The sequence below is a fragment of the Actinoplanes sp. NPDC021490 genome, from assembly GCF_055562135.1.
Genome location: NZ_JBVHFW010000017.1, coordinates 1 through 56,218 on the forward strand (window position 1 = coordinate 1; position 56,218 = coordinate 56,218).

Here is a 56,218-nt window from a genome sequence, read left to right on the forward strand (position 1 = left end):
GGCCCCCCCCGCGGGCGGCGTACGCGCCGGTGCACGGTGCCCGACTTGCCGGCGGTGGGAGAGGTGGAACAGGAGGCGATCTCCGAGCTCACCCTCGGAACGACCCGGTGGTCAGGGGCGACCGGCTGGGAGGCTGTCTCCGTGGCCCGGCGCGTCGGAATGGGGGCCGCCGGGTGCGGTGGGCTGGTGAGGGATCGGGTTGCCGGCGGTGAGGGAGTCGACGGCTGGGAAGACTGCGGCGGCGCGGGCGGGTTCTGCGGCGCCTGATGTTCCGGTGCTGGCGGTGGGCACCAAGGGAGCGGGCACCGAGGGAGCGGGCACCGAGGGAGCGGCAGGCGCTTCGGTGGCGGAGGGCGCCGCGCTGGAGGACACCGCGCTGGGCGAGGCCACCGCGGCCGACGAGGACGCCGCGGCTGGGGAAGGCACCGCGCTGGAGGGCGCCGCGCCGGGCGAGGGCACCACGCTGGGCGAGGGCACGGCGCTGGGCGAGGGCACCACGCTGGGTGAGGGCACGGCGGTGGGTGAGGGCGCTGCGGTGGGGAGGGCGGCGGCGTCGGAACGGCGGCGGCGTAGTTCGGTGGGGAGGACCAGGAGGGCGATCAGGACGCCGGCGCCGCCGACTGTGACGAAACCCCACGGTGGAGAGAAGGTGTCGGCGGTGAAGCCGGCCAAGGGGCCGCCCAGGGCGACGCCGACCGTGAGGGCCGAGTTGTGCAGGCCCATGGCCTCGCCTCGGGCGGCGGCGGGGATCATGCGGCTGATGGCGTCGGCGGTGGCGGTGATCAAGGGGGCGCAGAGGGCGCCGGCCGGGATGAGGAGCAGGGCGATCAGCCACCAGTGGGCGTGGCCCAGGCCGACCAGCATGGTGGCGACGGCCAGCGGGGCGAGGATGAGCACGGGCGGGAAGGAGCGCTGCATCGTGCCGTAGGCGAAGCCGCCCAGCAGCGAATAGAACGCCCACAGCGACATCACCAGGCCGCTCCAGCCCAGCTCGCCATGGCCACGCAGCACGGCCACCAGGGCCACGTCGGTGCCCGAGAGCACCAGCGTCGCGGCCATGGTCACGAGCAGGACGGCGACGAAGCGCGGGCCCAGCCAGCTGCGCCGGGGGACGCGCTGGCCCGCGGTGATCGGCGCCTCGTGTGCGGCCCGGATCGGCGGGTTGAGCAGCCACAGGCCGACCCCGGAGAGCAGGATGCCGGCGGCCAGCATGAGCATCGCCCAGCGGCCACCGGCCGTCGTGGCGACCAGCACGCCCAGCGCGGGGCCGGCCATGAACGACAGCTCGGTGGAGATCGAGTCGAGGGCGAACGCGGGCAGGCGCTGGGCCTCGGGCGTCAGCGCGCTGATCGACTGGCGGGACACCGAGAACGCCGGCAGCGCCAGGAACCCGCCGATCAGGGCCATGACCAGCAAGGTCCAGTAGGGCGCGGCCTGGGCCAGCGACCAGAACAGGACCTCGGCCACGGTGGTCAGCACGAGCACGAGCCGCAGCCCGCGCCGGTCGATCAGCCGGCCCATGACGGGCGCGCCGACCGAGCCGCCGATCGTGAACGCCGCGCCGATCAGCCCGGCCGCGCCGTAACCCCGCTCGAGGTCGGTGACCACGTGCAGGGTGAGCACGACGGCGCCGGCCGCGATGGGGATGCGCGCCAGCGTCGCCACCGCCAGCAGTGACTTGATGCCGGGCAGAGCGAGCGTGTCACGGTAAGGCTTGAGCCGCATTTCGATCCTGACCTCCGGGGCATCATCCTGCCCCGGGGGTACGACAAAAAACCAACTACTTGATCAGGCAGAATCAGGACGACACGACCGGCGCCCCGGTCGTTTCGATCGACGCGGTGCGGAACTCCTCGAGCGCGGCCGCCGTCGTCCCGGCCGCGACCCCGGCCGTGAGCTCCAGCAACACCGTTGTCGCGAACCCTTCGGACTTGGCGTCCAGCGCGGTCGCGCGTACGCAATGGTCGGTTGCGATGCCCACCAGTTCGACTTCGGTCACATCTCGCTCGCGCAGCCAGGAGGCCAGGGTTTCGCCGTTCTCGGTGTGACCTTCGAAGCCCGAGTACGCCGCCTTGTGCTCGCCCTTGTGGAAGACCGCCTCGACCCGGTCGGTGGCCAGCTCGGGGTGGAAATCGGCGCCCGACGAGCCGACCACGCAGTGCGCCGGCCAGGTGTCGAGATAGTCCGGGTGGTCGCTGAAGTGGTTGCCCGGGTCGATGTGCCAGTCCTTGGTGGCGACCACGTGGTCCCACCGCTCACCGGCCTTGCCCAGCACCAGCGAGATGCCCGCGGCCACGGCGGCGCCGCCGGTGACGGCCAGCGAGCCACCCTCACAGAAGTCGTTCTGAACGTCGACGATGATCAGCGCTCGTGTCACGGGACAAACCCCTAAACGGTCGGGACGATGGTGACGGGGATGGCCGGGTCGCCGGCCGAGAGCTTCAGGCCCTCCCACGGTATCGAGATCAGGCACTGGCGCAGGTGCTCGCGGGATTCGGCCAGGGTGGGCAGCTCGGCCACCTCGCCGCCGGCGATGTACGAGTGCTGCAGGAGCCGGTCGTTGGGGGAGTGGTCGGGCACACCCTGCGACACCACGATCTCTTCGGTCGCCGTGCCCGTGGGCTTGTGCCGGCGTACGGCCGTCTTGCGCCCGCCCACCGTCGCCTTGTTCTCCGAGCGCTTGACCACCGGGCGCCCCTCGACCTCGACGAGCTTGTAGACCAGGCCCGCGGTGGGCGCGCCCGACCCGGTGACGACCGCGGTGCCCGCGCCGTACATGTCGACGGGCTCGGCGGCCAGCGTGGCGATCGCGTACTCGTCCATGTCGCCGGAGACGACGATCTTGGTCTCGGTCGCGCCGAGCGAGTCGAGCAGCTCGCGCGAGTGCTGGGCCAGCACCGACAGGTCGCCGGAGTCGATGCGGACGGCGCGCAGGTCGGGCCCGGCCACCGCGATCGCGTTGCGGATGCCCTGACCGATGTCGTACGTGTCGACCAGCAGGGTGGTGTTCTTGCCGAGCGCGGCCACCTGGGAGGCGAACGCGGCCGGCTCGTTGTCGTGCAGCAGCGTGAACGCGTGGGCCGAGGTGCCGGTCGTGGGTATGCCGTAGAGCGCCCCCGCGGCCAGGTTGGAGGTCGACGCGAACCCGGCCAGATAGGCGGCCCGGGCAGCGGCGACGGCCGACTCCTCGTGCGTACGCCGGGAGCCCATCTCGATGATCGGCCGGCCCCGCGCCGCGGTCACCATGCGGGCCGCCCCCGCCGCCACCGCGCTGTCGTGGTTGAGCACCGACAGGATCAGCGTCTCGAGCACCACGCACTCGGCGAACGTGCCGGAGATCGTCATGATCGGCGAGCCCGGGAAGAAGAGCTCGCCCTCCGCGTAACCGTCGATGTCGCCCGAGAAGCGATAGTCGGCCAGCCACTTCGCGGTCGTCTCGTCGACGATGCCCGCTCCGCGCAGGAAGTCGATCTCGGCCGCGCCGAAGCGGAAGTCCCGGATGAGTTCGATCAGGCGGCCCGGGCCGGCCACCACGCCGTAGCGCCGGCCGCCGGGCAGGCGGCGGGCGAAGACTTCGAACACGCACTGCCGGTCGGCCGTGCCGTCCTGGAGGGCGGCGCTGATCATGGTCAGCTCGTACTGATCGGTCATCAGCGCAGGGGCGAAGGAGTTCACGAACCCACCCTATTGCGCCCGGCGGCCCCTTACGAACCGCGGCGTGACCTGCGGATCAGCGTTCCGGTTCACCGATGCGGCGTAACCGGTGGCACCATGGTGGGCATGGCGCTGCCACAGGTCGCTCCCATCGAGAGCCCCGAGATCGAGGAGGCACCCGCCGATGATCGTCCCTGGGTCACGATCGTCTGGGATGATCCGGTCAACCTCATGTCGTACGTGACCTGGGTTTTTCAGAAGATATTCGGCTACTCGAAAGAGAAGGCCGAGGCCCTGATGCTCGACGTGCACAACAAGGGCCGGGCGGTGGTCAGCTCCGGTGCGCGCGAGCGCATGGAGATGGACGCCAACCAGCTGCACGGATACGGTCTCTGGGCGACGGTGGACCGGGATTGACACCGCGGGAGAGAGAAGATGTTCCGACGCAACGGCAGCCAGTGCGTGGCCACCTTCGCGGTAGACGAGGTGCGCGTTCTGCGCAAGGTCGCCGGTGAGGTGGTCGGCCTGCTGACCGACGGCATGGATCACACCGATCCGGTCGTCAGCCGGCTCTTCCCCGACATCTATCCGGATCAGCCGGACGACTCGGCCGAGTTCCGGCTCTACACCGAGGGCGACCTCAAGACCGGCAAGATCGATCAGGCCGGCGCGATCCTCGCCGCCCTGCCCGACGAGGGCGAGGGCGAGGTCCGGCTGGACGGGGAGGCCGCCGAGGCCTGGCTGCGCGCGATCAACGACGCGCGCCTGGCTATGGGCACCCGCCTCGACATCCAGGCCGACACCGACCTGGGCGACGAGCTGGACGCCGCGGTGCTGCACGACCCCGGTTCCAGCCGGGTCTTCCAGCTCAGCGTGTACGCCTATCTCGGCTACCTACAGGAGTCCCTGCTCAACGCGCTGCCCGAAATCGAGTGAGAGCCGCCACGTCGGGTTCCGGGAAATCTCACGGTAATGTGAACAGCGTGCTGACCATCGACAGCGCGATCGTCGACGCGATCGTCGCCCACGCCCGCCGGGACCACCCCGACGAGGCCTGTGGTGTCGTCGCGGGCCCGATCGGCAGCGACCTGCCGACCCGGCTCATCCCGATGGACAACGCGGCCCGGTCGATGACGTTCTACGAGTTCGACTCCATGGAGCAGCTGCGCGTGTGGCGCGAGATGGACGACAACGACGAGGAACCGGTGGTGATCTACCACTCGCACACGGCCACCGAGGCTTATCCGTCGCGTACGGACATCTCGTTCGCCGGGGAGCCGGGCGCGCACTATCTGCTCGTCTCCACACGTGAGCCGGACTCGGAAGAGATCCGCTCGTTCCGCATAGTGGACGGCGTGGTCACCGAGGAAGAGATCAACATCGTGGATGCGACGGTGGACGCGTGATGGCGATCGCTGTGCAGTCGTACATGTTCGGGCAGAGCCCGGTGTCGGTGTTCTACGAGTGTCGCTGACGAATTGGCTTCTGCCAGCTCGGCCGCTCGTTGAACGACCCTGCCCTCAGTTCGACCTTCCTTTTGGAGTCTCACAGCCATGGCTATCGAAGTTCGCATCCCCACCATCCTGCGCAGCTACACCGGCGGCGCGAAGATCGTCGAGGGGTCCGGCGACACGCTGACCGCCCTCTTCGACAACCTGGACGCCCAGCACAAGGGCCTCAAGGGACGCCTCATCACTCCCGAGGGCGGCCTGCACAAGTTCGTCAACGTCTACGTCAACGACGAGGACGTCCGCTTCCTCGGCGCGCTCGAGGCCAAGCTCAACGACGGTGACTCGATCACCATCCTGCCGGCCGTGGCCGGTGGCGCGCTGGGCTTCGTCGCGGCCGCGGCCCTGCTGGGCCGCCCGTCCAACCGCCCCGCCACCGCCCCTGACCAGACTGAAGGCTGAGTTCCTTGGCTCGCTTCGAGAGCCTCTTGGACGCCTGCGGGGGCACGCCGCTCGTCGGCCTGCCCCGCCTGTCGCCGACGGTGCCCGATGGGGCACCGCCGGTGCGGCTGTGGGCCAAGCTGGAGGACCGCAACCCGACCGGCAGCATCAAGGACCGGGCCGCGCTGTTCATGGTGCGCGAGGCCGAGGAGTCGGGGCACCTGCACCCGGGTGACACCATCCTCGAGCCGACCAGCGGCAACACCGGCATCGCCCTGGCCATGGTGGCCAAACTGCGGGGTTACCGCCTGGTCTGCGTGATGCCCGAGAACGTGTCGGCCGAGCGCATCCAGCTGCTCCGCATGTACGGCGCCGAGATCATCTTTTCGCCGGCCGCGGGCGGGTCCAACCAGGCCGTCGCCACCGCGAAGCAGATCGCCGCGGAGCACCCCGACTGGAAGATGCTGTTCCAGTACGGCAACCCGGCCAACGCCCGCGCGCACTACGAGACGACCGGTCCCGAGCTGCTGCACGACCTGCCGACGATCACGCATTTCGTAGCCGGCCTGGGCACCACCGGCACGCTGATGGGCACCGGGCGCTTTCTCAAGGAGAAGGTCGACGGCATTCAGATCGTCGCCGCCGAGCCGCGCTACGGCGAACTCGTGTACGGGCTGCGCAACATCGACGAGGGTTACGTGCCCGAGCTGTACGACGCGAGCGTGCTCGACCGCCGTTTCTCGGTCGGCACGCGCGACGCCGTCCTGCGCACCCGTCAGCTCGTCGAGGTCGAGGGCATCTTCGCCGGGTTCTCCAGCGGCGCTATCCTGCACGCCGCGCTGGCCGTCGCGCACGAGGCGGTCAAGGCCGGCCGCCGCGCCGACGTGGCCTTCGTCATCTGCGACGGCGGGTGGAAATACCTTTCGACCGGCGCGTACGGCGGCACCCTGAACGACGCCGAAGAAGCCCTCGACGGGCAGCTCTGGGCTTAGGAATACCGCTAATAGAGCGCCGCGATCAGCACGTCGATCGCGAGTGGCCCGGCTGAGCAGGCGATCAGCAGCCAGGGCAGGACAGGGCGGTGGATCGACAGGAACGAGCCCACCGCCAATGCCACACTCAGCAGCCCGAATAGGGCGAGCGTGGGCACGTACCAGAATGCCGCGCCCCCGATGACGGTAACCAATGCCGTTACTCCGACACCCATGCCGGTCAGGCCGAGTCCGGTCGCCAAGAGCGCCATCGTCAGGACCCGTACGGTGCTCGGTGCCGGATCATCCGGGGCCGGAAAACGAAAAAGAGTTTCGTCCTCCGGAGAATCCGTCCCGTCCGGTGTACTCTCCCAGCCACCGAACGGCATGATCGCTGCCGCCTCGGTGCGCGTGGTGCGGTCCTTCTCGACCGTGGTCACGCTGCCTCCGCCTGTTGCGTCTTTGAAAGTCCTCACTTTGTGCAACGCAAACGACTCACCGGACGTAACGGGAATTGCGCTAATGGCCGAGGTCACGGGCGGTGTGATGTACGTTGTCGATTTAGCGACAAATCGATCAGACGTTTACATGGCGCGCAGGTCCCGGCGTACGCTTCGCTCCGTGATTGACTGGTCTGAGGACGTCAGCACGGACCGGTCGGGCGGGGCGTGTTCGACCCAGCGTGAGCCAAAGGGACCCGCATGCGACTGACCGTTCTCGGCTGTGCCGGCAGTTTTCCCGGCCCCGAGTCGGCGTGTTCCGCCTATCTCGTCGAGGCTGAGGGCTTCCGGCTGCTGATCGATTTCGGCTCGGGTTCGCTGTCGGCGCTCCAGCGCTACTCCGACATGACGAAGATCGACGCAATCATGCTCACGCATCTGCACTGCGATCACATGCTGGACGCGTGCACTTACATCGTGGTCCGTCGTTACGACCCGGCCGGTCCGTTGCCGCCGGTGCCCGTCTATGCCCCGCTGGGTGCGGCCGAGCGCATCTCCGCCGCGTACAGCCAGGACAACGAGCCGGTCGACGATGTGTACACGTTCTACGGACTGCAGCCGGGGACGTTTCCGATCGGTCCCTTCTCGATCACGGTCGACCGGGTCAACCATCCGATCGAGACCTATGGCGTACGCATCGAGCAGGGCGGGCGGGTTCTGGCGTACTCCTCGGACACCGCGCCGTGCGAACCGCTGCTCCGACTCGCCGCCGGAGCGGATTTGTTTCTGTGTGAGGCGAGCTACCTTGACGGCGCCGACAATCCCCCTGGCCTGCACCTCACGGGCGGTGAGGCGGGCGAGGCGGCCACCAAGGCGGACGTCGGCAAGCTGCTGCTGACCCATCTCGTGCCCGCATGGGTCAGTGAGGCATCTATTGTGGATGCCGCCGTGGCCGCTTTTGCGGGACCGGTTGAGGTCGTGCGTCCGGGTGCCCGCTACGATCTCTAAGCCCTAGACCGGGGCGGGGGCACGGTCGGAGCACGAGAGCACCAGCGGATCGTGATCTTGGAGTTGTTGGATGCGCATTGTTCGCCTGGCCAACTTCGTGACAGCCCATTCGGGTGGCCTGCGGACAGCTCTCCGTAATCTCGGTGAGGGCTACCAGCATGCCGGTCACGAGGCGGTGCTGATCGTTCCCGGACGCGAACGGTCCGACAAGATGACCTCGCAGGGACGCGTCATCACGCTGCCCAGCGCACCCCTCCCGCGTACGGGGGGATATCGGGTCATGACCGGCCGCCGCGAGCTCACGCAGCTGCTCGACGAGCTGGAGCCCGACCGTCTCGAGGTGTCCGACCGGACCAGCCTGCGCTGGACCGGCGGCTGGGCCCGCAACCGTGGCGTCGGCTCGGTGATGGTGTCGCACGAGAGCCTGGCCGGCCTGCTCGGCGTCTGGGGCGTGCCCAAGCGCGACGCCGTGGCCGACAAGTTCAACCTGCGTACGGCCGAGTTCTTCGACCAGATCATCTGCACCACCTCGTTCGCCGCGGCCGAGTTCCGCCGTCTGGGCGTGCCCAACCTGACCGAGGTGCCGCTCGGCGTCGACCTCGACGGGTTCCACCCGTCCAAGCGCGACGAGAGCGTCCGCGCGCGCTACGCCCGTCCCGGCGAGCTGCTGGTCGCGTTCGCCAGCCGGCTCTCCGGCCAGAAACGCCCTGAGCTCGCCGTGGACACGATCGCGGCGCTGCGCAACGACAAGGTGCCCGCCGTGCTCGCGGTGGCCGGAGACGGCGTACGGCGGGCCGCGCTGGCCTATCGCGCCGCCCGCCTGCCCGTACGGTTCACCGGTCACATCGCCGAGCGGTCGGCCGTGGCCGCGCTGCTGGCGAGCGCCGACGTGGTGCTGGCTCCCGGCCCGGTCGAGACGTTCGGCATGACCGCGCTCGAGGCGCTGGCCTGCGGCACGCCCGTCGTGGTCAACGAGACCAGCGCCCTGCCCGAGGTGGTGGGTGACGGTGGAGTCGCCGTCCCCGGCACCCCGGAGGGCTTCGCCGAGGGCGTACGCCGGCTGATGGAGCGCCCCGAGGCCGACCGCCGGGCGGCCGCGCGCGCCCAGGCCGAGCACTTCGGATGGCCGCAGGCGGTCGACGGCTTCCTGCGGGCCCACGGCGCGCTGTCCGAGGTGGCGCTGGCCGGGCGGCAGCGGCCGACCGCGGTGCTGCGTCCGGCCGTGCCCCGGCCGGCCGGTCCGACGCTGGGCTGAGACGGGCCCCGGGTTATCCACAGGGTGCCCGACTTATCCACAGGCGGTGGGGCGGGCGCAGCGCATGGGCCCCGGGCCTAATAAGGTTCTCCCATGGCACGCCCCGACGGCCGCTCGGCCGACCAACTGCGCCCGGTGACCCTGACCCGGCACTGGAGCATCCACCCCGAGGGGTCGGTGCTCGTCGAGTTCGGCAACACGCGCGTGCTCTGCACGGCCAGCGTCACCGAGGGCGTCCCGCGCTGGCGCAAGGGCTCCGGCCTCGGCTGGGTCACCGCGGAATATTCGATGCTGCCCCGCGCCACCAACACGCGCGGCGACCGCGAGAGCATCAAGGGCAAGGTGGGCGGGCGCACGCATGAGATCTCCCGCCTGATCGGCCGCAGCCTGCGCGCCGCCATCGACCTCAAGGCGCTCGGCGAAAACTCGATCGTCCTCGACTGCGACGTGCTGCAGGCCGACGGCGGCACCCGCACGGCCGCGATCACCGGGGCCTACGTCGCGCTGCACGACGCGGTGGGCTGGCTGGCCGGACGCAAGTCGCTGGCCGGCAAGGTGGAAAAGGTCATGCACCGGTCGATTCAGGCGGTCAGCGTGGGCATCGTCGAGGGCGAGCCCCGCCTCGACCTGATGTATCTCGAGGACGTCGCGGCCGAGGTCGACATGAACGTGGTGTGCACCGGCGACGGCGACTTCGTCGAGGTGCAGGGCACGGGGGAGAACGGCGTCTTCCGCCGCGACCAGATGGACGCGCTGCTCGACCTCGCCCTCGTCGGCACCGCCGAGCTGGCCGCCGCACAGCAGAAGGCGTTGGCATCATGAGCGCCAAGCTGCTGCTCGCCACGGCGAACAAGAAGAAGCTGGTCGAGCTTCAGCGCATCCTCGACTCGTCGCTCGGCACCAACCGCATCGAGCTGGTCGGGCTGGCCAATTTCGAGGGCTATCCCGACGTGCCCGAGACCGGGCTGACCTTCGGGGAAAATGCGCTGATCAAGGCGCGCGAGGGGGCCAAGCGCACCGGCCTGCCCACGGTGGCCGACGATTCCGGCCTCGCGGTCGACGCCCTCAACGGCATGCCCGGGGTGTTCAGCGCCCGCTGGTCCGGCCGCCACGGCGACGACGAGGCCAATCTCGACCTCGTGCTGGCCCAGATCTCCGATGTCTCCGACGAGCAGCGGGGTGGCGCGTTCGTGTGCGCGGCGGCGCTCGTGCTGCCCAACGGCCGCGAGCATCTGGTCGAGGGGCGCCAGGCGGGCCGCATTCTGCGCGCGCGCCGGGGCGAGGGCGGGTTCGGCTACGACCCGATCTTCCAGGGCGATGGCCAGAACAGAACCAATGCCGAGCTGTCGCCGGCCGAGAAGGATGCGATCAGCCACCGGGGCAAGGCGTTCCGCGAGCTCTCCAAGGTCATCGCCCGAGAGGTGACGAACTAAGGCCGGCCCGATTGTCGCGCAGGCCAATCCGCGGAAGCACGCGGAGCGGGAGTGCGCGTGGGCTGATCCGCGGGCGTGCGCGTGGGCTGACCCGCGGGCGTGCGCCTGGGCTGACCCCGCGGGCGTGCGCGGAGCGGGAGTGCGCTTGGGCTCATCCGCGGTAGTGCGCGGATGCGAGGTCAGGCGTGGGGGCGGATGCCGTCGAGGGCCAGCGTTACCAGGCGGGCCGCCTCGGCGTCGGCGTCGGGGCTGCCCTCGGTGGCCAGGGAGACGGCGTTGACCAGCGTGAGCAGGTCGATGATGGTCACCTCGGGGCGCACCGCCCCGGCGGCCTGGGCCGGGCGCAGCAACTGGTCGCCGGCCTCGACCAGCATGGCCTCGCAGGTGCCGACGGCGGCAGTGTGGGTGCCGCCGAGCAGCGACTTGGCCAGTCCCCGCGTGACGGCGCCGTAGGAGGCGAGCGAACGCAGCCAGCCGGTCAGCGCCTGCCCGGCGGCCGCCTCGTCGTTCTTCGCGTTCCGGTCGCTCGCCCCGGCCGGGGCGGTGGTGCTCACCGTGGCGGCCAGCTCGCGTGCCTGGTCGCACAGGGCCACTACGCGGTCGTGGAAGACCGCCTCGAGCAGGGCCTGCCGGCTCGGGAAGTGACGATGCAGGGTGGCCGAGCCGACCCCGGCCCGGCGAGCGATCTCCTCCAGCGAGGCCTCGGCGCCCGCGCGGGCCACCTCGGCCTCGGCCGCGGCCAGGATCTGCTCGTAGTTGCGCCGGGCGTCGGCCCGCATCGGTCGGCTGGCTCCTCCCACGCCCCGGAGCCTAGTGGGTCATGAAAGCGGCCACCCCCATGGCGGTCCCCAGCTGCTCGGCGGCCTCGGCCGAGGCGCGGCTCAAGGTTTGTGCCGGTTCGAACTGGCCGGCCGGGGCGACCACCGTCCGGTGCGGGCGGTCGTCGCTCTCGACCAGCTTCACCACCGCGTCGGCCACCTCGGCCGGATCGCCGCCGGTCTGGGCCGAGCGCTGGACGATCGCGTTGGTGAAGGCGCCGAACGCCTCGCCGTAGACGCCCAGCCGGGCGGTGTCGGCCGGCATCGCGGCGTTGAGGCCGATGCTGGTCGGGTAGGACGCGGCGTCGATGATCACCGACTCGATCCCGTACGGCGCCAGCTCGTGCCGCCACGCCTCGGTCAGGCTTTCGAGGGCGGATTTGCTGGCCGCGTAGAGGCCGGTGAACGGCGTCGTCACCAGGCCGGCCAGCGAACCGATCTGGATCAGCAGGCCGCGGCCCCGGTCGCGCAGGTGCGGCAGGGCGGCCCGGTTCACGCGCAGCGCGCCCAGCACGTTGACGTCGAACTGCCGCTGCGCCTCCTCGGCGGTGAACGCCTCGAGCGGCCCGGGGAAGATCATCCCGGCGTTGTTGACGACGACGTCGATCCGGCCGGCCACGGCCATGATCTCGGTCACCGCCCGGTCGGCCGAGGACTGGTCGGTGACGTCCAGCTCGACGACGCGGAGAGACCCGCCGGAAGGGGCGCTCAGCTCGGCTGCAGCCCGGGCGTTTTGTTCGGAAGGGGCTGCGGGCTGGGCGATTTGGTGGGAAAGGGCGCTGAGCTCGGCGGCGGCCTGGGCGTTTCGTCCCGCCACATCGCGCAAACCGGCGAAAACCGTGTGTCCGCGCCGGGCCAGCGCCTCCGCTGTCAGCCGCCCGAACCCACTGCTTGCGCCGGTCACCAGCACTACGGACTCGCTCATCCGGTCCTCCTCAGGATAAAATGGGGCACCACCCCGTTTCGTGATCACCTTAAACGGAGGGGCCCCCCATTTGTCAACGAGCGCGTCTTTGTTGAAAGTGGGAGTATTGGAGGCCGGGCCGAGAGCAACTGGGGGAAGTCATGCAGCTGAGGTTCGCCGCGCTCTTTGCGGCCACGGTGCTCGTTGCGTTGTCCGTCGTGTTCGCGGCCAAGCCGATCGGCGGCGCCTCCACCACCACTCCGGCCGCCGCCGAGACGGCGACATATGTCGTGGTCGAGCCCCGGTCCGTCGACTGCCCGTGGGAGTCCTCGGCCGCGTGAGGTCTATGTCGCGTTCGTAGACCACCGGATCGCCCCGGCCGCACGAGACCACGAGCTACGCCGGCAGCTGTCTGTCCCCGGCGGCGTGCGGGCTATGTCGTGTCCGGGCCCCCGGCGGCTGTCCGTTCACGGTTGCGTGAGGCCTACGATGCGCCTCATGGAAAGCCTCCACGACCTCCCGTACGCCCAACATCTGCGCCCCTGGGACGAGGAACTCGGGCGGGACGGTGACCACACCGAGGTGCACATCGACGGCGCCGAGTTCGACGAGGCGGGGGCGAGCGGCTCCCGCTTCTCCGAGAGCGCCTTCACCTCGGTCACCTTCACCGGCGGCGACTTCGGGCACGTACGCCTGAACGATGTGTGGATCTCGAAGAGCCGGTGGATCGGCGGCACCTGGGCCGAGACCGACCTGATCAACGTGTCGATTCTCGACGGGGTGCTCGCGGGCGTGCAGGCGTACGCGTCGCAGTGGCGCCGGGTCGTGGTGCGCGACTGCAAGATCGACAGCCTGAATCTGCGGGGTTCGCGGCTGCAGGACGTGGAGTTCCGCGACTGCGACCTCTCGGAGGTCGACTTCGGGCAGGCCACGCTGGTCGGCGTGACGTTTCCCGGCTCGTCGATCCGGCGGGCCCGCTTCACCGCGGCCACGGTCAAGAAGCTCGACCTGCGCGGCGCGCGCACGCTCGACGTGGCCGAGGGGTGGGACTCGCTGCGCGGCGCCGTCATCGACAGCAATCAGCTGATGGAGTCGGCCGCCGGGCTCGCACACACCCTCGGCATCACCGTCAAGGACCGCTGACCACCAGGTTGACCAGCTGCGGCGGCCGCACGATCGTGCGGGTCACCGTGCACCCGGCGGCCGCGGGGGAGGCCAGGGCCAGCGCGATCAGGTCGTCGGAGGTGATGTCGGCCGGCACCTCCAGGCGGTCGCGCAGCTTGCCGTTCACCTGCAACGCGCAGATCACCGTCTGTTCGGCGGCCAGCAGGGGGTCAATCGCCGGCCATCCGGCCCGGGCCACCCCGGGCGAATGGCCCAGGCGCGCCCACATCTCTTCCGCCGTGTATGGCGCGAACAGCGACAACACCACGGTGAGGGCCTCGACCGCCTCGCGTACGGCCGGGTCGGAGGTCAGCCCGTCGTCGATCGCCCGGCGGGCCGCGTTGGCCAGTTCCATCGCGCGGGCCACGACCACGTTGAGCCGGCGCTCCTCCATCAGCTCGGTGATCACGCGCAGCAGCCGATGAGTGGTGCGGCGCAGACGATCGTGGCCCGGGCCGGTGGCCACGGACGCGCCCACGTCGGAGGCCAGGCGCAAGGCGCGGCTCAGGAAGCGTACGGATCCCGCCGGTGACAGGTCGGCCCAGTCGATGTCGTCCTCCGGCGGACCGGCGAACACCATGGTCAGCCGGACCGCGTCGACGCCGTACGTGTCGATCTGCTCGCTCAGGTCGACCATGTTGCCCTTGGACTTGCTCATCGCGGCGCCGTTCAGGATCACGTGCCCCTGCGTCATCAGCCGCCGGAACGGCTCCCCGAAATCGATCAGCTCCAGGTCACGCAGCACCTTCGTGAAGAACCGGACGTACAGCAGGTGCAGCACGGCATGCTCGGAACCGCCCACATACTGGTCGACCGGCATCCATCGCCGCACGGCCGCGGGATCGAACGGCCCTTCCTCGTACGCCGGGGAGCAGTACCTCAGGAAGTACCACGACGAATCGACGAACGTGTCCATCGTGTCGGTGTCGCGTTCGGCCGGCCCGCCGCAGCGCGGGCAGTCGACCTCCACCCAGTCGCGGGCCGCGGCCAGGGGCGACACGTCGCCGGGGGCGAGGGCGTCCCCGCGCAGGTCGGGCAGCAGCACCGGCAGTTGGTCGTCGGGCACCGGCACTGTTCCGCACGTTCCGCAGTGCACAACCGGGATCGGGCAGCCCCAGAACCGCTGCCGCGACACCAGCCAGTCCCGCAGCCGGTAGGTCACGCCACCCCGGCCGACACCGCGCGCCTCGGCCTCGGCGACGACCCGGGCCGCGGCCGCCTCGCGGTCCAGCCCGTCCAGGAAGTCCGGTGTCGCGATCGACTCCGGGGCGGGGCCGGCCACCGGGCGTACGGGCAGATCGTAGGCCCGGGCGAACTCCAGATCGCGCTGGTCGTGCGCGGGCACGGCCATGATCGCGCCGGTGCCGTAGCCGGCCAGCACGTAGTCGGCGGCCCAGATCGGCAGCGGCTCGCCGGTGAACGGATGCCGGCCGTAGGCGCCCAGGAAGACGCCGCTCGGGGCGCGTCCGGCCGCCGTGCGATCGATTTCGGACATGGCCCGTACGCGGGAAACGTGGGCCTCGAACTCGGGACGCTGCCCGGCCGAGCACAGCGACGATGCCGGCGGGGAATCGGGCGCCACCACCAGGAACGTCGCCCCGAAGACCGTGTCGGGGCGGGTGGTGAACACCTCGAACGGGCCGAAGTCCAGGTAGGCGCCCGTCGACCGGCCGATCCAGTTGCGCTGCATCGTCAGCACCGGCGCCGGCCAGTGCCCCTCCAGCTCGGCCATGTCGTCGAGGAGCTGTTCCGCGTACGCCGTGATGGTCAGGAACCACTGGGTCAGCTCGCGCTTGGTCACCGCCGAGCCGCACCGCTCGCACCGACCGGCGATCACCTGCTCGTTGGCCAGCACCGTGCGGTCGACCGGGCACCAGTTGACCGCCGCCCGCCGCCGCACGGCCAGGTCGCGTTCGAGGAACCGCAGGAACAGCCATTGCGTCCAGCGGTAGTAGGACGGGTCGCTGGTGTGCAGCCGCGTCCGCCAGTCGACCGAGGTCGCGTACCGCCGGAACGACTCCGCCTGCGTCTCGATGTTCGCGTACGTCCAGTCGGCCGGGTGTGTGCCCCGCCGGATCGCCGCGTTCTCGGCCGGCAGCCCGAACGAGTCCCACCCCACCGGGTGCAGCACGTCGTAGCCCTGCTGGATCCAGAAGCGCGCCACGGCGTCACCCAGCGCGTACGCCTCGGCGTGCCCCATGTGCAGGTCACCGGACGGATAGGCGAACATGTCGACGAGCGAGCGACGGGGACCGTCCGTGGCGCCGGCAGCGAAAAGGCCGAGCGACTCCCAGACTCCTCGCCACCGCCGCTGCATCGCCTCGAAGTCGTAGTCGCTCATGAACGGAGACGTTCCCGCGCCTTCCGCAGGACGCGCAACGTAAATTCCGGCCGGGTGAGCACCGACGGCGGGTCGACCAGGTGCTGGACCCGCGCGAACGCGCGGTTGATGTCGGCGTCGATCTGCGAGGCGTACGCGATCCGCCGCGAATACCAGTTCCGCAGCCGGATCGCCCGGGGCCGCGGTCCGGTCGTCTGCGGATAGACGAAGTCGCCGCCCACCGCGAACTGCCACGGCGTCTTCACGATCTCGGCCACCCGGCCGTAGTAGTCGCGGGCCATGGCCGAGGTGGCCTGCCGATCGTGCCGGTCGAGCGTGCCGCCCAGGGCCGCCGCGGACATGGCGGCGCAGGTCATCCCCTGGCCGTAGATCGGGTTGAAGCTGCACACGGCGTCACCCACCGCCACGTAGCCGGCCGGGGGCGACTCCAGCCGCTCGAAGAGGCGCCGCCGGCTGGACGGGAACCGGGACACCACCGGGTCGCCGAGCGGTTCGGCCCGGCTCATCACCTCGGCCACGACCGGGTCGGGCAGCTCCCGCGCGTGCCGTTCCAGCGACTCGGCGTCGGCCGGCGGGTCGGCCAGATGCCACCCGCCGATCCCGATCAGCCACCGGTCGCCCTCGATCGGCAGCACCAGACCGGCCATCCGTTCCTGGGGTGCGGTCGGCAGCACGAAGGCGGCCTCCCAGCCGGGCAGGTCGCCCGGGCGGCGACGATAGATCCGGGTCGAGTAGGCCACGCCGACCTTCACCTCGAGCGGATCCGGCGCGGGCAGGCCGAGCGCGGCCAGCCACCGGTCGGAGCGGGCGCCGCGGCCGCTGCAGTCGGCCACCAGCTCGGCCTCGAGGGTCTCGCCGGTGTCGAGGACGACGCCGGTGACTCCGGCCGCCGACCCGGTCAGGCCGGACACCGCGACCCGGTCACGCACCTCCACCCCGGGCAGCGCGGTCACGCGGCGCCGCAGCACGGCCTCGAGCTGCGGACGACTGACCGACACCAGGTCCATGCCGGTGGGTGCGGCCGGCCAGCGCCGCCCGAGCCGGTAGGTGCACAGGCCCAGACCGGTGTCGAACCGGGAGCCGCCCACCTCGACCAGCTCCTGCTCGAGGCCGGGGAACAGCGCGGCCAGCTCGAGGCGGCCGGAGACCAGCAGGATGTGCGGCGCCGCGCCCTGCGGGACGCCCCGGCGCGGCGTCGCGTCGCCGGGCAACGTGTCCCGGTCGAGCACGGTCACCCGCGCGTATCGCTCACTGAGCACGCGGGCCGCGGCCAGCCCGGCCATGCTCGACCCGATCACCACTGCACGGTCGTCCACAGTGGCAGGCTAGCTACAACAGCGCTCCGATGGTGTCCTCGATCCGCTTGCGCAGCTCGCGGCCGATGACGATCGCGCGGGCCGCCTCGAGCGCCGGGGCCAGGAACAGGTCGGGGCCGGGACGACCGGCGGCGGGTTCCAGGGCGTCGATGGCCGCGCGGCCGGCCGGGGAGGGCGTCAGGGGCGAGCGCAGCTGCAGACCCCGTACGGCCGAAATCAGCTCGACGGCCAGCAGGCTGGTCAGGTTGTCGAGCACCGTGCGCAGCTTCTTGGTCGCGGCCCAGCCCATCGAGACGTGGTCCTCCTGCATGCCGCTGGTGGGCAGCGAGTCGACCGAGGCGGGCGAGGCCAGGCGGCGGTTCTCGGCCACGATCCCGGCCGCGGTGTACTGGGCGATCATCAGGCCCGAGTTCACCCCGGCGTCGGGGGAGAGGAACGGCGGCAGGTCGCGGTTGCGGGTGACGTCGAGCAGCCGGTCGACGCGGCGCTCGGCGATCGCGCCCACCTCGGCCGCCGCGATGGCGAGGAAGTCGGCGGCGAATCCGAGCGGGGCGCCGTGGAAGTTGCCGGTCGACTCGACCCGGCCGTCGGGCAGCACGACCGGGTTGTCCACGACCGAGACCAGTTCGCGGGCGGCCACCGTGCGGACGAAGTCCAGGGTGTCCCGGGCCGCGCCGGCCACCTGCGGGGCGCAGCGCATCGAGTACGCGTCCTGCACCGCGTGGGCCAGGTCGTCCCGGTGCGAATCCATGATCGGCGAGTGCTGCAGCAGCTTGCGGATGTTCGCGGCCGACGCGGTCTGTCCGGGGTGCGGCCGGATCTCGTGCAGTTCGGGCAGGAACGGACGCTCGGAACCGAGCATCGCCTCGATCGCCAGCGCCGCGGTCACGTCGGCCATCGCGAACAGGTGCGCGGCGTCGTCGATGGCCAGCAGCAGCATGCCGAGCATGCCGTCGGTGCCGTTGATAAGGGCCAGCCCCTCCTTGGCGGCCAGCTCGAGCGGCCGCAGCCCGGCCCCGTGCAGCGCCTCGGCGGCGGCGATCCGGGCGCCGTCCTTGCCGAGCACCCAGCCCTCGCCGAGCAGCACGATCGCGCAGTGGGCCAGCGGGGCCAGGTCGCCCGACGCGCCCAGCGAGCCGTGCTCGGGCACCCACGGCGTGATGTCGTGGTTGAGCAGGTCGGCCAGGCCCTGCGCGAGCACCGGGCGCACCCCCGAGCGGCCGAGCGCGAGTGACCGCAGCCGGAGGAGCATCATCGCGCGCACCACTTCGCGCGGCATGTGCGCGCCGATGCCGGCCGCGTGCGAACGGATGAGCGCGTGCTGCAGCTCGGCCCGGCGTTCCGGGGCGATCGAGGTGTTGGCCAGCGCGCCGAAGCCGGTCGACACGCCGTACACGGGCTTGCCGGAGGCTTCGATGTTGTCGACGATCGCCCGGCTCGTGGCCATGGCGGTGACGGTCTCGGGGGCGATCTCGACGCGGGCGTCGCCGCGGGCGACCGCGAGCACATCGGCGGGGGTGACGCCGGTGGGTTGAACAGTGACGATCATTGGGGCACTCCGTTGTGCAGAACAGTGCTGATCAGGGGGACGCCGGGCCGGTAGGCCAGGTGAAGGTGGGACGGCGCGTCGAGCACCGTCAGGTCGGCCCGCGCGCCGGGGCGCAGCCGTCCGATGTCGTCGCGGCGCAGGGCCCGCGCGCCGCCGGCCGTCGCCGCGTGCACCGCTTCGGCCGGGGTCATCCGCATGTCCCGGACGGCCAGCGCGATGCAGAACGGCATCGACGACGTGTACGACGAGCCCGGGTTGCAGTCGGTGGCCAGCGCGACCGCGACCCTGGCGTCGACCAGCCGGCGGGCGTCGGGGTAGGGCGAGCGGGTCGAGAACTCGGCCCCCGGCAGCAGGGTGGCCACGGTGTCCGACCCGGACAAGGCGGTCACGTCGGCGTCACTGAGATGGGTGCAGTGGTCGGCGCTCGCCGCGTCCAGTTCCACGGCCAGCCGTACGCCCGGACCCGCCACCAGCTGATTGGCGTGCACCCGCAGTTGCAGCCCCCGGCCCGCGGCGGCCTGCAGGATCGCGCGCGCCTGGTCACCGTCGAACGCGCCGCGGTCACAGAAGACATCGGCCCATTTCGCGTACGGGGCACAGGCGTCGAGCATCTCCCCCTTGACCAGGTCGACGTAGGCGTCCGGGTCGTGTCCCGGCGGAACGACGTGCGCGCCGAGGAACGTCGTCTCGGTCGTCAGCCGCGAGGCCAGCCGCAGCGACCGGGCCTCGTCGGGGACGTTCAGGCCGTACCCGCTCTTGATCTCGATCGTGGTCGTGCCCTGCCGCCGGGCCTCGGCGGCCAGCCGGCTCGCGTTGGCCAGCAGCTCCTCGTCGCTCGCGGCGCGGGTCGCCGCCATGGTGGTCCGGATGCCGCCGCCGGTGTACGGCTCGCCGGCCATGCGCGCGCCGAACTCGGCCGCCCGGTCGCCGGCGAACATCAGATGAGCGTGGCTGTCCACGAAACCGGGCAGTACTGCGCGTTGTTGCGCGTCGATGCGCGAATCGGCCGGCGGTTTCTGCGCGTCCGGGCCGATCCACGCGATGCGATCACCCTCGATCACGATCGCGGCGTCCCGGCGGAGGCCGAGCAGGCCCGCACCCTGGTCCTCGTCGTTGGTGACGAGCTCGCCGATGTTGTCGATCAGAATGCTCATGCGCCGGCCCCGAGGAGCGCGGCGATCGTCCGGGTGAGCGCGTCCGGCGCGTCGATGCTCGTGTGGCGGCCGTCCTCGACGATCAGGCGGCCGTCCGCGATCACGTGGCTGATGTCGGCCGCCGTCGCCGCGAGCACGGCCTGGGCCGGGTCCGCTCCGGCCGTACGGACGCTGTCCAGACGCACGCAGACGAAGTCGGCCCGCTTGCCCACGGCGATCTCGCCCGCGTCGGACCAGCCGATCGACGCGTGGTTGGCCGCCGCCGCGATCAGATCGGCCGGGGTGAAACGGCCGCGCTGCTCGGTGGCGAGCCGGTCGTTCATCTCCAGCGCGCGCAGCTCCTCGAACTGGTCGATCACGGCGTGACTGTCGCTACCCAGACTCAGCCGGGCGCCCGCGTCGGAAAGCCGTCGCGCAGGTCCGATGCCGTCGGCCAGGTCCCGCTCGGTCGTCGGGCAGAAGCACACGTGGTGACCACCAAGAATGTCGATGTCGCGGTCGGTGAGGTGCGTGGCGTGGACGGCCGCCGTCATGGGTCGCCAGACATCGTGGGCCTCGAGCAGTTCGGTCGGCGTGCAGCCGTGCACCGCCCGGCATTGCTCGTTCTCCGCTCTCTGCTCGGAAAGGTGCACATGAACGGGCTGTCCGTCGGTGCGGTCGGCGAACGCCGACATGAACTGGGCCGGGACGGCCCGCACCGAGTGCAGCGCCGCTCCGATCCGGGCCGATCCGGTGGCACGCAGGGCCGAGACCCGCGCCGACCAGCCGTCGAGATCGCCGTCGCCGAACCGCCGCTGCACGCCCTCCAGCGGCTTCCCGTCCACGCCGGCGGTCAGATAGAGCGTGTCCAGCAGCGTGATCCGGATCCCGGCGTCGGCCGCGGCGGCGATCAGCGCGTGGCCCATCGCGTTCGGGTCGGCGTAGGGCGTGCCGTCCGGGCCGTGGTGCAGATAGTGGAACTCGCCGACCGCGGTGACGCCGGCCAGGGCCATCTCGGCGTAGACGGCCTTGGCCAGGGCGAAGTAGCTGTCCGGGTCGAGGCGGCCGGCGACCTCGTACATCAGGTCGCGCCAGGTCCAGAAACTGCCGCCGCCGGCGTGCGTCCGCCCTCGCAGCGCGCGGTGGAAGGCGTGCGAGTGGGCGTTGGCGAAGCCGGGCAGGACCAGCCCCGGCAGAGTCGTGACCGCCCCGGATGCGGGCGTGGTGGACGGATCGGGGGAGCCGACGGCCGTGATGATTCCGTCGGCCACCTCGATGCGAACCCCTCGGGCGACCGCTCCGCCCGTCCAGGCGTACGGGGCGAAATAAACCGTCATGTGAGGTCGCCCAGCACCCTTGCGAGCGCGCCGATGCCTTCCACACAGTCGGCCTCGTCGGCGTGCTCGGCGGGGGAGTGCGAGACACCCGTCGGGTTCCGCACGAACAGCATCGCCGTCGGCACGTGCGCCGACAGCACACCCGCGTCGTGACCGGCGCCGGTCGGCAGGATCGGGGCGCCGCCCAGCAGCTCGGCGATCCGCGCGGCCAGCGACGTCTCGAACGTCACCTCGGCGCTGAACGACTCGGACGTCACCGCCACCTCGACCCCGTCGCGGCCGGCCCGCTCGTGCGCCCGTTTGAGGATCGCCTCGACCATCGTGTCGAGCGTGCCGGTCTCGGCCGCCCGCGCGTCCAGCCAGCCGCGTACGAGGGAAGGAATCGCGTTGGTGGCGTTCGGCTCGACCTCGACCCGGGCCATCGTCGCGTGCGCGCCGTTGAGCCGGGCCTCCTTGTTGGCCGCCAGCACCGTGTACGCGAAGGTCAGCATCGGGTCACGCCGGTCGGCCATCCGGGTGGTGCCCGCATGGTCGCCGTGCCCGGTGAAGTCGAAACGCCAGCGCCCGTGCGGCCAGATCGCGCTGGCCACCCCGACCGGCACGTCGAGCACGCGGCCCTGCTCGATGTGCAACTCGACCAGCGCGCCGATCCGGCCGCTCAGCCCGGGCAGCCGTCCGGCCGGCGTGTCACCGAGCGCCTCGCCGAACGTGATGCCCTCACGGTCCTTGAGCGCGGCCGCCTGCGAGGGCTCGATCGCCCCGGACAGAAGCCGCGACCCCAGGCACGGTACGCCGAACCGGCCGCCCTCCTCCTCGACGAAGGCGACCACGGCGATCGGCCGGCGCGGCACGTGCCCGCGGCGGCGCAGCTCGTCGACGGCGAGGAAGCCGCTGACGATGCCGAGCGGCCCGTCGAAGCCCCCGCCGTGCGGCACCGAGTCGAAGTGCGAGCCGGTGAGCACCGCGTCGTGGCCCCACTGGTCACCCCACCAGGCGAACAGGTTGCCGTTGCCGTCGTCGGTGACCGGCATGTCGCGGCGCGCGGCCTGGTTGCGGAACCAGTCGCGCAGCACCAGTTCGGGCTCCTCCAGCGCGTACCGCAGGTAGCCGTTGTTGCGGACCCGCCCGATCGGCGCGATCCCGTTCCAGAGCTCGGCGAACGTGGCCGTCACTGAGAGTCCCTTCGCATGGGGATGTGGACACCGGCGGCCGCCTCGGACTCGTAGCCCGCGTCGACGTGCCGCATCACGCCCGTGCCCGGGTCGTTGGTGAGCACCCGCGCGATCTTCTGCCCGGCCAGGTCGGTGCCGTCGGCCACGCAGACCTGGCCCGCGTGGATGGAACGCCCGATGCCCACGCCGCCGCCGTGGTGGATCGACACCCAGCTCGCCCCGCTGGCCGTGTTGAGCAGCGCGTTCAGCAGCGGCCAGTCGGCGATCGCGTCGGAGCCGTCGAGCATCGACTCGGTCTCCCGGTACGGCGAGGCGACCGAACCCGAGTCGAGATGGTCGCGGCCGATCACCAGGGGAGCCTTGAGCTCGCCCCGGGCCACCATGTCGTTGAAGCGCACGCCGGCCTTGTCCCGCTCGCCGTAGCCGAGCCAGCAGATCCGCGCGGGCAGGCCCTGGAACGCGACCCGCTCCTCGGCCATCTTCATCCAGCGGGCCAGCGACTCGTGCTCGGGGAACAGATCGAGCACGGCCTTGTCGGTGGCGGCGATGTCGGCCGGGTCACCCGAGAGCGCGGCCCAGCGGAAGGGACCCTTTCCCTCGGCGAAGAGCGGCCGGATGTACGCCGGGACAAAGCCGGGGAACTCGAAGGCGCGCTCGAAACCGGCCAGCTTGGCCTCGCCGCGGATCGAGTTGCCGTAGTCGAACACCTCGGCGCCCGCGTCCATGAACCCGACCATGGCCGCGACCTGCTTGGCCATGCTGGCCCGGGACCGGTCGGTGAACTCCTCGGGCTTGGTGCGCGCGTATTCGGCGGCGTCGGCGAGCTCGACACCGACCGGCACGTACGACAGGGGGTCGTGGGCGCTGGTCTGGTCGGTGACGATGTCGACCTCGACGCCCCGGGTGAGGATCTCGCCGAACACCAGCGCCGCGTTGCCGACCACGCCGATGGAGACCGCGCGCTTCTCCCGCTTCGCCTTCTCCGCGCGGGCCAGGGCGTCGTCCAGGTCACCGGCGATCTCGTCCAGGTAGCGGGTCTCGACCCGGCGGCGCAGGCGGGTCTCGTCGATGTCGACGATCAGGCAGACACCGCCGTTCATGGTCACCGCGAGCGGCTGCGCGCCGCCCATGCCGCCGCAGCCGCCGGTCAGGGTCAGCGTGCCGGCCAGCGTGCCGTTGAACCGCTTCTCGGCGACCGCTGCGAACGTCTCGTACGTGCCCTGCAGGATGCCCTGGGTGCCGATGTAGATCCACGAGCCGGCGGTCATCTGGCCGTACATGGTCAGGCCCAGGTTCTCCAGACGGCGGAACTCGGGCCAGGTCGCCCAGTCGCCGACGAGGTTGGAGTTGGCGATCAGCACCCTCGGCGCCCACTCGTGGGTCTGGAACACGCCCACCGGCCGGCCCGACTGCACCAGCAGCGTCTCGTCGCCCTTGAGCTCGTCGAGCTCGCGCACGATCGCGTGGTAGGACGGCCAGTCCCGCGCGGCCCGGCCGGTGCCGCCATAGACCACCAGGTCCTCGGGGCGCTCGGCCACATCCGGGTCGAGGTTGTTCATCAGCATCCGCTTGGCGGCCTCCTGCGGCCAGCCCTTCGCCGTGTACGCCGCGCCGCGTGGCGCCCGGATCTCCGACATCGTCGACCTTTCCTTACGCTTGAAAAATGTGCCGGCGCGAGGCCGTGGCCTCGAACGCCTCGAGCCTCTGCTGCACCGGATCGGGGTCGGCGTCGCACATCGCCTGCAACAGCACCATGGCCATCGCCATCGGCCCGGTGTGCAGGTCGAACACCAGCCGGGTGCCGACCTGGGCGGGCAGCACGACATCGCAGTGCTCGGCGACCGGGCTGACCGCCGAATCGGTGATCGCGACCACGGCGTACCCCATCGCCCTGGCCTCCCGGATAGCGTCGAGCGACTCCCGCGGATAGCGCGGCAGCACCAGCGCCAGCATCGCACCGGCACCGGCCGCGCGGGCCTGATCGAGCCGGTCGAGCAGCGACGTGCCACCGGCGTCGAGCACCCGCACATCCGGATGCACCTTGCTCGCGAAATACCCGAAATACCCGGCCAGGGGCGCCGCCGCCCGCAGCCCGAGAACCGGAAGAGGCCGGCTGACAGTCAAGAGCTCAGCCGCCCGCCGTACGTCGTCAAGCCGCTCGAGCTGTTCCACCAGGCGCCCGAGATGCTCCGCCTCGGCCGCGACCGCCAGCTGCATGGCGTTGTGGTCCTCACCGTGCTCGGCATCCGACCCGGCGGTGAGCTCGCGCAGCACCCGCCGCAGCGCCGGATACCCCTCGTACCCCAGCGCAATGGCGAACCGGGTCACCGAGGGCTGGCTGACCCCGGCCAGATCGGCCACCTCGGCCGCGGACAGGTAGGCGGCCTTGCTCGCCTGCTCGACAAGGCAGTGAGCAATCCGCCGCTGCGTCGGCGTGAGCCGGGCCCCGGCAAACAGATCAAGCACCCGCTCCCCGACCTTGACCCCTCCGCCATTCACACACGCACTCTATGCATAAAAACTTTCAGAGCGCTAGGGGATGGGAGTTCCGGCGGCTTGAAAGGTCTGGTTCGGCAACGCCGGTGGGTAAGCGGGTTGACGGCGTCCAGGAACCGGATGGGAGCCGGACTGGCCCGGCCGCTCGTACAGCGTGGAGCACCGAACAGGCACAGCAGCCGGCCCCGAATGAGGGACGCCCGCGCGCAGAACCGGTCGATACGCTCATCGGCCGGAGGTAGCGGACACGTGCGAAACCGAAACACAGCGCTTGCCGCCGCCGGTGCGGCGGCCGTCGTAGCGCTGGCAGCCGGCGGCTGGGCGCTGTGGTCCCGCGACAACACGGGCAGCCCGCCGACCACGACGGCGTCAGCCGGCCCGCCGGTTTCGGCGGCGCCGACCGCGGCTGGTCTGACCAGCGCCCGAGCCGCGGAACTCGGGCGGGAGCTGACCTCCGGCGTTGAGGCGCGGGTCCGCACGGTCCTGGTCCTGCCGTCTGGGCAGCCGCTGGACTCGGAGGCAGTCGGCCAGTTCAACGACCTCGGCTCGATCCGCCTCGACCTGAAAACGTTCACGTATCTCGACGCGACCGCGGCGCAGGTCCGCGGAACCGTGGCGAACCCGCCGGCGAAGGTGGGCGGCAACTGGACGTTCACGCTGCTGTACACCGATCAAACGTGGATGTTCGTCGACGGGAGCCCGGACGCGTGAAACTCCCTCGATTCGTGGCCGCCTGCCTGCTCGCGGTCACCGTGGCTGTCGTGCCTGCAGCCCCCGCTCCGGCCTCTGCTGCGGCGATCGACGGCTGTGCAGACGGTTCGACAGAGGTGCCCAGCAAAGTCGGGGAACGCCGACCAGTGATCTTTGTGCACGGGTGGACAGCGGCCGGTACAGCCATGCACGGCGTCGGTACGGAACTCGAGAACCGGACCCGGAAGCGGATCCAGCCGTACTACTTCAACTACGGCAAGTTCAGCAGCACGTGGGCGTCCGATGAGAAGGTCGCCGGCTGCCTCGCCGACTACATCGTGAAGGTCTCCGATGCGTACGCGAAGGAGAAAGTCGTTCTCGTCGCCCATTCGATGGGTGGTCTCGCCTCCGTGTATGCGGCCGGCAACACCAATGCAGCCAGTCGAATCGCGGCCGTGATCACCTTCGACACCCCGTACCTGGGCAGCCCGTTCGGCAACACCAACCTCGGCGCGATCGTTCAGGAGTTCTCGGAGCGGAGCAAGACCAAACTGATCCCGCCGGGTGGCTCGGACGCGCAGGTATGCCTCGGTGTGCACCGCGACGGTGCGCTGCTGCCCGGCCGGTGTACGCGCAGCCTGCCGAAATCATTGCCGGCCGGGATAGGCCTGACGCAGATCGCCGGCGACATCACCGTCGACCGGAAGTTCGGGCCGATTCATCTCTACGACATGAGCATCGGCGGTGACGGGATCGTCGGCACGGATAGCCAGCTCGGCTACCCACGAATCGTCGCGAAAGTCGCCCGGAAGAGGAACCCTAGTGTCACCGGCCGGACCCTCAGGTGCCGGACCTCCAGTGACGTGCTCCTCACGCAGGCGCTCGCCCAAGTGGTCAGGGGCCCCAACCCGGCCGCTACGGTCAGCATGTTGCTGAGCGCCTACCGGCAGATCAGGAACGGCGGGCGAACCACCCTCAGCCTTGCCGAAGGCGGCATCACAGCGGAGATCGGCGTGTACCTCGTTCTCGCCACAGCCGTTGCGGGCTGCAGTCATATCAACATCATGAAAAACGGCACAGCACTCGAGCAGGCCACCAGCGCCCTGGATGGCTATCTCGACGACCTCGGCCCCCGGACCACCGTCCAGAACTTGTCACCGGTCACTGCGGCCGGTAAGGCCGCGGCCGGCTGGAGGATCGTCGATCGGGCCGACGGGCAAGGCGTCGACTGCAGCGACAACATCGCCAGCCCGGCCGCGAAGAAAGGCAACATCTATTTGTGCAGCCCAGCGGCGGCGATGGCCGACGCCTGCTGGATGGAGCAGGGCGACCAGTCGGTGCTCTGCCTGAGCGACCCGATGACGCGCAATCTGGTCCGGTACTGGATGGAAGGTGCCATCGGCGCCGCCGCGCCGACCGGGCCGGCCGACTACAGCGGAACACCCGCGCCGATGCGTATCGACCTGGACAGCGGCGCTCGGTGCCGGATCCGCAACGGTGGCAGCTGGGGTAGCCAGGAGACCGCACCAGATCTGGTCGGCTTCTATGCCTGCGACAAGGGCGGAGTCATCTGGGCCGACCGGGACAGCCGGACCGGCATCGACCAGTCACGCGAGATGTGGACGGTACGCACCGGCCATGAAACCGGGAAGATCACCACACGAAGGGTGACGACGGCGTACTACGTCGCGACCGGGAAGTAAGCCCCGAGGCGGTTACGTCACCCCAAGAAGGGCGTCGGAGATTCGGCTCATGCGGGTTTTCACGTCGGCGAGGGCGGCGTCGCCGGTGGCCAAGTCTCGTAAGCAGACCCGGAACGCCGCCGTGATCAGGGCGGCAGACATTCTCGCGTCGCTGGTCCCCGCCTGCTCGACGAAGAGGGCTGCCAGCAGATCCTCCAGTTCCTCGGCGATCTCGCGGGCGCGGGCGCGCAGGGCGGGGGAGGCCTGGACGACCTGCCAGTACTGGACCATGCGGTCGGGGGAGCCCGGTGGTTGCAGGCTTTCCTCGGCCAGCTTCAGGGCCGCGTCGCGTAGGGCGGCCTGCGGGGTCCGGTCGTGGGGGCGTTCGCGGACGGCGGTGGTGAGGCGGTCGCGGATCAGCGGGACGCGGTCGAAGAACATGTCTTCCTTGCGCGGGAAGTAGTTGAAGACCGTCATGCGGGAGACGCCGGCCCGTTCGGCGATTTCGGACACGCTCACCGCGTCGAAGCCGCGTTCGATCGCGGGTCTGACGCTCACCCTGGTGGCGGCGGCCCTGGTCGGCTGGGGTTTCCACCGCTCACGATCCTGACCCGAGCCAACGGGATCGGTGGCGGATCAGTGGCGGCGGAACGGCCGGGCGATCAGGTCGCGGAGCAGCGACCACAGCAGCCAGACGACGAGGAGCGCGGGAATCGCGGCGACGACGAACAGGACGATGCCGACGGTGGCCAGCAGCGGCCGGGGCTCGAAGTCGGGGCGGGAGAACCGCGGGCCGCTGCGACCGTAGCCGTTGTCGCCGATCTCGACCGTCTGCCCGACCTCGCCGGCGTCGAAGAGGTGCGGCTTGTCGAAGTAGCGGCGGTCGGGCACGCCGTTCGGCCATTGGACGCGGACCAGGCATTCGTCCCAGTAGCCGTAGATGACCCCGACCGGCCCGCGCCGCTCGCACGATTCGACGGTGGCCTGACCGACGCGGCGGGCATCGTCGAAGTTCTGGCCGTTGTACGACAGCAGCGTGGCCGCGATCTGGAACGTCACCACGATGGCCACACCCAGCCCGAGCAGCTTGAGCAGGGCACGCAGCTTTCCCGACCGGCCGGGCTGGACCGGCGACTCGGGACCGGCGGGCGGCTCCGGCTCGGACCCGGCGGCCGCCTCCCGCTGGATCTCCTCCATCCGCTCGCGGATCTCCCGCATGCGCTCGGCGTCCCGCGTGCGCTTGGCGTCATCAGCCACGGCTGTTCAGCTTCCTCGTTCGGCGGTCACAGGGAAAGGCGGTCACAGGGAAAGGCGGTCGGAGGGAGAAGGGAAGGCGGTCAGAGCGGAAGGTCGATCGGCGGCGGCTCCTCGCCCTTCAACTTGTCGAACGTCGAGCCGGCGTTCTGCGAGCCGTTCGCCCGCGACGAGTTGACGATGGTCTCCTTGACGACAGTGGTCACCGGTCCGTGCACGGCGGTGTGCCCGTCGCTGATCGTCTTGAACGCCGCCTTGTAAGCCTTGCCCCACTCGGCCAGCCCCGTCGTGGGATTGTCGAACCGGGTCGCGGCCGCCTCGAACCGGTAGGCGCCGACGATCGTCGCGCCGTGGGCCGACTTGCGCAACGCCGAGGCGATGCCCTCGATCAGGCTCGACAGCTTGGTGAACTGCGCGGCCAGCCGGGACACGACCCGGGCCAGCTTGTTGAGCAGGTTCACGATCTTGGCGGTGCACTCGGCTACCAGCAGCGCGACCTCGGCCACGATCTTGGGGATGGTCACGACCAGCAGGGACTGCAGCGCCTTGGAGATGATGGCGCCGATCACCTCGGCCACGATGTCGCGGATCGTGTTGCGGACGACGCCGATGATCGCGCCGGCGGTGATCGTACGGTCGGAGAGGGCCTCACACGCCTCGCCCAGTGTGTTGACCATCGCGGCGTGCTCGGCCGCACGGTGGCGGTACGCGTCGGCGGACTTCGCCGTCCACTCGGCCGTGCTCGCCCGCACATCGTCGACGAAGGTCTCCACCGACTCGTACAGCTGCTTCTGGACGTTGCGCCACGTCATCGCGTGCGCCTCGATCTCCTTCGGGTTGCCGCACAGGTCGTCGAGCGGCTTGCGCAGGCAGTCCACATGCTCCATCAGCCAGCCCACACCGGCCGCGAAGATCGCCTGCAGCGGGTCCATGACCGCGCCCAGCGTGCCCAGGCCGGTGGCGACCAGGTTGCCGGCGGCGCCACCCCATTCCCCGCCCAGGGCCGAGTCGACCGTGCCGACCGAGCTTTCGACCAGGCCGGCGCCCTCGTACCACTTGCGGTCGGCGTCGGGCGCGGCAAGTTCGGGACGATCGCCGGCCATCACTTGCCTCCGAGGCGGCGGGCCGCGTTCTCGTCGGTGATGTCCATGTCGTCGGCCGTGGCCCGCAGCAGGTCGGCCAGCGTCTGCGCGGCCGTCGCGGCGTCCTTGATGCCCCCGACCAGCTCGTCCTGCGCCGGGTTGAGCCGCTCGGCGAACCAGCCGAACATCAGCCCGTACGCGTCGTTGCTCGCCCGCACCCACGCCCCGGCCTGCGCACCCTTGTCGATCATCGTGCCGGTCTGGTCGACCACGCGCGCGTGCCGGCGCATCGCCTCGGAGTTGATCTCAATGTCGGGCTGCGTCATCGCGGCCGCCCCTCGTCGTCCTGATCGTCGGCCGGCTCCGGAAAGCGTTCGGCGTAGGCGCTGCCGACGAACGACGCCGTCTCCGAGCCCGCCCCGAACACGTCGGCCGCGACCTCGGTCATCGACCGGGCCAGCTGGGCCTGCGCCTGCCGCGACGTCTTCAGCACCAGCGCCGCCAGGTCGTCCAGCGGCAGGTCACGGGCCCGCGCGCCGAACTCGAGGCTGGCCAGGCCGCCGGACGAGTCGACCGTCAGCCGCACCTCGCCCTCGGGCGACGAAGCCGAGATCGTGTTGGCCTCCAGCCGCCGGCTCAGCTCGAGCGAACGGGCGACCTGCGCCTCGGCCTGCAGCTCGAACGATCTGATCCAATCGTCGGGCATTGTCATGGTGCCTCCCCCGGGAAGCCCCGATAGTAGGACACCACCTACACCAGGCCCAGCAGCTCCATCGCCGAGACGTTGGCCGGGTCGGCCCAGAACAGCCGGTGCATCTCGTCCGGCATCTCGTCGCGGTGGGTGCCGGTGTGCCCGCGCCGGAAGAACCGCGGATCGACGGCGTGCAACTCGGCGAAGGACGGTGGCGCGACCCCCGGCAACGGTTCCACCGGCAGGCCGAGCGCCCCGATCACCCCGGCGACGGCGCTCGCGGGATCCCGTACGAGGTCCTCGTAGCGCAGCATCACACGGTGCGGCGCGGGCGGCCGCAGCCAGCTCAGCACGTTGACGCCCCAGCCGCGGGCGCCGTACGTGCCGTCGATCATGGACCGCAGTTCGTCCCGGAAGTCGTGGCCGGGCTGCTCGCTCCGCTGCCGGGCCCACGAGACCAACGAGTCGCGGCCATCCCGTACGAGGCAGATCGCCCGATCGTCCTCCCGCACGTCCGCGTCACGGGGACGGTGCGTCTTGACCAGGTGCAATTCGTCCGAGGCGCGCAGGTCGTCGAACGAGCCGGGCCGGTCGGTCGCCCCCACGAACCCGGCTCCGAGCCGCTCGGCGACCCCGTCCACGTCGTAGACCACCGAGGCCGGCAGACCGTAGAGCCGATGCAGGACGATCCGCAGGAACGTGTTGCCCGAACGCGGGAACGACGCCACCCAGACCAGCATCATCCGGTCCGGCGCGGGCTGTCGGTGGTCACGCCGCCATCCTACGAACCCGCGCGGACCGGGGGAATCAGGCGCGCGCCAGGCGTACGCGCCGGAGCAGTTGGGCGTTGAGGGCGACCACAATGGTCGACCCGCTCATCAGGATCGCGCCGACCGCGGGGCTCAGCGTGAAGCCGGCCCAGGCCAGCACGCCCGCGGCGAGCGGAATCGAGATCACGTTGTAGCCGGCCGCCCAGGCCAGATTCTGGATCATTTTCCGGTACGACGCCTTGGACAACTCGATCACGCTGGTCACCGCGCGCGGGTCGGAGGAGGCCAGCACGACGCCGGCCGACTCGATCGCCACGTCGGTGCCGGCCCCGATCGCCAGCCCCACGTCGGCCCGGGCCAGCGCGGGCGCGTCGTTCACGCCGTCGCCGACCATCGCCACCGTCAGCCCGCGGGACTGCAGATCGGCGACCGCCTTGTCCTTGTCGGCCGGCAGCACCTCGGCGAACACCTCGTCCAGCCCCAGATCGGCCGCGACCGCCTCGGCCACCGGACGCGCGTCACCGGTGATCATGACGATCCGCTCGATGCCGTGCCGCCGCAACTGCTCGATGGCCTCCCGCGCCTCCGGCCGCACCTCGTCCTCCAGCGCGAACGAGCCGGCGATCGTCTTGTCGGCGAGCCGCACCAGATGCAGCACCGCCGCGCCGCGACCGGATTCGGCCGCCAGAGCCTCCGAGGGCGTGATGCCGAGTTCGCGCAGAAGAGCGGGACCGCCGACCGCGTACGCCTCCCCGTCGACGACGGCCTGCACCCCGCGCCCGGTCAGCGAGCGGAAGCCGGTGGCCGTGGCCCGCCCGGGCGCCGCCGCCACGATGGCTTTGGCCAGCGGGTGCTCGCTGTCGCTCTCGACCGCGGCCGCTATCCGCAGCACCTCGTCCTCGGTGTGACCGGCCGTGGCGGCAACCGCGGTCACCGTGTGCTCGCCCTTGGTCAGGGTGCCCGTCTTGTCAAAGAGGACCGCGTTCACCGTGCGCATCCTCTCCAGCGCCAGCCGGTCCTTGACGAGGATGCCGGCCCGGGCCGCCAGGGCCGTCGACAGCGCGATGACCAGCGGGATGGCCAGGCCGAGGGCGTGCGGGCAGGCGATCACGAGAACCGTCACCGTCCGTACGACCGACTGGTCGAGGTCGCCGATCGCCCACCACGTTCCGAACGTGATCAGTCCGGCCGCGGCGGCCACGTAGAACAGCCAGGCGGCGAACCGGTCGGCCAGCACCTGAGCCCGGCCGCGCGACGCCTGGGCCTGCGCGACCAGGCGGCCGATCCCGGCCAGCGCGGTGTCCTCACCGACGGCATCGACCTCGACCCGTACGGCCGAGTCGGTGGCCACCGTGCCCGCGACGACGCGGCTGCCCGGCGTACGGGAAACCGGTCTCGACTCTCCGGTGATCATCGACTCGTCCATCTCGGCCGAGCCCTCGACGATGCGACCGTCGGCGGGCACGCGCGCACCCGGCCGGACCAGCACCCGGTCGCCGACCCGCAGCCGCGCGACCGGCACTTCCGCGGTCGAACCGTCCGGCCGGATCAGCGTGGCCTCGTCGGGCAGCAGGGTGGCCAGCGCGGACAGGGCGCCCTGGGCCTGGCCGATCGCCTTCATCTCCTGCCAGTGGCCGAGCAGCATGATCGTGACCAGCGCGGCCAGCTCCCACCAGAAGTCCAGCTCGAACAGACCGACGCTGGTGGCCAGCGAGGCCGCATAGGCCACGGTGATCGCCATCGCGATGAGCAGCATCATGCCGGGCGCCCGCCCGCGAATCTCGGCGACCGCCCCGGTCAGGAACGGCCAGCCGCCGTAGAAGAAGACGATCGTGCCCAGAACCGGCCCGGTCCAGCTCATGCCGGCGAAGTCGAGCGAGTAGCCGAACCACTCCATGACCATCTCGCTGGTCACCACGATCGGAACCGTCAGCGCGAGACTCAGCCAGAACTTACGCCGAAACACCGCCGGATCATGCCCGGCATGCCCGCCGTGCCCGCCATGCCCTGCGTGCCCGCCATGCCCTGCGTGAGCGTCGTGTTCGGCCTGACCGCCGTGCCCTGCTTGAGGCCCATGCCCGGCGTGACCGTCGTCCCCGGCGTGACCGCCATGCCCGTCAGGACGGTCGTGCCCGCCGTGGCTGTCGTGTTCACCGTGCAGGCCGGTCGGAGCGCCCTGCGGATACGTCTTCGCCATATCGACCACCTCCTCCATGCAACCTATACCCCCTGGGGGTATCTGGCTACGACCTTTCGGCGGCAGGCCTCATGGCGCTGGACACACGCTCGGGGTGCTTTCCGCGTGACAGGCCGAGCGCGGCGGACGGCCGTTCCGGGTCCGGGTCCGGGTCGGGCGAGGCGAACGGCCTCTGGGTGACGGCCCGGTGAGGCCAATGGTGTGACGGTGCCCCCTGCCGGCGGGGCAGGCGTGTCACGCTTCAGGGATGCGGATCACGGCCCTGTACTCGTACCCCGTCAAGGGTTGTCATCGCATCGAGCACGACAGTGCGCCGGTCGAGCCGTGGGGGCTGGCCGGGGATCGGCGGTGGCTGCTGGTGGATGCCGAGGGGGTGGGCATCACGCAGCGCGACACCCCGAGGCTCACGCAACTGACCGTCATGCCGCGCGCCGGTGGGCTGGAGTTACGTGCGCCGGGCATGCCGTTGCTCAGTGTGGACGAGCCGGTCGACGGTCCGGCCGAGGTCGTTCGGGTGTTCCGGAGCAAGGGGCCGGTGCCCGCGCGGGTGGCGGAGAAGGAGTGGAGCAGCCGGTTCCTCGGGCGTGACGTCCGGCTCGTCTGGCAGGCCGACCCGACCGGCCGTCCGATCGAGTCGCATGCGCGGCCGGATGACCGGGTCAGCTTCGCCGACGGGTTTCCGGTGCTGCTCGCGAACGAGGGGTCGCTGTCGGCGCTGAACGACTGGCTCACCGAGGCGGGGGAGGAGCCGGTGCCGATGACCCGGTTCCGGCCCAACATCGTCGTCGGCGGCGCGCCGGCCTGGGCCGAGGACGACTGGCTCGGCCGGCGGCTGCGGATCGGCGACGTCGGGTTCCGGGCGGCCAAGTCGTGCGCCCGCTGTCTGGTGACCACCATCGATCAGGAGACGGGGGAGAAGGGCCGCCAGCCGCTGCGGATTCTGGGCTCGCACCGGCGCTTCGACGACGGGCTGCTCTTCGCCATCAACCTGATTCCGGATATGTCCGGAGTAGTGCGACAGGGGGACCCGGTCGAGGTCGGGTGAACGGCCAGGGGGCTGACGCGACCGGGTGAAGCGGGCCACTGGAAGCTTATGAGTGTCTTAGGAAAGTTGCCGCTGCGGGCGCGCGGCGGCAGGGTTCCTCAGCGTGACCGGATCTCGCCTGTTCTCGCCCCGATGGCTCGCCGCCGGGGGCGCTGTCGTTCTCGCCGCCGTTCTGGGGGTCACGCTCGTGCTCCAGAACAGCGGAGCCGCCTGCGCCGCCCCGCCGTCGACCACGGCGAAGAAGGGCAAGGCGACGTACTTCTCCCTCGACGGCACGCTCGGCAACTGTTCCTTCCCGAGCCCGCCCGCCGATGGCCTGTTCGTCGCGCTGGGCCAGCACAACCAGTATTCCGACGGCGCGGCCTGCGGCACCTACATCGATGTGACCGGGCCCAAGGGCAAGACCCGGGTCAAGGTCATCGACTCCTGCCCGGAATGCCCGGCCGGTCACCTCGACCTGAGCCTCAAGGCGTTCCAGAAAATCGGTGTGAAGAGCGACGGGATCATTCCGATCACGTACAAGACGGTTCCGGGTGCGGCGGTTCCCGGGCCCATTTCCGTACGGGTGAAGGAAGGCTCTTCGCAGTACTGGCTGAGCGTGCTGATCGACAACCACAGCAACCAGCTGGCCTCGGTCAAGGTGGCCGGGAGCGGCGGCTTCAAGAACGCGACGCGCGAGGACTTCAACTACTGGACCCTCCCGAGCGGCGTCGGCAACGGGCCCTTCAAGATCAAGATCACCGATGTGTACGGGAACTCGGTCACGGTTTCCAAGATCAAGCTGGCGATCGGCAAGACCCAGAAGACCGCGGCCAAGCTCGGCGGCAGTGTCGTCCGGCAGCCGGAGTCGGCGCCCGCGAAGAAGAAGACGACGAAGCCGGCTACCAAGAAGGCCACGCCCAAGCCGGTGAAGACGACAGTGTCGCCGACCCCGGCCGCCACCACGGTTTCGGCGGCGCCACTGGTCGAGCCGGCCACGACGACGCCCGCCGTGCAGCAGCCCGCCCCGCTGGACGCCGATCTGGCGGCCGGCTCCCCACGCTGTTCCTGAGTAGTTCCCCACCGAGCCCGGCCGGACGCGTTCCCCCAGCGTGTCCGGCCGGGCACAGCTTCAGGCCAGCGGCAACCACATGTGGATCTCGTCGCGGTCGTCGCCCGGCCCGACCCGCAGCGCGCCCGGCAGCCGGCCCACCTCGCGATAGCCGAGCCGCTCGTAGAACTTCTCCGTTCCCGCCCCGCCCCGCACCGTCACCTGGATGGCCTCCAGCCCCGTCCGGCGGGCGATCCGCTCGGCCTCGCGCATCAGCCGGGCGCCATAGCCGCGGCCCTGCCGGTGCGGCGTCACCATCACCCGCTTGAGCACCCGCCAGTGGTCCTTGAGCGCGAACCGGTTGCTGACCACGAACAGCAGAGCGACGAGCTCGCCGTCGTCGACGCCGATCAGCAGGTGATCGATTCCGGCCTCGACCCCGGCGAACGTGGCCTCGGCCACGGGGACGACCTCCGCATGCCGGACCGGCGCGACGAAACCGACCGCCCCGCCGGCGTTGGTGACGTCCACCCAGAGGTCGACGATGCCGGCCCGGAGATCCTCGGTGAGCGGCGGATCCAGTTCGAACTCGATAGCCATGCGGCAATCATCGCGATGGGTGCGGAAGGGGGGACTTGAACCCCCACGCCCTCTCGGGCACGGGCACCTAAAACCCGCGCGGCTGCCTATTACGCCACTCCCGCCGGATTTGCCCCGCGGGGCAAACACGTTCCCCGCAGTCTAGACGTTGAGCGCGCAAAAGCGGACGGCCGCCCGCACAGCACGGCGGCCGCCTCGCGGATCAAGCCGCATGACAGCCGCCGTGGGTCTTCGGCACCCGAGCCGGGTTCTGCCTTTAGTGATCGCCCGGAAAAGGTGAGACTTTAGCGATTCAGTCGAGGCCGAGGTCGCGGCGGAGCTTGGCGACGTGACCGGTGGCCTTGACGTTGTAAAGGGCCTGCTCGATGACGCCGTTCTCGTCGATGACGAAGGTCGATCGAATGACGCCCATGACCGTCTTGCCGTAGTTCTTCTTTTCGCCGAACGCCCCGTACGAGGTCAGCACGCTTCGGTCCTCGTCGCTGACCAGGGGGAAGGTGATGGCGTCGCGCTCGCGGAACTTGGCCAGCTTGGCCGGCGCGTCGGGGGAGATGCCGACGACCTCGTAACCGGCGGCCTGCAGCGAGCCCAGCGAGTCGCGGAAGTCACACGCCTGGGTGGTGCAGCCGGGCGTCATGGCGGCCGGGTACGCGTAGAGCACGACCTTGCGTCCGCGCAGATCCTTGAGGGTGAGCCGGTCGCCGTTGTCGGTCGGCAGGCTGAAGTCGGGCGCCGGGTCACCGGCGGAGAGTCGGACGGTCTCAGTCATGCCGATGACGATAGACCCGCTCCATGAAACACAGCCGAGTGTTACAGAGCTGCCGCCGGTTCCGGTTCCACGGCGGGCACGGCGGCCCGCATTCGCAGCACTCCGGTGAGCGCCAGACCCGCGCCCAGGCCCAGCGCCAGGGCCACGGCCAGCCGGGCGGCCCAGCCCGGCCCGACCGTCGGGGTCACGGCGGCGAAGAAGATCCGCGTCTCGTTGAAGCCCGCGAAGAGCGCGACCACCGCCCCGGAAAGCGCCAGGAAGAACGGCGGATGCCGATAGACCGCGGCCAGGCCCAGCAGCCCGGCCAGGATCAGCACCGGCGCCGGGGTCTCGCCGTCGAGGGCGCGCAGGACCGCGTACGAGAGGGGAGCGAGACCGGCGACGAGGGCGACGGCCCGCACCGACCGGGGCCACCGATAGGCCAGCGCGGCGGCCGCGAGCCCGGCCAGGGCCGCCCCGGCCCACCACATCCAGGCCGCCGGCGCCGGCTCCCAGTCGAGCGTGCCGCGGATCTCATGGGTCGTGGTCTGGGTGCGCAGCGGCACGGTCCAGTCGCGCAGACGATGGCTGCGGGACGGGTCGGCGACGGCCTGCGGTGGCCGAGCGCCGCTCAACCACTGGGTGCGCTGGTCGTGCCAGCGCACGGTCGTCGAATCCGAGATCTTGCGCCAGGCCGGCGGCGCGGTCGGGTCGGCGTTCGCGGGCAGGGTCGCCTCGAAGGCGAGGGTCTCGTTGAGGTACGCCGCCGGCGAGTTCACGTTCTGCCAGGTGCCGTCGGGCCGCACGTCGAGATACGGCTCGCCGGAGTATCCGAGGATCTCGACCGCCCGGCCGGTGTCGTTGGTCAGCTCGAGCCGCGCGCCCGCCTCGACCGTGCGCGCCCGCACACCGTCCAGCGTGATCGAGTCGACCTCGGTCCGGTACGCGGTGGCGCCCGGGATGTCGCCGCCGTGCGCGAACGCGGGCGTGGCCGGCGCGAGCACCGCACCGGCCACCGCCACGAGCAGGGCGAGACGTCTCACCCGGCGGCCGCCGTGACCGCCTGGGTGAAGATCTCGGTGGTCGGCAGCGTGTTGTTCGGCCCTTCGACCTGCTTGCCGTTGACCACGATCGTCGGCGTGCCGGTGAAGTCGCGCGACGAGAACGTCTCGGTGACCTTGGTGGCCCACGAGTTGTACTTCCCGCTGGTGACCGCCGTGGCGAACGTGTCGCCGAGCCCCACACCCCGACCGAGTTCGATCAGCTTCTCGTTGCTCAGGCCGTCGGTGTTCTCGGCCGGCTGGTTCTCGAAGAGCACGTTGTGGTACTCGAGGAACTTGCCGTCCACCGCCGCGGCCGCCGCCGCCCCGGCCGACCTGGTCGAATACTGCGTGCCGTTGGACGCGCGATCCAGGATGGACACGGGGTGATAGCGCACGGTCACCTTCTTGTCGGTGACCATCTGCGTGATCGCCGGACCGGTCTGCCGCTCGAACTCGTGGCAGATCGGGCACATGAAGTCCTCGTAGATGTCGACCGTGACCGGGCCGGTGCCGACCGCGAACGCCGTGCCGTCGTCGACCGCGCCGCTGGGCGTGCTGACCTGCGAGGCGCTGGTCTCCTTCTCCTGGCCGGCGAGCACGCCCCAGCCGATCAGACCCGCGATCAGCAGCACGGCCACGACGCCGGCCGAGGTCCAGATCGTCACCCGCCGGCGGCGCTCGGCCGCTTTCTGCTGCTCGACGATCCGCTTCGCCGCCGCGGTGTCCCGTGCCCGGTTGCCCTTGCTCATCGATCCCCCATCAAAAGCCCGTCGACCGAGAACTTCGACTTCGGCTTCCACAACAGAATGCCTGCCAGCGCGAGGAACCCCACGTCGCGCAGGATGTCCAGGCCGTACTGCGCGGTGCGCCCGCCGGTCAGTTCCCCGCCCTTGCTGAAACAGCCGCAGTCGATCTGCAGCCCGCGCGCCCAGGCCGAGACGATGCCGGCGATGAAGATCACCAGCAGCACCGCGGCGATGGCCGCGCTGAGCCGGGTGGCGATGCCGATCAGCAGCAGCAGGCCCAGTGCGATCTCCAGGAACGGCTGGACGGCCCCGATCACCTTGGCGGTGTCGTAGGACATCACGTCGTACGCGTTCACCGCGCGCGCCGAGGCGGCCAGGTCGGTCACCTTGAGCCCGCCGGCGATCAAAAAGACCGCCGCCAGGCCCAGACGCGCGAGTGTGGAGATCCAGGGCCAGGCCGCCACAAGCCGGGAAGGCCGCTGCCTCAAGTCCATGGTCACGCCCGATTAGTCGATGCCACTGTGCCGCCGGTTCCCACAAGTGTGCTGTGGTTTGGCTGGGAAGTGGCTGATTACACCGCGCGAGCCTGCGACACCGCGGTCACCAGCTCGTCCCGGGCGCGCGCGACACGGGACCGGATGGTCCCGACCGGAACATCCTCCACCTCGGCCGCCTCGGCATACGAGAGTCCAAGGACCTGTGTCAGCACGAACGCCGTACGCCTTTCCTCGCTCAGCCGGCCGAGCAGGTCGGCCGTGGTGAGCCGCTGCGCCGGGTCGGGCGAGGGTGACGCCGTCCACGCCTCGGCGGCCAGGCGGGCGTCGAGCCGGCGGCGGCGGACCACCGAGCGCAGGTGGTCGGCGCAGGTGCGGCGGGCGATGCCGAGCAGCCACGTGCGGGCGGTCGAACGGGCCTCGAACGCGGGCAGGGCCTTGAAGGCGCGCAGATAGGTGTCCTGCGTGAGGTCGTCGGCCGCGCCCGGGTCGACCAGGGCCGCCGTGAAGCGCCAGACCTCGGCCTGGGTGGCGCGGACGAACGCCGCCGTCGCGGCCGCGTCCCCCGCGCGGGCGGCGAGGGCGAGCGAGGTGATTTCGTCCAGGCCGTCCATGGCCCAGCATCGTACGCCCCCGGCTCGCGAGAACCCGGAAGCCGGTCGAGCCCAGCACCCGCAGTGGGCATGAGTGGAACGGATCGGGCAGCATGACGAGCATGATTGTTGACCGTCGCCGGATTTGTCGGGCTATGGCGGCACTTGCCGGGCTGCTGGTCGGGTTTTTCGCGGTGCTGCTCGGTCCGGCCGCCCCGGCCAGCGCGCACGCCGTGCTGGTCAACAGCGACCCCGGCAACGGCACGATCGTGCCCGACGCGCCGAACAAGATCACGCTGAACTTCAGCGAGTCGGTCCAGCTGCTCTCGGGCAAGATCCAGGTGCTCGCGCCGGACGGCTCCCGTGCCGACCAGGGCGACCCCAGCGTCGACGGCGGCGCCGTGACCATCCCGCTGCGATCGGGCGGCGGCCGGGGGACCTACCTGGTCAGTTATCGGGTGCTCTCGGCCGACAGCCACCCCGTCGGCGGCAGCATGACCTACTCCGTCGGCGCGGCGTCGGCCCCGCCCACCGCGACGATCGACGACTCCAAGGTCGACCCGCTGGTGCGTACGCTCATCCCGATCGGCAAATACCTCGGCTACGCCGGGCTGGTGCTGCTGATCGGGCCCACGCTGGTGCTCGCGCTGCTCTGGCCGCACCGGCTCAGCCGTACGGGAGCGGGCCGGCTCGTCTGGACCGGCATCGGCCTGATCCTCGGGAGCACGCTGCTCGCCATCTGGCTGCAGGCGCCCTACTCCACCGGGTCGGGGCTCTTCGACGTCCGGGTGGGCGACCTCCGAGACGTGCTGGGCAGCACGTTCGGCGCGATCATGCTGGTCCGCCTGGGCGTGATCTGCGCCGCCGCGCTGCTGCTGCGGCCCATGCTGCGCGGCTCGGGCGCCGACTCCAAGACCGACCTGGCCCTGCTCGGCGTGCTCGGCGTGGCCGCCATCGCGACCTGGCCGCTGACCGGGCACCCGACCGCCTCCCCGGTGGCCGGCGTGTCGGTGGTGGTCGACGCGATCCACCTCGCCGCCATGTCGGTCTGGCTCGGCGGCCTGGTCATGCTGGTCGGCTTCCTGCTCCGCAAGGCCGATCAGCGCGAGCTCGGGGCGATCCTGCCGATCTGGTCGCGCTGGGCCGCCACCTCGGTCGCGGCGTTGATCGTGGCCGGCGTCATCCAGGCGCTGATCGAGGTCTCCTCGCTCGACGGGCTCATCAACACGACGTACGGGCGATTGATCCTGACCAAGGTGGGGCTGGTCGCCGTCGTGCTGGGCTTCGCCTGGTATTCGCGGCGGCTGGTCCAGTCCAGGGCGGCCGAGGAGTCCCCGCGCGGGCTGCGGCGCATCGTCGCGGCCGAGCTGGCGATCACCGCCGTGGTGATCGGCGTGACCTCCGCGCTGGTGCAGATCGCGCCCCCGCGTACGGCCACGGCCGCCGAGACGGCGGGCACCTCGACCACGGTGACCAAAACGCTGACCGACCAGAAGATGGCCGTGCAGATCGACATCTTCCCGGCGTCGGTCGGCAACAACTCCATCCACCTGTACGCCTACACGCCCGACAACAAGCCCCTCACGGTGATCGAGTGGACCGCGACGGCGGCGCTGCCCGGCAAGGGAATCGAGCCGATCGAGATCCCGCTGCTGCGCATCACCGACTTCCACGCCGTGGGTGACATCGCACTTCCCGCAGCCGGCGAGTGGACGTTCAAAATCACGGCGCGGACGACCGAGATCGATCAGTCGACCCTCTCCACCACGGCAACCATCAAATAACGACGTCCCGGCGGCCCGGTTTCCCACGTACGGGAAACCGGGCCGTTGTCATATCTATCAGCGATTTAGCGCTGGTTTGACCACTTTGGGGTTATTTGGCTCTGTATGGTCTCCCGCAGTATTGCCCGAGCTTTGAAGGGGAGAAAGCTGATGCGGGTGTTCCGAACCATCCTCGGGATGCTGGCGCTGACCATTGGCCTGCCGTCGCTGTTGGCCGGCGCCGGTCTCTGGGCCGCCATGCAGCACCGCGACGAGGGCGGGGCGTTCAGCGGGCAGCTCCAGCAGCTGTCCACGCCCGGCTACGCGATCGTGGTCGAGGACGTGGACCGTCTGCTGCGCTCCGACGCGCCGTTCACCCGAATCGGCGACACCCAGGTGCGGCTGAACGCCCGCACCGCGAACGGGCCCGCCTTCGTCGGCGTCGCGCCGGTCAACGCCGTGCACCAATACCTGGACGGGGTCCAGCACAGCAAGGTCCGCACGGTTGACATCGGCACCGGCGCGCTGCCGGTCGCGACCACGATCATCCCCGGCAGCCAGGCCCCCAGCGCCCCGCCGGCCGAGGCGATCATCTGGAGCCGTGCGGACAGTTCGGGGCAGCTTTCCTGGACCCCCTCCGACGTACGGGGAGGCCCGTACAGCCTCGTCGTGATGAGCCCCGACGCCCGGCCCGGCCTGCAGCTGCGCGCCTCGGCCGAACTGCGCCCCGGCTGGCTCAACTCGAGCGCCTGGGGCCTGCTCACGATGGGCACCCTGCTCCTGATGGTCGGCATGGTCGTGCTGGCCTGGCCCGTACGCCGCCGCGAAATCGTCTATGTGGTCGAGCCCAGCCAGGTGCCCGACCTGATGCGCGCCATCGGCGCGCCGATGCCGATCCTGCCGTCCACCGGCCGCCCGGTCGGCGCCCACCGCCCCCGGACACTCGCCGAGATCCGCCCCGCCCCGGCCCCCGCCGTCATGGCCTGGCCACCCACGCCGGCCCTGGCCGCCGGGGTGTCCTCGCCGGCCGCCGCGCCCGGGGTGCCGCCGGACCCGCACGAATACGCGGCGGCCACCGCCATCCCGGCCCGGCCGGTCGGCCCGGCGCCGGGCGAGCCGCTGGAGTTCATCGGCGCCGGGGCCACGCCGGCCCCCGCCGAGGCCGAGCCGCCCTCGGGACGGCGTCCCGAGAAGCCGGCCAAGCGCCGCACGTCCCCCTCCGGGGACATCCCGATGTTCCAGGCCTCGGCCGTGGACGCCTGGGTCGCGGAGACGGCGCCGGTGCGTGCACGTGAAACGGAAGCCCAGGCCACGGCACGGATGGCCGAGGCGGCCCGCCGCCGGGCCGTCGCTCCGGACGCCTCCGAGCCGGCGGCCTCTGCTGCCGGGGCCGGTTCCCCCGCTGCCGCTGCGGCCGGGCCTGCCGCCGCCGCGCCTGCCGCTGCCGCGCCTGCCGCTGCCGCGCCTGCCGCTGCCGCTGCTGGTGCCGCGTCCACGCCGGCCGCCGCTGGGCCCGCCGGCTCTGCTTCCAGCGCCGCGACCCCAGCCCAGGCGTCTCCTTCGACGGCTGAAGCTGGAGTTCCGGCTTCCGCCGGTACGGCTGCTGAGGCCGAGGAAGGGCACTCGATCGACGTGGTGGCGGCGGCCTATGCAGCCGGTGCCGCCGACGCGCGCGCCGTTCGCGGCGAGATCGACGAAGAGGCCCGCGACCCGCGCATGGCAAACCAGAAGGTCTCGGTCGTCACCGGTCCCCGGGCCACGGACTGGTCCGCGATGGGCATGCCGCGCATGGGCCGGCAGGCGCCACCCGAGAGCCGCCAGTCTCCCGCCGGTCACCCGGCATCCGCCGGCGGCAGCCCGCAGGCTGCGGGCCGTCCCTCTCCCGCCGACCGGACGTCGCCCTCCGGCCGTCCCAGCCGTCCGTCTCCCACCGCGCGGGGCGGCCGTCCGGCACAGACCGGCCCCGGCGCTCCGGCCTCGACCGGCGCCGGTGCTCCGGCCTCGACCGGTTCGGGTGCTGCGGGCTCGACCGGTTCGGGTGCTGCGGGCTCGACCGGGTCCGGTGCTCCCGCCTCGGTCCGGCCCGGTGCTTCGGCGCCGGCTGGTTCCGGGGCTTCCGGCTCTGACGCTCCGCCTTCGATCAGGCCTGGAGCTCCGGCGTCGGCCGGCGCCACCTCGTCCGCGCCCGCTGGTTCAGGCGGTCCCGCGTCGGGTCGCTCAGGTGCCACCGCTTCGCCCGGCGTTGCCACGCCGACCGGCTTCGGTATTTCCGCGCTGGCGGGGTCCGGTGCTTCCACCCCGTCGAAGTCGGTCCGCCCGGGCGCGCCGTCTCCGGCAGCGGCTGCCCCGACCGGTCCGGCTGCTTCGGGGCAGGCGTCGGTCCAGCCTTCGACGCGTGCGGGGGCAGGTTCGCCGCCGCGCACTGTTCCGACCGCCCCGCACGCGGGTAGCGTCCGGAACGCGCCCGACGATTCCGCCACCGTCTCGCGCCCGGCCAGCCTGGCCGACGCCAAGCCCACGGCTCGCCCGGGCAGCTCTTCGCCGGCGACCGCAAAGACCAGCACCGAGCCGGCCACCTCATCCGCCAGTGGGGTCCGCCCGGCAATGGGAGCCGACACCGAATCCGGCACTGACAACAGCCGCCCGGTGTCGGCTCCCGAGCCGTCCACCGCCCGCCGCCGGGCCGCGGCGAGCGAGACCACCCGCCCGAACGCAACGTCCCCCGAGCCCACGCGTTCCAACGCCCCGGCCGCCGACCAGACAAGCAGCAACGCGTCGTCGGCCGCAGGCCGGGCCGGCGGAGCTGCGTCCCCGGTCGCCGGTCAGGTGGGGGCGACGTCCTCGGCCGCCGGTCAGATGGGTGCCGCGTCTCCGGCCGCAGGCCAGGCGGGCGCCGGGCCTTCCGCCGCCGGTCAGATGGGTGCCGCGTCTCCGGTCGCCGGTCAGGCGGAGGCCACGTCCTCCGCTGCCGGCCAGGCGAGTCGGGCCGAGTCCTCCAGGTCCTCGGCTGCCGGGCAGGCGAACGGGGCCGAGCGTTCCACGTCCTCGGCCGGCGGCCAGGCGCGTGGGGCTGGGTCCTCCAGGTCCTCGGCTGCCGGGCAGCCGAACGGGGCCGAGCCGTCCACGTCGTCGGCCGCCGGTCAGGCGGATGGTGCCGGGCACGCCTCCGCCGCTGGTGAGTCGTTCGGTGGCCCCGCCGCCGACGCCATGACCGAGGACTCGTCCGGTGACCGGAGCGCCAAGGCTGCCGGCGAATCGGAGCAGCGTCAGGAGCCGGGCGCGGACGAAGACCGTCCGGGAACCGCCGCCGCGAGCGGCCCCGGGTCCGCCACTGCTCCGAACCGCCCGGAGCCGGGTGCGGCTTCGGGCACGACTGCACCGGCTCCGCCGCGGCCTACGATTCCCCGGCCGCCGGCGCCGTCGCGGCCGATCGTTCCGTCGCCGGCGCGTCCCGGCAACGGGGAGCAGCCGTCCCCAGCCGGGCAGTCCTCGAACGGGGAAACCCGTCCGGTTCCGGCCACGGCTTCCGCCGGTTCGCAGCCTTCATCGAACGGCTCGGTCCGGGTCTCCAGCCCGGCGGCCAATGGCGACGCCTCACAGGAGCGTTCGTCCGCCGGGACCCGAATCAACGGCCACACCACCGAAGACGCAGGTGCCTCCGAGGCCGCTGGGGGAGCGCGGGAGGGCGCCGTCTCGTCCGCGTTCCAGTCGGCTGACGCCGGGTCGACGCCGGCCGCCGACTTCACATCGGCCGATGCGACCGCTCCCGCGGCCGACACGGAGGCGGCCGCTCCCGCGGCTGACACCGGCGCAGCGGCTTCTGCGGCCGACTCCGCGTCGATCAGCGGGGCGGCTTCTACGACCGGTTCCGTGCCGGCCAACGGGGAAAGTCGCGCCGCCGATTCTGCGTTGGGTGCCGGGGCATCTCGCGGCACCGATTCTGCGTCGGTCAACGGGACGGCTTCTGCCGCCGATGCTGCGTTGGCTGCCGGGGCAGGCCGCGGCGCTGATTCTGCGCCGGCCGCATCTCGCACCGACGATTCTGCGTCGGCTGCTGGGGCATCTCTCGGCGCTGACTCTGCTTTGGTCAACGGAGCTTCTACCGGTGGCTCTGCGTCGGCTGACGGGGCTCCCGCCGCCGACTTCGAGCCGCCCGCGGAGGCGGAGGAGTTCGCGGTCGAGGCGACGACCGAAGCCGGGGCCGATGCCGCCGGAGAGGCCGGAACCGGCGCGACGACCGAGACCGGCGGGACCGACGCCGGGGGCGAGGCCGAGGACGGTTCCGCCGGCCGGGCCACGGCGGACACGGACGCCAAGGGCTCGTCGGGGGCCCGCGGCGCGAATCGGGATCTCCTGGTGCAGGCCCAGGGTCGCATCGACGGCAGCGGCACGACTTCGTCGCTGGGGAGCCGGCTTTCGGCGGGCGGGGCCAACCGGCCCGCCCCGGCCGCCTGGCGGAAGGCCGCCCAGACGGTGGCGGCCCGGGCGGCGGCGGAGGCTGCCGTCGGGTCCGAGCCTGCGGCCGACATGCTTGCCGACGACGAGTCGGAGGCCGGGGCCGCCGCCGAGACGCCGGCCAAGCCCAAGACGCGAACCGCCCGTACGCGAACCGCCAAGGCCAAGACCGAGGACGCCGACAGCGACGCCGACAAGCCGGCCAAGACGAGCCGGACGACGGCGGCGAAAGCGGCGAAGACCGCCAAGACGACGGCCGCCAAGGCCGCGGCGGCGAAGTCGGCGGCGAAGACCCCGGCCAAGGCGGCTGCGGCCAAGGCGGCACCGGCCAAGGCGACGCCCGCGGCCAAGACGACCACCCGGGCCACCCCGGCCACTCCTCGGCCGGCCCGGTCGTCCGCGGATGTTCCGCTGCGCACCAGCACCGGGGCCATCCCGGCGCGGAGCGGCACCCCGGCGGCCTGGCTCGCGGCCTACCAGCAGGAAGCGGCCGAGCTGTTGGACGGGGCTCCACCGCGACGGCGACGGCGCATCACCGCGACGTCGCCGATCGATCAACCCGAAGAGAACGACTGAAGTCACGAAGGCCGCCCCGCACCGGGGCGGCCTTCTTGGCGAATGGGACCGTACGCCGAAAGGGCCCTCCACGCTGCCGACGTGGAGGGCCCTTTACCGGGGGAACGGAGTAACCGAAGGGGGGCTTCGTCCGTTAAGACCAGTTTAGCCCTTCAACCGCACTAGTGGGAGTTCATCGCCCGAAAGCGGACAAACGGCCGGGCTGCGCTGCTCGTGCCCGGAAGGGTGGCTGGGGACGAGGTGACAGCGGTCCATGCCGTCGCGGCGTAGGCTGTCCGGGTGGCTGATCATTTGGTGTGGATCGACTGTGAGATGACGGGCCTCGACCTGGGCAAGGACAAGCTCATCGAGGTTGCCGCGCTGGTCACCGATGCCAATCTCAATGTGCTGGGTGAGGGCATCGACCTGGTCATCCACGCCGACGACGCGGCGCTCGACGCGATGCCGCCCGTGGTGCGCGACATGCATGCCAAATCGGGGCTGACCAACGAGGTGCGCGCCTCGGCGATCACGATGGCCGAGGCCGAAGAGGCCGTGCTGGCGTACGTGCGCGAATTCGTCCCGAACCCGCGCACCGCCCCGCTCTGCGGCAACTCGATCGCCACCGACCGCGGTTTCCTGGCCCGCGACATGCCGGCGCTCGACTCGTTCCTGCACTACCGCATGATCGACGTCTCCTCGATCAAGGAACTGTGCCGCCGGTGGTATCCGCGGGTGTATTTCGGGCAGCCCGCCAAGGGCCTGGCCCACCGCGCGCTCGCCGACATCCGCGAAAGCATCCGCGAGCTGGAGTACTACCGCCGCGCGATCTTCGTCCCGCTGCCCGGCCCGGACGTCGAGGCGGCCAAGGCGATCGCGGCCGAGCTCTAGGGGCCGGCTTCGGCTGACGAAGGCCTGTTGGCGGCGTCACCCGACCGTGCCGGGAACCCGCTCGACAGCGGCCGCCGTCATGCGGCTATGATTGTCCAGCACCACGGGGATGCGTCCTCGTGCGCGATGGTGGTCGTAGCTCAGCTGGTAGAGCACCTGGTTGTGGTCCAGGGGGTCGCGGGTTCAAGTCCCGTCGATCACCCCAACATCGCAAGGCAAGCAAAGGCTCGGTCTTCGTGACCGGGCCTTCGCTGTTTCCGGCACCCGTTCCGCGCGTCCACCGCGAGGGCGCGCCCACCCTGACGGCGCGACCGCCGGCTCGAACGCAGACGCCAGCACAGCAGGGCGCAGACCCGCCAGCCCTAGTCGCTGGTCATCGAGGCGCCCGCCTCGCCGCCCGTGACGAGGAAGTCCGTAACCGGCAGGCGGCCCTCGGGCGTGCGCGCCCCCTCGGCGGTGCGAGGAGTGACCGACCGAAAGCGATCAGCCGCCCACCCGGAAGCCTGCCAACTGTTCCCGGCGGCCGACGAGCCCGCCGCCACCCCGGCCGGGTCGCCCGAATTGTCCACCGCCACGTTGGCCCGCAGGGTGGCCGGCCCGCCGGGCAGGGCGAAACCGGAGCCCCGATTGCGGAACGCCGTGTTGTTGATGAGGGTCAGCTGCCGGGTCGGGGAGCCGTCGTCGGTGAAGCCGTGGCCGTCGTTGTCCCAGGCCGCGTTGTGCCGCAGGCGGTGGGACGCCGGCGAGCCGGTCAGTGTGAAGCCGTTTCCGCCGTTGTCGTAGGACCAGTTGCGCTCGACCACCACCGGGCTGTCGAACTTGAGGTCCAGCCCGGACGCCCCGTTGCCGGAGAACCGGTTGCCGCGCACCACGTTTCCCGCGCCCGACCCGAACTGCAGGCCCAGCCCGATGCCGTCCGAGCCGGTGAAGTCGCTGTCCAGCACCTGGTTGCCGACGGTGCCCGGGTCGCGCAGCATCATTCCGGCGCGCGCGTTGTCCCGCATGATCAGTCGTTGGAACACGTTCGAACGGCAGCCCGAGCACACGTACGCATGGGTCGGCGCGTTTCTGATCTCCAGGCCTTGCACGGTCCAGTAGGACGCCGTCTGATCGATGGCCCAGTCGGCCGGCGGCAGGGCGGCAGCGTCGATGACCGGTCGCTCGTCGCGATAGTTGCTCACCGTGATCCGTTTCGCGGCGGTGCCGTCCACGGCGATCTCGATCTCGGATTCGAGCGCATACACGCCGCCCCGCATCGCGATGGTCTGCCCGGGCTTCACCGCTTTAACAGCTTTTTCGAGCGTCCCGTACGGCTTCCCGGCCGACCCGTCCCCCGCGCGGTCCGACCCGGACGGCGCCACGAAGATGTCCGCCCGCTGCACCCCCGTCCCGATCACAGCCCGAGCCGTCGGGCCGGGGGCGGCGGAGGCGTCCCGGCTGCGAACCACGGCCCCGGGCGCCGATGGCCGCACCACGGCCGGCGGCGGCGCCACCGCGATCGGCCGTTCCTCCAGGGGTGACTGATGGACGGCGTAGACGATCCCGCCCCCGACCGCGACGGAGGCCGCGGCCGCCACGGCGAGCAGCTTGTGCGGAAGCAACGCGGACGTCACCTTGGCCGACGAGAGGATCCCGGCGGCGAGGGCGGCCGGCACCGGCAGCGCGGCGATGCCCAGCAGCAGTTCCTCGGGCGCGACCAGGCCGTCCCGGCCGAGCGTGCACTGCGGACATTCCCGTACATGCCGGACGAGCCGTTTACGCCACAGCGGGCCGGCCACCCCGTTCCACCGCTTGGCCTGCGCGATCAGATCGGGGCAGCGGGGTCGCGCGCGCAACGCCCGGACGATGCCGCGGGCCGCGTCGAGCTGCGCCTTCATCCGCTGGACGCGTACGGCCGCGTGCTTGGGCTGAACGGCGAGCGCCGCGGCCAGTTCCGTACGGGTCAGTTCGCCCGCCGCTTCCTGCCACCACAGCCCGAGCAACCGGCGGTCCTGGTCGTCGAGCCATCGGGTGGCCTCGAGCAGTTCCCGGCGCTGATCGGCGACGACGAGCTCGGCCGTCGTGCGCTCGGCGAAGTCCCCCTCCGGGTCGGGCAGCTCGAGCGGTGACGACAGTGTCCGGACGCGCGTGTTCCGGCGCGCCCGCAAGTGCAACTGGATCTGCCGGTAGGCGATCGCGACGAGCCAAGACCGGAACCGATCAGGTTCGCGAAGTCCGTCGAGGCCGCGGACCGCCCGCAGCATCGTCTCCTGAACCAGGTCGTCGACGTCCGGATGCCCGTCCAGCGCGCGCCCGATGATGTTGTAGATGAGCGGCAGATGTTCGGCGATGAGCGAGTCGCGCGCCGCGAGGTCGCCGTCCTGCGCGTCCCGCACGAGGTGCCCGAGATCGGGAGTGATCTGACTCTGCGTCACGACTGGCCTCCCTGATCAACAAGCACTGATTCACGAGCATGGATGTCAAGCGGCTCCGAAGCGGGCGGCCCGATGCTGACACGGGGCCCGGGAGCTGTAAAGAGAAGAAATCTGGGCGTTTCTTGTTGTCGCGGCGCCGCTGAGGCATCTACCAGGGTGCCGCCGATTCCCCGCGGCGACGACAGCACAGCGTGACCATTCGGGAGCGCTCCCACATGCCGGGACGAGGAAGCGCGTCCCGGCAACCCCCTCAGCGAGAGGACAAGAGGTTGTCCGGACTACCCCTCGGAAGGCGCCTCCTCGTCGCCGCCCTGGCGATCGCGGTCCCCGCCGCCGCGATCGCCTGGAGCGTCCTGCCGTCCAGCGCGGCGACCCTGCCCGCGACCGGCGGCATCTACCAGCTCAAAGTGACCAAGAGCGGCATGTGCGTCGACGTCCCCGGCGCCTCGGCCGCCAACGGCGCCCTGCTTCAGCAGTGGGGCTGCACCGACGGCGCCGGCTGGCAGCAGTTCCGGCTCGTCGCGGCCGGCTCCAACTACCTGCTGCAGAACGTCGGCAGCGACAAGTGCATCGACGTGCCCGGCGGCTCGGCCACGAGCGGCGTGCAGCTCCAGCAATGGGGCTGTGCGAGCGGGCAGACCAACCAGCAGTGGCGGCTGGCCGCAGGCGGGACGAACACGTTCCAGATCATCAACGTCGGCAGCGGTCTCTGCATCAGCGACAAGGACGCGTCCACTACGTCCGGCGCTGCGATCATCCAGGAGACGTGCACGGCCAACTCCAACAAACAGTGGAGCTTCGCGCCGGTCGGCTCGTCGGGCCCGGCCACCGTGGCCAAGGACGGCACCGGTCAGTACTCGACGATCCAGGCCGCGATCGACGCCGTCCCGGCCGGCAACACCACGCGCCGGGTCATCACGATCAAGGCGGGCACCTACCGCGAGATCGTCACGGTGCCGGCCGGCAAGCCGTACGTGACGCTCCAGGGTCTCGGCGCGAGCGCGAGCCAGACCGTGATCGTCAACAACCGGAGCAGCGCGGGCGGTTACGGCACTTCGGGCAGCGCCACCGCGTTCCTGGACGGTCACGACTTCACCGCGACCAACCTGACGTTCTCCAACGACTACGGCGAGGGCAGCCAGGCCGTCGCCGTGAATCTGAACGCCGACCGGTCGGTCTTCGACAACGTGCGTTTCCTCGGCAACCAGGACACGTTCCTGGTCAACAGCAACCGCTCGTACGTCCGGAACTCGTACGTGGAAGGCACTGTCGATTTTATTTTCGGCGGCGCGACGACCGTCTTCCACAACAGCACGATCCACGAGAAGCGCACCAGCGGCGGCCCGATCACCGCGGCCAGCACCGAGGCCGCCAAGACGTACGGGCTGCTCTTCTACAAATGCACGATCACCGGCGTGGCGGGCAACGTCACGCAGCTCGGCCGGCCCTGGCGCCCGGACGCGCAGGTGCTGTATCGCGAGTCGAACCTGAGCACCACGATCAAGACCGCTCAGCCGTGGACCGACATGTCCGGCAACTCGTGGAAGAACGCGCGCTTCCTCGAATACAAGAACACCGGTTCCGGCGCCACCCAGAACAGCAACCGGCCGCAGCTCAGCGACTCGCAGGCCGCCAACTACACCCCGCAGAGATATCTGGCCGGCAGTGACGGCTGGAACCCGGCCGGTTGAGAGGGCAGACCATGAAGAAGAAGATCGGCGCGGCGCTGGCCGCCATCATCCCCGCCGCGATCATCGGAGTTTCGGTTCTTCCGTCCGAGGCCGCGGTGCAGCCGGTCGCCGGCGGCACCTATTACCTGGCCGTCACGAAGAGCGGCAAGTGCCTCGACGTGCCCGGCGCGAGCGGTGCCAACGGCGCGTTGCTCCAGCAGTGGGGCTGCACGGACGGCGCCGCCTGGCAGCAGTTCAAGCTGGTCGCGACCGGCTCCAACTATCTGCTGCAGAACGTCGGCAGCGGCAAGTGCATCGACGTGCCCGGCGGTTCGGGCAGCAGCGGCGTGCAGCTCCAGCAGTGGGGCTGCGCGAGCGGGCAGACCAACCAGCAGTGGCGGCTGGCCGCCAGCGGCGCCGGCACGTTCCAGATCATCAACGTCGGCAGCGGCCTGTGCATCAGCGACAAGGACGCGTCGACCGCGTCCGGCGCCGCGATCATCCAGGAGACGTGCACCGCCAACTCGAACAAGCAGTGGGGGTTCACCACGGCGGCCGGTGCCACCCCGGCCCCGACGGGCAGCGGCCGCACCTGGCCGTCCACCCCGGACGGGTTCGCGGCCACCGGCGGCGGCACCACGGGCGGCGCCGGCGGAACGACGGTCACGGTCAGCAACCAGGCGGACCTCACTAAGTACGTCACGGCCACCGAGCCGTACGTGATCAGGGTCTCCGGCGCCGTCACCATCACGCCCAAGGGAACCGAGCTCAAGGTCAAGTCGAACAAGACGATCGTGGGCGTGGGCACGAGCGGCCACATCGTCGGCGGAGGGTTCTTCCTGGGCGAGGGCGTGCGCAACGTCATCATCCGCAACCTGACCATCCGGGACACCGCGATGCCCGACGACGACCCGGACGACAAGGTCTACGACTACGACGGCATCCAGATGGACACGGCCGACCACATCTGGATCGACCACAACACCATCACGCGGATGAACGACGGCTCGATCGACAGCCGCAAGGACACGACCTATCTGACCGTGTCGTGGAACGTCCTTTCCAGCAACAACAAGGCGTTCGGAATCGGCTGGACCGACAACGTGACCGCGCGGATGACGATCCACCACAACTGGATCCACGACACCAATCAGCGCAACCCGAGCGTCGACAACGTCGCCTATGCCCACCTTTACAACAACTATCTGCAGAACATTTCGTCGTACGGCAATCTCTCGCGCGGCGGCACCAAGCTGGTGCTCGAGAACAGCTACTTCGACAACGTGAACAACCCGTACTACAACGACACGTCGGCCGCCCAGCTCAAGCAGAGCGGCAGCGTGGTCGTCAACAGTTCGGGCAAGCAGCAGACCAACGGGTCCGCCTTCACGCCGGGCAGCTTCTACTCGTACACCCTCGACCCCGCCGCCAACGTCCCGAGCCTGCTCAAGACGTACGCCGGCCCGCAGGCCACGATCGGCCTGTGACGAGACGCCGGCCGGGGTTGGGGAGCCCCGGCCGGCTTTCTCACGGCCTCTGGCCGAGGTGCGCGGGCCCCTGTCCTGAATCACTCCAGGCAGAGGCAGAAGGGGTGACCGGCGGGGTCGAGGAAGACCCGGTACGACGTACCGGGCTGATCCGGATGCCTGCTGCCACCCAGATCGATCACTGCCGCCTCGGCGGCGTCGAGGTCGTCGACGAGCATGTCGATGTGCATCTGCTTGGGCCGGGTCTGATGCGGCCACGTCGGCGGCTCGTAATCAGCAATCCGATGGAAAACGATGCCCTGGCCGTCCTCGGGACAGACCGCGGCCCGGTCGGCGGAGACAACGTCGATCTTCCAGTCCAGCAGCGCGCCGTAGAACCGGGCAAGCGCCTCGGGATCGGGGCAGTCGACGGCAAAGAGTGGCAAGCGGGCGATGGCCATGCCGGCCAGGGTATCGACGATCACGGAGAAGGCCGGCCTCGGCGGCGGCCGGGTCAGGACATGACCCGGTTCAGGGCGCTCAGCAGATGGTCGGTCTGGAAGGGCTTGTGCAGCAGCGGCGCGTCGGCCGGCAGTTCCTGGCCGCCGGGGGCCGCGCCGCTCGTGTAGCCGGACATGAACAGCACCGGCAGGTCCGGCCGGGAACGGCGCAACTCGGCGGCCAGCTGGGTTCCCGACATGCCGGGCATGATGATGTCGGTCACCAGGACGTCCATCTCGACGTTGCCTTCGCGGCACATCTTGAGGGCCGCCGCGGGGTCGGCCGCCGCCGACACCTCGTAGCCGGCCCGGCGCAGGATGCGGCACACGATGTCGCGTACGCCGTCCTCGTCCTCGACGACCAGGACCCGGCCGCCGGCCGCGCGGCGCCGGACCAGAGTGGACGGTCGCGACCGCAATTCGGCCGGGGGCAGGCAGATCTGCAGGGTGGTGCCGGCGCCGGGCGCAGAGTCCAGGGCGATCGTGCCGCCGGCGTCGGTGATCACGCCGTACGCGGTGGCTAGGCCCAACCCTGTCCCCTTGCCCCGGCCCTTGGTGGTGAAGAACGGCTCGAAGGCCCGCGCGGCCACCGACGCCTCCATGCCGCAACCATCGTCCGCAATGGACAGACAGACCTGCCCGGTGTTGCGGATCACCGAGGTGGTCAGGGTCAGGTGACCGCCCGAGGGCATCGCCGAGCGGGCGTTCATGGCGGCGTTCATGATGACCTGTTCGAGCTTGCCGCGGTCCATCGTGACGGGCGGCAGGTCCAGCGACAGCATGGTGGTCAGCTCGATGTCGTCGCCCAGGGTCCGGGTCAGCAGGCGCTGCATGTCGGTGGCCACGGCGTTCAGGTCGAGCGGCTCGGGGCGGGAGGGTTCCAGGCCGCTGAAGATGAGCAGCTGGCGGGTGAGGCCGCTGCCCCGGGCGGCGGCCTGTTCGATGGCCCGGGCGTCGGCGTGCAACTCGTGGTCGGGGCCCAGTTCCTCGGTCAGCATCGCGCCGTAGCCGGAGATGACGGCCAGGATGTTGTTGAAGTCGTGGGCGATCCCGCCGGCCAGCCGGCCCAGCGAGTCGAGGCGTTCGGCCTGGCGCAGCTGCTCCTCCATGCGCACCCGCTCGGTGATGTCGCGCAGGATGCCCTCGATCGCGACCGGGCGGCCGTCGGCGCCGGTGACCGCGTTCGCCCGCTGCTCGACCCAGGCCGGGCCGCCCGTACGCCGGCGCCAGCGGACGGTCAGGGTGCCGGGCTGCTCGGACTGCCAGGAGTGTTCCAGCAGGGGACGATCGTCCGGCTCGACCAGGCGGAAGATCAGGGCCGGGTCGGCGTAGAACTCCTCGGGCGCGTGCCCGGTGATCGACTCCACGGCCGAGCTGACGTACTCCATCGCCGGGTCGGGCCGCAGCCGGAACCGGAAGATGACGTCGTGCGCGTGTTCGGCCAGCAGCCGCAGCGCCTGCTCGGACCGGCGATGCGCGCGCCGCTCATTGGCCTCGTGCAGTTCACGTTGCACGGCCGGGGCGAGCCGGGTCAGCCTGTCCTTGAGCACGAAGTCGCGGGCCCCGGCGCGCATCAGGTCGGCCGCCACCTCCTCGCCGACCTGGCCGGAAACGAGCAGGAACGGGATGGCGGAGTCGTGCGCGCGCACCTGGGCGAGAACATCTTCCGCCCGTACGGAGGGAAGGTTGTAATCGCAGATGACCACGTCGACCGGACCCGCGGCGAGTGCCCGGGCGACGCCTTCCGTGGTCTCCTCGCGGGTCAGGCGCACCGGCAGGCCGGCGCGGGTCAGCGAATGGCCGATCAGCACGGCGTCGTCGTCGTTGTCGTCCACGACCAGCACGAAAGTCATCGCTGCTCCAACCCGAGGCTGAACCGGATGACCGCACCCGCCCCCGGCGTGCCCGTCGCGTCGATGCGGCCGCCGTGCCGGGCCACGATGCGCTGCACGATGGCCAGGCCGATGCCGGTGCCCTCGAACTCGCCCGCCGGGTGCAGCCGCTGGAACGGGTCGAACATCCGGTGCGCGTGGCGCATGTCGAAGCCGGCGCCGTTGTCGTGCACCGCGAAACCGTCGCCCTCGGCGCACACCGAGATGACCGCCTCCGCCCGTTTGGACGTGAACTTGAACGCGTTGCCCATCAGGTTCTGCAGCAGCAGCCGGATCAGATTCGGATCGCCGTACGCGACCAGGCCGTCGGCGATGTCGAAACGCACGGCCCGGCCGGGTTCGCAGGCGGCCAGGTCAGCGGCGACCTCGCGGGCCAGGGCGCTGACGTCCGTACGCTCGCGGCGCAGCTTCGATCGGTCCGCGTGCGACAGCTCGAGCAGCGCGTCGAACATCTCGCTCATCCGCTCGACGTTGGCGCGGATGCGTTCGAGGTAGCCGCGTGCCTCTTCGCTCAGCCCGGCGGCGTGTTCCTCGAGCAGGATCGAGCTGAAACCGGCGAGGCTGCGCAGCGGCGCGCGCAGGTCGTGCGAGACGGAGTAGGAGAGCGCGTCCAGCTCCTCGGCCCGGCGATGCTGGGTGCCGTCGCCGGCCGAGAACCCGCAGACCGCGTACGCCTGCCCGTCCTCGCCGGCGAGCGGGAAGGTGACCGTGCTCGCGCCGGGGACGTGGACGGGCTCGCCCCGCTCGATCGCGGCCAGGTCGTGGGCGCGCAGCTCGTCGGCGACCGGCCCGGGGAACAGGTCGTGGTCGGTGTGGCCGAGCACCTGGTCGCGCCGCAGCCCGGTCAGGCGTTCGTATTCGCGGTTGACCAGCAGGTAGCGGCCCTGCACGTCGCGCATCGAGACCACGGCGGGAAGCTGGTCGACGAGGGCCATGAGCTGACCGCCCGTGCTCATCCTGACCTCACCGCTCCGAAGGTACTGACCTAACACCCTAAATGTGAGTGTTTTCCGTATTGGGTGATCGAGATGCGCTCCCGGCCGATCGGGGTGACCATGACGGTTCGA

At 71.0% G+C, this 56,218-nt stretch carries 50 protein-coding genes, 2 tRNA genes and 2 pseudogenes; 21 read left to right on the forward strand and 33 right to left on the reverse strand.

Going from position 1 to position 56,218, the window contains the following annotated elements:
- Positions 1-519: 519 nt before the first annotated feature.
- From ACZ3I4_RS35005 to ACZ3I4_RS35015, 3 genes and pseudogenes are all read right to left on the reverse strand, one after another.
- Positions 520-1,725: pseudogene (locus ACZ3I4_RS35005) on the reverse strand (MFS transporter); the annotation flags it as partial.
- Between the two features lie 73 nt (positions 1,726-1,798).
- A complete protein-coding gene (locus tag ACZ3I4_RS35010) occupies positions 1,799-2,377 on the reverse strand; it encodes an isochorismatase family protein (protein ID WP_465386373.1) in 579 nt (192 codons plus the stop codon).
- 11 nt (positions 2,378-2,388) lie between these two features.
- Positions 2,389-3,675 carry a nicotinate phosphoribosyltransferase gene (locus ACZ3I4_RS35015; protein WP_465386374.1) on the reverse strand — a complete coding sequence of 429 codons (1,287 nt, stop codon included), beginning with the start codon at positions 3,673-3,675 and terminating at the stop codon, positions 2,389-2,391.
- 105 nt (positions 3,676-3,780) lie between these two features.
- On the opposite strand from ACZ3I4_RS35015, the gene clpS reads away from it, so the two are divergent.
- The 5 genes and pseudogenes from clpS to ACZ3I4_RS35040 all read left to right on the forward strand — a co-directional run bounded on the left by clpS (position 3,781) and on the right by ACZ3I4_RS35040 (position 6,535).
- Positions 3,781-4,071, forward strand: coding sequence for an ATP-dependent Clp protease adapter ClpS (gene clpS / locus ACZ3I4_RS35020; protein WP_267567274.1), 291 nt, complete (start codon positions 3,781-3,783; stop codon positions 4,069-4,071).
- An 18-nt stretch (positions 4,072-4,089) separates the two neighbouring features.
- A complete protein-coding gene (locus ACZ3I4_RS35025; RefSeq protein WP_465386375.1) occupies positions 4,090-4,590 on the forward strand; it encodes a DUF2017 domain-containing protein in 501 nt (166 codons plus the stop codon).
- Positions 4,591-4,637: 47 nt separating this feature from the next.
- Positions 4,638-5,128 (forward strand): annotated as a pseudogene (locus ACZ3I4_RS35030) (M67 family metallopeptidase).
- Between the two features lie 79 nt (positions 5,129-5,207).
- Positions 5,208-5,564 (forward strand): MoaD/ThiS family protein, encoded by a 357-nt coding sequence (locus tag ACZ3I4_RS35035; protein ID WP_465386376.1) that lies wholly within the window; start codon positions 5,208-5,210, stop codon positions 5,562-5,564.
- A 5-nt stretch (positions 5,565-5,569) separates the two neighbouring features.
- Entirely contained in the window at positions 5,570-6,535 is a 966-nt protein-coding gene (locus ACZ3I4_RS35040; RefSeq protein ID WP_465386377.1) for a PLP-dependent cysteine synthase family protein, read from the forward strand.
- Between the two features lie 8 nt (positions 6,536-6,543).
- Here the strand turns inward: ACZ3I4_RS35040 and ACZ3I4_RS35045 are convergent, their stop codons facing one another.
- Positions 6,544-6,954 carry a hypothetical protein gene (locus tag ACZ3I4_RS35045; RefSeq protein WP_465386378.1) on the reverse strand — a complete coding sequence of 137 codons (411 nt, stop codon included), beginning with the start codon at positions 6,952-6,954 and terminating at the stop codon, positions 6,544-6,546.
- A gap of 261 nt (positions 6,955-7,215) precedes the next feature.
- On the opposite strand from ACZ3I4_RS35045, the gene ACZ3I4_RS35050 reads away from it, so the two are divergent.
- The 4 genes from ACZ3I4_RS35050 to rdgB all read left to right on the forward strand — a co-directional run bounded on the left by ACZ3I4_RS35050 (position 7,216) and on the right by rdgB (position 10,650).
- A complete protein-coding gene (locus tag ACZ3I4_RS35050; RefSeq protein ID WP_465386379.1) occupies positions 7,216-7,962 on the forward strand; it encodes an MBL fold metallo-hydrolase in 747 nt (248 codons plus the stop codon).
- Positions 7,963-8,032: 70 nt separating this feature from the next.
- Positions 8,033-9,217 carry a glycosyltransferase gene (locus ACZ3I4_RS35055; RefSeq protein WP_465386380.1) on the forward strand — a complete coding sequence of 395 codons (1,185 nt, stop codon included), beginning with the start codon at positions 8,033-8,035 and terminating at the stop codon, positions 9,215-9,217.
- Between the two features lie 93 nt (positions 9,218-9,310).
- Complete coding sequence (gene rph, locus ACZ3I4_RS35060) at positions 9,311-10,039, forward strand: ribonuclease PH (RefSeq protein ID WP_465386381.1); 729 nt, start codon at positions 9,311-9,313, stop codon at positions 10,037-10,039.
- Positions 10,036-10,650, forward strand: coding sequence for an RdgB/HAM1 family non-canonical purine NTP pyrophosphatase (gene rdgB / locus ACZ3I4_RS35065; RefSeq protein ID WP_465386382.1), 615 nt, complete (start codon positions 10,036-10,038; stop codon positions 10,648-10,650). The genes rph and rdgB overlap by 4 nt, the downstream gene beginning before the upstream one ends.
- A 179-nt stretch (positions 10,651-10,829) precedes the next feature.
- On the opposite strand, the gene ACZ3I4_RS35070 is transcribed toward rdgB, so the two are convergent.
- Both ACZ3I4_RS35070 and ACZ3I4_RS35075 read right to left on the reverse strand, forming a co-directional pair.
- Positions 10,830-11,429 carry a helix-turn-helix domain-containing protein gene (locus ACZ3I4_RS35070; protein ID WP_465386383.1) on the reverse strand — a complete coding sequence of 200 codons (600 nt, stop codon included), beginning with the start codon at positions 11,427-11,429 and terminating at the stop codon, positions 10,830-10,832.
- A 31-nt stretch (positions 11,430-11,460) separates the two neighbouring features.
- Positions 11,461-12,393: an SDR family oxidoreductase gene (locus ACZ3I4_RS35075; protein ID WP_465386384.1), complete on the reverse strand. Its 933-nt coding sequence runs from the start codon at positions 12,391-12,393 to the stop codon at positions 11,461-11,463.
- A 140-nt stretch (positions 12,394-12,533) separates the two neighbouring features.
- On the opposite strand from ACZ3I4_RS35075, the gene ACZ3I4_RS35080 reads away from it, so the two are divergent.
- Together ACZ3I4_RS35080 and ACZ3I4_RS35085 are read left to right on the forward strand one after the other, a co-directional pair.
- Positions 12,534-12,713, forward strand: a complete 180-nt coding sequence (locus ACZ3I4_RS35080; RefSeq protein ID WP_465386385.1) for a hypothetical protein — start codon at positions 12,534-12,536, stop codon at positions 12,711-12,713.
- 157 nt (positions 12,714-12,870) lie between these two features.
- The gene (locus tag ACZ3I4_RS35085) at positions 12,871-13,515 is read left to right on the forward strand and encodes a pentapeptide repeat-containing protein (protein WP_465386386.1); all 645 of its coding nucleotides are present in this window, start codon (positions 12,871-12,873) and stop codon (positions 13,513-13,515) included.
- Here the strand turns inward: ACZ3I4_RS35085 and leuS are convergent.
- From leuS to ACZ3I4_RS35125, 8 genes are read right to left on the reverse strand one after another with little or no spacing between them, the layout of a single operon-like run.
- Positions 13,502-15,877, reverse strand: a complete 2,376-nt coding sequence (gene leuS, locus ACZ3I4_RS35090; protein WP_465386387.1) for a leucine--tRNA ligase — start codon at positions 15,875-15,877, stop codon at positions 13,502-13,504. The two genes, ACZ3I4_RS35085 and leuS, sit on opposite strands and share 14 nt — an antisense overlap.
- Entirely contained in the window at positions 15,874-17,193 is a 1,320-nt protein-coding gene (locus tag ACZ3I4_RS35095; RefSeq protein WP_465386388.1) for an NAD(P)/FAD-dependent oxidoreductase, read from the reverse strand. Before ACZ3I4_RS35095 ends, leuS begins: the two co-directional genes overlap by 4 nt.
- A 13-nt stretch (positions 17,194-17,206) precedes the next feature.
- Entirely contained in the window at positions 17,207-18,742 is a 1,536-nt protein-coding gene (hutH, locus tag ACZ3I4_RS35100) for a histidine ammonia-lyase (RefSeq protein ID WP_465386389.1), read from the reverse strand.
- A complete protein-coding gene (gene hutI / locus ACZ3I4_RS35105; RefSeq protein WP_465386390.1) occupies positions 18,739-19,896 on the reverse strand; it encodes an imidazolonepropionase in 1,158 nt (385 codons plus the stop codon). The genes hutH and hutI overlap by 4 nt, the downstream gene beginning before the upstream one ends.
- Positions 19,893-21,212 carry a formimidoylglutamate deiminase gene (locus tag ACZ3I4_RS35110; protein WP_465386391.1) on the reverse strand — a complete coding sequence of 440 codons (1,320 nt, stop codon included), beginning with the start codon at positions 21,210-21,212 and terminating at the stop codon, positions 19,893-19,895. Before ACZ3I4_RS35110 ends, hutI begins: the two co-directional genes overlap by 4 nt.
- Entirely contained in the window at positions 21,209-22,384 is a 1,176-nt protein-coding gene (locus ACZ3I4_RS35115; RefSeq protein WP_465386392.1) for an allantoate amidohydrolase, read from the reverse strand. The genes ACZ3I4_RS35110 and ACZ3I4_RS35115 overlap by 4 nt, the downstream gene beginning before the upstream one ends.
- Positions 22,381-24,021 (reverse strand): urocanate hydratase, encoded by a 1,641-nt coding sequence (gene hutU, locus ACZ3I4_RS35120; protein ID WP_465386393.1) that lies wholly within the window; start codon positions 24,019-24,021, stop codon positions 22,381-22,383. The genes ACZ3I4_RS35115 and hutU overlap by 4 nt, the downstream gene beginning before the upstream one ends.
- Positions 24,022-24,034: 13 nt before the next feature.
- Positions 24,035-24,883 carry a MurR/RpiR family transcriptional regulator gene (locus ACZ3I4_RS35125; protein ID WP_465386394.1) on the reverse strand — a complete coding sequence of 283 codons (849 nt, stop codon included), beginning with the start codon at positions 24,881-24,883 and terminating at the stop codon, positions 24,035-24,037.
- Between the two features lie 246 nt (positions 24,884-25,129).
- On the opposite strand from ACZ3I4_RS35125, the gene ACZ3I4_RS35130 reads away from it, so the two are divergent.
- Complete coding sequence (locus ACZ3I4_RS35130; RefSeq protein WP_465386395.1) at positions 25,130-25,591, forward strand: hypothetical protein; 462 nt, start codon at positions 25,130-25,132, stop codon at positions 25,589-25,591.
- Positions 25,592-25,605: 14 nt separating this feature from the next.
- Positions 25,606-27,273 (forward strand): esterase/lipase family protein, encoded by a 1,668-nt coding sequence (locus ACZ3I4_RS35135; protein ID WP_465386396.1) that lies wholly within the window; start codon positions 25,606-25,608, stop codon positions 27,271-27,273.
- Between the two features lie 12 nt (positions 27,274-27,285).
- On the opposite strand, the gene ACZ3I4_RS35140 is transcribed toward ACZ3I4_RS35135, so the two are convergent.
- From ACZ3I4_RS35140 to ACZ3I4_RS35175, 8 genes are all read right to left on the reverse strand, one after another.
- A complete protein-coding gene (locus ACZ3I4_RS35140; RefSeq protein ID WP_465386397.1) occupies positions 27,286-27,810 on the reverse strand; it encodes a TetR/AcrR family transcriptional regulator in 525 nt (174 codons plus the stop codon).
- Between the two features lie 78 nt (positions 27,811-27,888).
- Entirely contained in the window at positions 27,889-28,509 is a 621-nt protein-coding gene (locus ACZ3I4_RS35145; protein ID WP_465386398.1) for a DUF6346 domain-containing protein, read from the reverse strand.
- 80 nt (positions 28,510-28,589) lie between these two features.
- Entirely contained in the window at positions 28,590-29,609 is a 1,020-nt protein-coding gene (locus ACZ3I4_RS35150; RefSeq protein ID WP_465386399.1) for a hypothetical protein, read from the reverse strand.
- Positions 29,609-29,914, reverse strand: coding sequence for a type VII secretion target (locus ACZ3I4_RS35155; protein ID WP_465386400.1), 306 nt, complete (start codon positions 29,912-29,914; stop codon positions 29,609-29,611). Before ACZ3I4_RS35155 ends, ACZ3I4_RS35150 begins: the two co-directional genes overlap by 1 nt.
- The gene (locus ACZ3I4_RS35160; RefSeq protein ID WP_465386401.1) at positions 29,911-30,300 is read right to left on the reverse strand and encodes a YbaB/EbfC family nucleoid-associated protein; all 390 of its coding nucleotides are present in this window, start codon (positions 30,298-30,300) and stop codon (positions 29,911-29,913) included. The genes ACZ3I4_RS35155 and ACZ3I4_RS35160 overlap by 4 nt, the downstream gene beginning before the upstream one ends.
- 38 nt (positions 30,301-30,338) lie before the next feature.
- Positions 30,339-31,019, reverse strand: a complete 681-nt coding sequence (locus tag ACZ3I4_RS35165) for a sulfotransferase domain-containing protein (protein ID WP_465386402.1) — start codon at positions 31,017-31,019, stop codon at positions 30,339-30,341.
- A gap of 67 nt (positions 31,020-31,086) precedes the next feature.
- Positions 31,087-33,015, reverse strand: coding sequence for a copper-translocating P-type ATPase (locus ACZ3I4_RS35170; protein ID WP_465386403.1), 1,929 nt, complete (start codon positions 33,013-33,015; stop codon positions 31,087-31,089).
- On the reverse strand, positions 32,991-33,203 hold the full coding sequence (locus ACZ3I4_RS35175) for a hypothetical protein (protein ID WP_465386404.1): 213 nt from the start codon (positions 33,201-33,203) through the stop codon (positions 32,991-32,993). The genes ACZ3I4_RS35170 and ACZ3I4_RS35175 overlap by 25 nt, the downstream gene beginning before the upstream one ends.
- A 290-nt stretch (positions 33,204-33,493) precedes the next feature.
- Between ACZ3I4_RS35175 and ACZ3I4_RS35180 the strand changes: the two genes are divergently transcribed.
- Both ACZ3I4_RS35180 and ACZ3I4_RS35185 read left to right on the forward strand, forming a co-directional pair.
- On the forward strand, positions 33,494-34,291 hold the full coding sequence (locus ACZ3I4_RS35180) for an MOSC domain-containing protein (RefSeq protein ID WP_465386405.1): 798 nt from the start codon (positions 33,494-33,496) through the stop codon (positions 34,289-34,291).
- A 103-nt stretch (positions 34,292-34,394) separates the two neighbouring features.
- Positions 34,395-35,342, forward strand: coding sequence for an expansin EXLX1 family cellulose-binding protein (locus ACZ3I4_RS35185; protein ID WP_465386406.1), 948 nt, complete (start codon positions 34,395-34,397; stop codon positions 35,340-35,342).
- A 60-nt stretch (positions 35,343-35,402) separates the two neighbouring features.
- On the opposite strand, the gene ACZ3I4_RS35190 is transcribed toward ACZ3I4_RS35185, so the two are convergent.
- From ACZ3I4_RS35190 to ACZ3I4_RS35220, 7 genes are all read right to left on the reverse strand, one after another.
- On the reverse strand, positions 35,403-35,921 hold the full coding sequence (locus ACZ3I4_RS35190) for a GNAT family N-acetyltransferase (RefSeq protein WP_465386407.1): 519 nt from the start codon (positions 35,919-35,921) through the stop codon (positions 35,403-35,405).
- Between the two features lie 20 nt (positions 35,922-35,941).
- Positions 35,942-36,025 (reverse strand) — tRNA-Leu (locus ACZ3I4_RS35195).
- 188 nt (positions 36,026-36,213) lie between these two features.
- Positions 36,214-36,690, reverse strand: coding sequence for a thioredoxin-dependent thiol peroxidase (bcp, locus tag ACZ3I4_RS35200; RefSeq protein WP_465386408.1), 477 nt, complete (start codon positions 36,688-36,690; stop codon positions 36,214-36,216).
- 41 nt (positions 36,691-36,731) lie between these two features.
- A complete protein-coding gene (locus tag ACZ3I4_RS35205) occupies positions 36,732-37,712 on the reverse strand; it encodes a hypothetical protein (protein WP_465386409.1) in 981 nt (326 codons plus the stop codon).
- Positions 37,709-38,461, reverse strand: coding sequence for a DsbA family protein (locus ACZ3I4_RS35210; protein ID WP_465386410.1), 753 nt, complete (start codon positions 38,459-38,461; stop codon positions 37,709-37,711). Before ACZ3I4_RS35210 ends, ACZ3I4_RS35205 begins: the two co-directional genes overlap by 4 nt.
- The gene (locus ACZ3I4_RS35215; RefSeq protein ID WP_465386604.1) at positions 38,458-38,952 is read right to left on the reverse strand and encodes a MauE/DoxX family redox-associated membrane protein; all 495 of its coding nucleotides are present in this window, start codon (positions 38,950-38,952) and stop codon (positions 38,458-38,460) included. The genes ACZ3I4_RS35210 and ACZ3I4_RS35215 overlap by 4 nt, the downstream gene beginning before the upstream one ends.
- Before the next feature lie 77 nt (positions 38,953-39,029).
- Complete coding sequence (locus tag ACZ3I4_RS35220; protein ID WP_465386411.1) at positions 39,030-39,566, reverse strand: sigma-70 family RNA polymerase sigma factor; 537 nt, start codon at positions 39,564-39,566, stop codon at positions 39,030-39,032.
- A 92-nt stretch (positions 39,567-39,658) separates the two neighbouring features.
- On the opposite strand from ACZ3I4_RS35220, the gene ACZ3I4_RS35225 reads away from it, so the two are divergent.
- The 4 genes from ACZ3I4_RS35225 to ACZ3I4_RS35240 all read left to right on the forward strand — a co-directional run bounded on the left by ACZ3I4_RS35225 (position 39,659) and on the right by ACZ3I4_RS35240 (position 47,414).
- Positions 39,659-41,329: a copper resistance CopC/CopD family protein gene (locus ACZ3I4_RS35225; RefSeq protein WP_465386412.1), complete on the forward strand. Its 1,671-nt coding sequence runs from the start codon at positions 39,659-39,661 to the stop codon at positions 41,327-41,329.
- Between the two features lie 150 nt (positions 41,330-41,479).
- Positions 41,480-46,339, forward strand: a complete 4,860-nt coding sequence (locus tag ACZ3I4_RS35230) for a DNA polymerase III subunit gamma/tau domain-containing protein (RefSeq protein WP_465386413.1) — start codon at positions 41,480-41,482, stop codon at positions 46,337-46,339.
- A gap of 279 nt (positions 46,340-46,618) precedes the next feature.
- Positions 46,619-47,209 (forward strand): oligoribonuclease, encoded by a 591-nt coding sequence (orn, locus tag ACZ3I4_RS35235; protein WP_465386414.1) that lies wholly within the window; start codon positions 46,619-46,621, stop codon positions 47,207-47,209.
- Between the two features lie 129 nt (positions 47,210-47,338).
- A tRNA-His gene (locus tag ACZ3I4_RS35240) sits at positions 47,339-47,414 on the forward strand.
- 157 nt (positions 47,415-47,571) lie between these two features.
- Here ACZ3I4_RS35240 and ACZ3I4_RS35245 read toward each other — a convergent pair.
- A complete protein-coding gene (locus ACZ3I4_RS35245; RefSeq protein ID WP_465386415.1) occupies positions 47,572-49,623 on the reverse strand; it encodes a sigma-70 family RNA polymerase sigma factor in 2,052 nt (683 codons plus the stop codon).
- Positions 49,624-49,892: 269 nt separating this feature from the next.
- Here ACZ3I4_RS35245 and ACZ3I4_RS35250 point away from each other — a divergent pair, with 269 nt between their 5' ends.
- Positions 49,893-51,314 (forward strand): pectinesterase family protein, encoded by a 1,422-nt coding sequence (locus ACZ3I4_RS35250; protein WP_465386416.1) that lies wholly within the window; start codon positions 49,893-49,895, stop codon positions 51,312-51,314.
- Positions 51,315-51,325: 11 nt separating this feature from the next.
- Positions 51,326-52,780 carry an RICIN domain-containing protein gene (locus tag ACZ3I4_RS35255; protein ID WP_465386417.1) on the forward strand — a complete coding sequence of 485 codons (1,455 nt, stop codon included), beginning with the start codon at positions 51,326-51,328 and terminating at the stop codon, positions 52,778-52,780.
- 80 nt (positions 52,781-52,860) lie between these two features.
- On the opposite strand, the gene ACZ3I4_RS35260 is transcribed toward ACZ3I4_RS35255, so the two are convergent.
- The 3 genes from ACZ3I4_RS35260 to ACZ3I4_RS35270 are packed head-to-tail and all read right to left on the reverse strand — an operon-like array spanning position 52,861 to position 56,107.
- Positions 52,861-53,220, reverse strand: coding sequence for a VOC family protein (locus ACZ3I4_RS35260; protein WP_465386418.1), 360 nt, complete (start codon positions 53,218-53,220; stop codon positions 52,861-52,863).
- A gap of 53 nt (positions 53,221-53,273) precedes the next feature.
- The gene (locus ACZ3I4_RS35265; protein WP_465386419.1) at positions 53,274-55,112 is read right to left on the reverse strand and encodes a hybrid sensor histidine kinase/response regulator; all 1,839 of its coding nucleotides are present in this window, start codon (positions 55,110-55,112) and stop codon (positions 53,274-53,276) included.
- Entirely contained in the window at positions 55,109-56,107 is a 999-nt protein-coding gene (locus tag ACZ3I4_RS35270; protein ID WP_465386420.1) for a PAS domain-containing sensor histidine kinase, read from the reverse strand. Before ACZ3I4_RS35270 ends, ACZ3I4_RS35265 begins: the two co-directional genes overlap by 4 nt.
- Positions 56,108-56,218 lie beyond the last annotated feature (111 nt).

What these genes read in the sequence shown, in the direction of transcription:
- rph (WP_465386381.1), top strand. Translation starts at nt 9,311, where the DNA reads ATGGCACGCCCCGACGGCCGCTCGGCCGACCAACTGCGCCCGGTGACC.
- leuS (WP_465386387.1), bottom strand. Translation starts at nt 15,877, where the DNA reads ATGAGCGACTACGACTTCGAGGCGATGCAGCGGCGGTGGCGAGGAGTC.
- ACZ3I4_RS35085 (WP_465386386.1), top strand. Translation starts at nt 12,871, where the DNA reads ATGGAAAGCCTCCACGACCTCCCGTACGCCCAACATCTGCGCCCCTGG.
- ACZ3I4_RS35075 (WP_465386384.1), bottom strand. Translation starts at nt 12,393, where the DNA reads ATGAGCGAGTCCGTAGTGCTGGTGACCGGCGCAAGCAGTGGGTTCGGG.
- rdgB (WP_465386382.1), top strand. Translation starts at nt 10,036, where the DNA reads ATGAGCGCCAAGCTGCTGCTCGCCACGGCGAACAAGAAGAAGCTGGTC.
- hutI (WP_465386390.1), bottom strand. Translation starts at nt 19,896, where the DNA reads ATGAGCATTCTGATCGACAACATCGGCGAGCTCGTCACCAACGACGAG.
- ACZ3I4_RS35255 (WP_465386417.1), top strand. Translation starts at nt 51,326, where the DNA reads ATGAAGAAGAAGATCGGCGCGGCGCTGGCCGCCATCATCCCCGCCGCG.
- ACZ3I4_RS35150 (WP_465386399.1), bottom strand. Translation starts at nt 29,609, where the DNA reads ATGGCCGGCGATCGTCCCGAACTTGCCGCGCCCGACGCCGACCGCAAG.
- ACZ3I4_RS35080 (WP_465386385.1), top strand. Translation starts at nt 12,534, where the DNA reads ATGCAGCTGAGGTTCGCCGCGCTCTTTGCGGCCACGGTGCTCGTTGCG.
- clpS (WP_267567274.1), top strand. Translation starts at nt 3,781, where the DNA reads ATGGCGCTGCCACAGGTCGCTCCCATCGAGAGCCCCGAGATCGAGGAG.
- ACZ3I4_RS35110 (WP_465386391.1), bottom strand. Translation starts at nt 21,212, where the DNA reads ATGACGGTTTATTTCGCCCCGTACGCCTGGACGGGCGGAGCGGTCGCC.
- ACZ3I4_RS35055 (WP_465386380.1), top strand. Translation starts at nt 8,033, where the DNA reads ATGCGCATTGTTCGCCTGGCCAACTTCGTGACAGCCCATTCGGGTGGC.
- ACZ3I4_RS35220 (WP_465386411.1), bottom strand. Translation starts at nt 39,566, where the DNA reads ATGGACGGCCTGGACGAAATCACCTCGCTCGCCCTCGCCGCCCGCGCG.
- ACZ3I4_RS35025 (WP_465386375.1), top strand. Translation starts at nt 4,090, where the DNA reads ATGTTCCGACGCAACGGCAGCCAGTGCGTGGCCACCTTCGCGGTAGAC.
- ACZ3I4_RS35160 (WP_465386401.1), bottom strand. Translation starts at nt 30,300, where the DNA reads ATGACAATGCCCGACGATTGGATCAGATCGTTCGAGCTGCAGGCCGAG.
- ACZ3I4_RS35070 (WP_465386383.1), bottom strand. Translation starts at nt 11,429, where the DNA reads ATGCGGGCCGACGCCCGGCGCAACTACGAGCAGATCCTGGCCGCGGCC.
- ACZ3I4_RS35210 (WP_465386410.1), bottom strand. Translation starts at nt 38,461, where the DNA reads ATGAGCAAGGGCAACCGGGCACGGGACACCGCGGCGGCGAAGCGGATC.
- ACZ3I4_RS35165 (WP_465386402.1), bottom strand. Translation starts at nt 31,019, where the DNA reads ATGCTGGTCTGGGTGGCGTCGTTCCCGCGTTCGGGCAACACGTTCCTG.
- ACZ3I4_RS35225 (WP_465386412.1), top strand. Translation starts at nt 39,659, where the DNA reads ATGACGAGCATGATTGTTGACCGTCGCCGGATTTGTCGGGCTATGGCG.
- ACZ3I4_RS35265 (WP_465386419.1), bottom strand. Translation starts at nt 55,112, where the DNA reads ATGACTTTCGTGCTGGTCGTGGACGACAACGACGACGACGCCGTGCTG.
- ACZ3I4_RS35050 (WP_465386379.1), top strand. Translation starts at nt 7,216, where the DNA reads ATGCGACTGACCGTTCTCGGCTGTGCCGGCAGTTTTCCCGGCCCCGAG.
- hutU (WP_465386393.1), bottom strand. Translation starts at nt 24,021, where the DNA reads ATGTCGGAGATCCGGGCGCCACGCGGCGCGGCGTACACGGCGAAGGGC.
- hutH (WP_465386389.1), bottom strand. Translation starts at nt 18,742, where the DNA reads ATGATCGTCACTGTTCAACCCACCGGCGTCACCCCCGCCGATGTGCTC.
- ACZ3I4_RS35155 (WP_465386400.1), bottom strand. Translation starts at nt 29,914, where the DNA reads ATGACGCAGCCCGACATTGAGATCAACTCCGAGGCGATGCGCCGGCAC.
- ACZ3I4_RS35230 (WP_465386413.1), top strand. Translation starts at nt 41,480, where the DNA reads ATGCGGGTGTTCCGAACCATCCTCGGGATGCTGGCGCTGACCATTGGC.
- ACZ3I4_RS35270 (WP_465386420.1), bottom strand. Translation starts at nt 56,107, where the DNA reads ATGAGCACGGGCGGTCAGCTCATGGCCCTCGTCGACCAGCTTCCCGCC.
- ACZ3I4_RS35190 (WP_465386407.1), bottom strand. Translation starts at nt 35,921, where the DNA reads ATGGCTATCGAGTTCGAACTGGATCCGCCGCTCACCGAGGATCTCCGG.
- bcp (WP_465386408.1), bottom strand. Translation starts at nt 36,690, where the DNA reads ATGACTGAGACCGTCCGACTCTCCGCCGGTGACCCGGCGCCCGACTTC.
- ACZ3I4_RS35215 (WP_465386604.1), bottom strand. Translation starts at nt 38,952, where the DNA reads ATGGACTTGAGGCAGCGGCCTTCCCGGCTTGTGGCGGCCTGGCCCTGG.
- ACZ3I4_RS35260 (WP_465386418.1), bottom strand. Translation starts at nt 53,220, where the DNA reads ATGGCCATCGCCCGCTTGCCACTCTTTGCCGTCGACTGCCCCGATCCC.
- ACZ3I4_RS35180 (WP_465386405.1), top strand. Translation starts at nt 33,494, where the DNA reads ATGCGGATCACGGCCCTGTACTCGTACCCCGTCAAGGGTTGTCATCGC.
- ACZ3I4_RS35035 (WP_465386376.1), top strand. Translation starts at nt 5,208, where the DNA reads ATGGCTATCGAAGTTCGCATCCCCACCATCCTGCGCAGCTACACCGGC.